Source organism: Tessaracoccus sp. ZS01, from assembly GCF_022342445.1.
Classification (GTDB): domain Bacteria; phylum Actinomycetota; class Actinomycetes; order Propionibacteriales; family Propionibacteriaceae; genus Arachnia.
On record NZ_PQFE01000021.1, the window covers coordinates 1 to 43,175 of the forward strand.

The following is a 43,175-nucleotide window of genomic DNA, read 5'->3' on the forward strand; positions in this document are numbered from 1 at the left end:
CGCTCCCCCCGCAGCAGCCGCTCAACCTCATCGGCGACCGCCCCTCGAGCATGCGCGACCCGAGGGATGCCTTCACGGTGTACACGTCGCTCCTGACGGCAGATCCGGGCGGCGCCCCGGCAGGCCCGCGCAACCCGCTCACGCCCTTCCCGACGACTCAGTCCCCGCTCGACACGGCACCCCCGCCTCCCACCGGGCAGCCGCTCGACCCGCCTGGGCCGGCGTCCGCCTACCCGCCGCCCACAGTCCCCTCTGTACCCACCGGTCCGTGGGCTCCCCCGCCGTCGGTGGTGCTCCCGCAGACGGTTGGTACCCCCGTGCCGGTCACTGACAGCCACCGGGCGCTGGCCAGGGTCGCCTCCGTGCTCTGCTTCGTCGGGTTCCTCGTCAGCAACACCTCCGCGTTCATGCTGCTGGCCGCCGGAGTCATCGGGCTGCGCACCAAGCCGCTCACGAAGGCGCTGGGCTACGTCGCCACCAGCGTCGGTGCATCCGGGCTGCTGGTGCAGTGGTACCTCGCCGGGCAGCCGTCGCCCCTGTTCACCACGCTGTGGGGCTTCATCGCGCTGGGGTGCAGCATCGGCTTCATGCTGTATTCGCTCAGGGGGCGTTGAGCCCTTCAGCTTCGGGCCGGCACCGTGGATTCCTCGATCTCGCCGAGGTCGAGCGCCTCGCCGTCGTGGGCCGCAAGCAGAGGCAGTTCCGCGGGCCAGACGTCGGCGGGCAGCGCGTCGAGCGGGAACCACCGCGTTTCGACGCGCCGCTTCGCCTCGGCCTCGCTCAGGGCCGCGTGCACCGGATCGAACCGTGGCACGTGCAGCCGGTAGTAGGTCTCGTGCTGGATGAGGACGCGGTCTGAATAGCCATGGGTGACGGTGCGGGTGGCGACTGGCCGTCCCAATGCCTCTGGGTCGACGGTGAGCCCGGTCTCCTCGTACAACTCGCGCGCGGCCGCCTGGGGGGGCGACTCACCGTCGTCGATGCCGCCGCCCGGGGTCTGCCAGAAACGGGAACCCGGAATGCCCGGATCCGTGTCGCCCTGGAGGAGCACCTGCGGCTGCGCCCCTTCCGGAGACGACAGCACGATCACCCGGGCGCCACGGCGGCGCTTGACGCGGCGCTCAGTGGGGCCTGCGGACATGCGCCACCTCGGTGTCGATGAGGTCGCGCCAGCTCTCCACCAGTTCGGTGTCGATGTAGGCCTTGAAGGAGCCGCCCGGGCGCGCCGGTGACCCGATGTGGAAGGCGCGCACGCCCGCCCGGACCAGCCACGGCACGTGTTCCGGCTTGAGGCCGCCGCCGGCCATGATGAGGCGGGCCACCTCCTCGTCCGCCTTCGCGCGGCGGATGAGGTCGTCCAGTCCCTGCTCGACGCCGCGCACGGAACCGGCCGTCAGCACGTGCGTGAGCCCCGGCAGCGTGCGCACGTCCTGCCAGGCCTTGGCCGCGTCGAGGCAGTGGTCGATGGCGCGGTGGAAGGTCCAGGGCAGTGAGCCGTCGCCGACGAGCTCCGAGACCACCTCGCGGTCCACCCGGTTCGCGCCGTTCAGGAAGCCGAGCACCACCCCGTCGGCGCCGGCGTCGCGGTAGGCGGAGATGAGCCCCTTGAGCCGGGTGACCTCGCCCCCGTCTGTGCCGAAGCCCGGCCTCAGGCGCACCATCGGGCGGAGATGGATGGTGGTGGCGCGGCGCACCTTGTCGACCATGCGGGGCTCTGGGGAGAGTCCGTCGTCGTCCATGGTGCCGACCAGTTCCACGCGGTCTGCGCCGCCGGCTTCGGCGCGCTCGGCGTCGGCGGCGTGCAGTGCGATGACCTCCAGCAGGCTCATGTTCACAGCTTGCCAGGTTTGCGCCCGTGTTAGCGATAACATGAGCACGTGCCCGTACCCGTGTTGACCACGCCCACACCCGACGACGCTGAGGGCTGGTTCGATTTCCTCGTCGCGCAGCAGGAGGCGACCTACGCCGGGACCGTGCCGACCGATTTCGCCGAGCGCCAGCGCGCCTACCGCGACGAGTGGGTGCCCGGCCTGGAGGCGCGTTTCGCCAACCCCGGTTCCGCTCGCGCCCTCGTCGCCAGGGTGGACGGTCAGATCGTCGGCATCGCGTCGATCACGGATGCGCCGGCCAGCTGGGAGGTGGAGAACGACCTCCTGCCCTCCCCCGCCACCCGCCAGCTCGACAGGTTGTACGTCTCCGCTGATTTCCACGGCACGGGGCTGGCCGACGCCCTGTTCAGCAACGTGGACGACGGCCGCCCCATGTACCTGTGGCTCATCAACGGCAACGAGCGCGCCAGGCGCTTCTACGCACGGCGGGGCTTCTCAGACCTGGACGAGCAGTTCATGGCCGGCCCCAGCTGGGGCGGGGTCGCGATGCACCGCATGCTGCGCAGCATGTCGCGCTGAACCCCACAATGCAGTGACGCCGGCCGAGCAGTGCTCGACCGGCGTCAGCGCTTATCCGGGGATCAGCGGAACATCACGATGTTGTTGAACACCCATTCGTTGTTCTGGCTGAAGACCCAACCGCCGCCCTTCTCGGCCTCGACCGCCGTGTAGACGGTCACCTCGGCGTAGGACCGGCAGCCGTTCCCGCCCGTCTGGGCGGTGTCGCACTCGGTGCGCCACCTGCGGCCGTCCGTCGCCGTCCACCCGTTGGTGACCGCCAGCGGGTTGCCCTGCCACTGCTGCCGGGTCATGTACGGCAGGTAGGTCAGGTTGTTGAACGCCCATCCGGTCTTCCGCACGAACTTCCCGTCCTGGATCACCACGACGGTGGCCCAGATCTCCGTGCGGCACCGTTCTGTCTGCGAGTACTTCTCGCAGGTGGTGTTCCAGTCGCGCCCGTTGAGGCCCTTGTGCAGCCCCGGCAGGGTGTACGGAGCGCTGCGCACGAAGGCCGGCGGGCCGGGAGGCGTCGTCGGGGGCTTCGTGGTGGGCGGCGCCGACACCGGCGGGGTGGGCTTCGTCGGCGGGGTGGTGGGTGCCTGCTCCTGGTCCTGCACGAGGACGACGACGGACCGGGCCGGGATCGTCAGCGTGCCGGTGGAGGAGGTCCAGGCGGTGGTGCCCAGCGTGGCGTCGGCGTCGGGCCCGTCGGTGAGGACGGGCGAGAGCGCCAGTTCCAGGCCGGCCATGCCGTCGACCTGTTCCGTGATGGCCTCCGGGGTGGCGTTGAACGCCACGAGGAGGCCGTCCACCGCACCGTCGACGTCCGTGCCGACGGTGTCGTCGATGCGCATGAGGATGAGGCCCGGCGTCTGGTCGGCGCCCGCGTTGGGGAACGTGACCTTCCGCGCGATGTCCTCAGCCGTGCCCAGCGTGAGCAGCGGGTAGGTGGAGCGCAACTTCAGCAGCTCGAGCGCACGGGCGCGCGAGGTGGCGATGTCCTCAGGAGACGGCGTGTTGGCCGGGTCCTCCAGGAGCGGGCGCATCGCGTTCCACTTCGCACCGTTCTTCTCCTCTGGAGGCAGGCCCACGCCGAAGTTGTTCGACTGCATGGACCAGTCGAGCGCGTTGAAGTGGTCGCCGGAGTTGTAGGAGTCGCGGTCCATGGACTTCGAGCGCAGCAGATCGGTGCCGGCGTGCCAGAACGACGGCGACTGCCCGAGCGCGACGGTGGCCAACGAGAGCGTGTTCATCCGCACCCGCGTGTCCATCGTCGAATCGGTGGGCAACTTCCACACGCCCAGGTCGAACAGCGTCTCGTTGTCGTGCGCGTCGACGTAGTTGACCGACTCGGACGGCTGCGTGGCGTAGCCGGCCGGCTGGCCGTTGTAATCCAGTTCGCTGCCCTTCTGGACGGTGCCCGCCGACGTCTCGAACGAGAAGTCGGCCAGGTTGCCGGCCATGCCGAGGCGGATGAGGTCCTGGCGGTGCCGCAGGTCCGCCTGCTGCTCGTCGGCGCTCCGGGAACTCACACCGTTCGGGTCTGTGAAGAGGCCGGTGCCGAAGCCCTGGAACTCGGACTTGTTCTCGTCGAAGGGCCCGCCGCCGTGGACGGCGTCGCGCAGCCGGTCGTTGAACGCCCCGATGCCGGTGCCGTCCAACTGGCCCTGCGTGGCCTGGTGGAAGCGGGCGTTGCCCGCCACCTCGCCGAAGTCCCAGCCCTCGCCGTAGAGGTACATGCTGCTGCCGTCGACACCGTCGGCTTGGACGGTGAGTTCATCGAGAGCCGCGCGGACGGCCTCCATGTTGGCGCGGGAGTGGTGGCCCATGAGGTCGAAGCGGAAACCGTCGACGTGGTAGTCGCGGGCCCACGTGACCACGGAGTCGACCATCAACTGCTCGGCCATGGCGTGTTCGGTTGCCACGTTCTCACAGCAGGTGGACTTCTCGACGCTGCCGGTCAGGCTGAGGCGGTGGTAATACCCCGGCACGACCTGGTCGAGCACCGACTTGTCGGCCTGCCCGGATTGCGCGGTGTGGTTGTAGACCTCGTCCAGCACGACCTGGAGGCCCATGCCGTGCAGGCCCCCCACCATCTCGCGGAAGGCGGAGGTCCGCTTCCCGCCGATCTGGTTCGCGTCGGAGGCGTAGGAGCCCTCCGGCGTCGAGTAGTGGAACGGGTCGTAGCCCCAGTTGAACGCGTCCTGGTCTGCCACGGCGGTCACCGCGGCCTGCTGCTCCGTCGAGGCCGGGCCGGCGTCGGGGACGACCGGCTCCACCTGCTGGGTGCGGTCCTCCTCGATCGTGGCGATGTCGAAGCTGGGCAGGAGGTGGACGGTGTTCATGCCGGCCTCGGCCAGTTCGGTGAGGGCGGCCACGCCGTCGCTGTCCTCCAGCGCGAACGCCTCGTAGGTGCCGCGCAGTTCCTCGGGGACGGTTTCGTCCGTGATGGAGAAGTCGCGGATGTGCAGCTCGTAGATGGTGCGGTCGACGAACTGGTCGATCACCGGCGCCTCGTTGCCCGTCCAGATCTCCGGCGCCCAGGCCGGGTCGTCGAGGTCGACGAGCACCGAGTGGGTGGAGTTGAGGGTGAGGCCGATGGAGTACGGATCCGTGACCACGTTGCGCTCGATGCGGTCCAGCGACGGGACGAAGACGCCCACGTCGAACTGGTACGCACGGTTCTTCCAGCCGGCCTCGCCGGTGAGCGTCCAGGTGCCGTCGGCCTGCTCGACCATCGGCACGCGGGTGGGCTCGCCCGAGCCGGTGGAGTCGGCGAAGAGGAGCAGGTCGACTTCGGTGGCCGTCGGCGCCCAGAGGCTGAGCGACGGCACCCCTGCGGCGAAGGTCACGCCGAGCTCGCCGGCGCGCGCATCCGACGCATACAGGTGGTCGAGCACGCCCGGGATCTGCAGCCCGGTGAACGCCTCGGGCAGCCCGTCGGCGTTGCGCTGGATGACGGCGAGGTCGCCCTTCAGGGCTTCCTCGACGGCGGCGCGGTCGGCGTCGAGCTTCAGCGCGAGGAAGCCGCGCAGGTGGCCGCGGACCTCGAGCTGGGCCGCGGTGAGACCGGTGGCGTCGTAGGTGAGGTCGCCGAGCTTTGCCGCGGGCGCCCCGGTGCTGCTGGTGACGACACCGTCGACGAGCGCGAGCCCGCCGTCCGCGTCGGCCCAGAGTTCCCAGGTGCGGGTGGCCGGGTCATCAGCGGCGACAGTCGCCGGCCAGGCCACGGTCTGCTGGTCGATCCAGTGGCCGAGCAGTTGATCGGTGCCGGCCAGCGGCGGATCCTGGACGGTGATCTCGAGCAGGTGGCTGTCGATGTTGTAGGCGAACGACACGAGCTTGTTCGCCGCCGTGGTGAACGAGTAGTTCCCTCCACCGGGCACGCCGCCGACACCGTAGTTCTCGGCCCACGACTGACCGTGGGCGACCTTCACCTCGTAGGTGGCGGCCGGAAGGGAGGTGGTGGACCAGGTGTAGTTGCCGTCGCCCGTCGGGAACATGAGCGTGGCGAGGCACTCAGGCTGCCAGTCACCCGGGCACCCCGCTGCGGCGTTGAAGCTGCCGGGGAGGGTGATGACGGGGCTCTGGGCCGTGTTGAAGAACAGGTGCGTCACGGGGTCGTAGAAGAACGTCACCTCGGTGGCTTCGGTCAGCGTGTACAGCGAGTTGCCCCCGCCGGGCACGCCACCCACGCCGTAGTTGACGTCCCAGGAGCCGCCCACCGCCACCTTGTACTCGTAGCTGCCGGCGGGCAGCGAGAACGTGCCCGTGTGGAGCCCGCTCACCGGATCCAGCGTGAGGAGCGCCTCCGCGCAGTCCGGCTTCCAGTCTCCGGAGCAGCCCATCGCTGCGTTGTGGTTGCCGGGGACGGTCACGGCGGTGGACCAGTCGATCTCACCGGCGTCGGGGGCGGCCGCACCCAGGTCGGTCCCGACGACGACGGTGGTCGAGGCGGCGACCCGCACGCCGCTGGCGTCGGTGCTCACCGCCCGCACCTCGAGGACGGTGCCGGGAAGATGCGCACCGAAGTCGCCGAAGACGCGCGGCTGGTCGGTCTCAGCGGTGCCCAGCGGGGTGTAGCTGCTGGAGCCGGCCACGCGGTAGGCGAAGGAGGTCTCCGCCCAGCGGTCGTCGGCGATGTCCGCCATGAGCGGCACCAGGCCGTCGGTGGGGGCGCCGGAGGTGACGGCGATCTGCTGGGCGTCGCCAGCAGGCGCGACCGGGGCACCGGCCTTGTAGACGACGGCGCTCAGCGCGGGAACGGTCAGGGTGACCGAGCCGTCGACGTTGGTCACGCCCGTGGTGGCGCCGTAGAGCGGCGCGTAGGTGGCGCCGGGCGTCAGGGTGGCGAAGTCGACGGTCTGGGGCGTCGTGGCGTTGTTGACGGCCACGAGGTACTCGACCTTCTCGGTGCGGTCGACGCGGGCGGCGGCGTAGACGCCGGCGCCGGATTCGGCGTAGAGCTCCGTCTGCGCACCGGTGGAGAGCGCCGGGTGCGCACTGCGCAGGCCGGCCAGGCCGGCGATGTCGTCGTAGAGCACACCGTCGGTACCGAAGTGGGCCCCACTGCCGGCGGGCGAACCGTCGATCAGGGAGTTGTCGAGGTAGCTGGGCACCTGCGAGGCGAACATCGACTCGCGGGCGTCCTTGTCGCCTCCGTCGCCGACGAAGCCCTGCTCGTCGCCGTAATAGACCACCGGCTGGCCGCGCGTCAGGAACATCAGTTCGTGGGCCAGCTCGGCGCGCTGCTGGCGGTCCGCGGAGTCGCCCAGGAGGAAGCCGACGCGGCCCATGTCGTGGTTGCCGAGGAAGGTGGGCAGGCTCGACGACGACGAGGTCGCCGTCGTGTAGTAGTCGTCGGCCGCGAAGAGGCCGGACAGGCCCTGTGCCGTGAAGCCCTTCGCGTAGCCCAGGGCGCTGGATTGGTAGGCGAAATCCAGCACCGAGTTCATGTCGGAGTTGCGGACGTACGGCGACAGCAGGCGCGCGTCGGCGTCATAGACCTCGCCGAACATGAAGAAGTCGTCCTTGGCGTGGTCCTTGATGGACTTGGTGAACTCCTGCCAGAAGACGAAGTCGACGTGCTTGGCCGTGTCGATGCGGAAGCCGTCGATGCCGAGGTCGGTCCAGGCCTTGTAGATGGCCGTCATGCCGTCGACGACGATCTGGTTCTCGGTCATGAGGTCGTCGAGGTCGCCGAAGTCCATGTAGCGGGCGGGTTCGCCGGCCGGCCAGGCGGGGTCGAAACCGCGGTTGTGGTAAAGCGTCGGGTCGTTGAGCCACGCCGGGAACTTCGCGTCCTCCATGCCCGCCGGGATCTCCGGGTCGTAGGGGAACGAGCGCTCGTCGGGGTGCATCAGCGGCATGGCCGCGGTGCCCGGTGCGTAGGCGGCGGGGTCGAACTCCGCTCCGTTGATGTCCTTGTACGGGCTGGCCGCCTTAGTGACGTAGGGCGGGTTGGTGCCCTCGTGGCCGGCGTAGTGGATCACGTCGGCGGTGTGGTTGGCGATGATGTCGAAGTAGACCTTGATGCCCCGGGCGTGCGCTTCGTCGATGAAGGCGTCCAGTTCGGCGTTGGTGCCGAAGTGCGGGTCGATCTGGGTGAAGTCGGTGATCCAGTACCCGTGGTAGCCGGCCGACGCGTCAGCGCCGACGCCCTGCACCGGACGGTTCACGAACGACGGCGTGAGCCAGATGGCGCTCATCCCGAGGCCGTCGATGTAATCCAGCCTGTCGCGGAGGCCCTGGATGTCGCCGCCGTTGAAGAACGCCTTGTCGGTGGGGTCGAAGCCGGTCACCAGGGGGTCGGTGCCGCTGCAGTCGACGGGGAGCACGCCGTCGGCGGCGGGACCGGTGGCGATGCAGGCGTCGTTGCCGGTGTCGCCGTTCTCGAAACGGTCCGTCATGACGAAGTAGAAGTTGTTGCCGGCGCCCGGGTCACGGAAAGGCGCAGCGACGAGCGCCGCGTCGGACTCCTGGTAGCCGGCCGGCAGGTTGGCGATGCCGAGGGAAACCTTGTTGGAGGCGTCCTCGAAGCTCACCGTGACCGCCGTGTCCGCGGCGAGGCGCAGCGGGTAGTTGCCGCCGTCGGGGCCGTAGGCCTCGTCCCACGCGTTGTTGATCGCGATCTTGAATTCGTAGTTGCCTGCGGGGACGGTGAAATCACCCGTCCAGAGGCCGTCGCCGTCGGCATCGGTGAGGCCGGTGACGGCACATTCGGGGGCCCAGTCGCCTGCGCAGCCCAGTTCTGATTGGAGATCGCCCACCAGCGTCACGGCTGTCGTGGCGGCAACCGCCGGGGCGGGCGGTGTAATTGCTGTGACAACGCCTGATGTACAGACCAGCGCTGTGAGAGCGAGACCCGAGAGCAATCGGGAAGACGCTGAACGCGACATCGTGACTCCTTCGTCATTGCACGTTTGATCGTTCAAGTCCGCCCATCATGGCATTAGTCTCGAGGCAGTTCAATACCCCTAGGGTTGGGAAATCCCTCCCCCGCGTGCCCTGTCCAGCCCCGGGCACGCAGAAGGGCGGCCCCACCGAAGTGGGGCCGCCCTCTGGGCTTCAGGCGATCAGAAGCCGCCCATGCCGCCCATCTCGTCCATGCCGGGAGCGCCCGCGGGGGCCTTCTCCGGCTTGTCCGCGATGACTGCCTCGGTGGTGAGGAACAGCGCGGCGATCGACGCAGCGTTCTGCAGCGCCGAGCGGGTGACCTTGGCCGGGTCGATGATGCCGGCCTCGACCATGTTCTGGTACTCGCCGGTGGCGGCGTTGAGGCCCTCGCCCGCGGGGAGCGAGCCGACCTTCTCCGCCACGACGCCGCCCTCGAGGCCGGCGTTGAAGGCGATCTGCTTCAGCGGAGCCGAAGCGGAGGCGAACACGATCTGGGCGCCGATGGCCTCGTCGCCCGTCAGGCCCTCAACCGAAGCGAGCTTCGAGGCCTGCAGCAGCGCAACGCCACCACCGGGGACGATGCCCTCTTCGACGGCAGCCTTCGCGTTGCGGACAGCGTCCTCAATGCGGTGCTTGCGCTCCTTCAGCTCGACCTCGGTGGCCGCGCCGACCTTGATGACGGCGACGCCACCGGCCAGCTTGGCGAGACGCTCCTGGAGCTTCTCACGGTCGTACTCGGAATCCGAGTTCTCGATCTCGCGACGGATCTGGGCCACGCGGCCTTCGATCTGCTCGGAGTCGCCGGCGCCTTCGATGATGGTGCACTCGTCCTTGGTGACGAGCACGGAGCGCGCCTGGCCGAGGAGATCCAGGGAGACGGTGTCGAGCGACAGACCGACCTCCTCGGAGACGACCTGGGCGCCGGTCAGGATGGCGATGTCGGTCAGCATGGCCTTGCGGCGGTCGCCGAAACCGGGCGCCTTGACGGCGATCGACTTGAACGTGCCGCGGATCTTGTTGACGATGAGGCCGGCCAGGGCCTCACCCTCGACGTCCTCGGCGATGACGAGCAGCGGCTTGCCGGACTGCATGACCTTCTCCAGCACGGGCAGGAGGTCCTTCAGCGACGAGATCTTGGAGTTGGCGAGCAGGATGTACGGGTCATCCAGCGTTGCTTCCATGCGCTCGGCGTCCGTGACGAAGTAGGGCGAGATGTAGCCCTTGTCGAAGCGCATGCCCTCGGTCATTTCGAGGTCGAGGCCGAACGTGTTCGACTCCTCGACCGTGATGACGCCTTCCTTGCCAACCTTGTCCATCGCCTCGGCGATGATCTCGCCGACGGTGGGGTCAGCGGCGGAGATCGACGCGGTGGCGGCGATCTGCTCCTTGGTCTCAACGTCGATGGCGAGTTCGCCGAGCTTCTCGACGATCGCCGCGACGGCGGTCTCGATGCCCTTCTTCAGGCCAACGGGGTTCGCGCCGGCCGACACGTTGCGCAGGCCCTCACGGACCATCGCCTGTGCCAGCACGGTGGCGGTGGTGGTGCCGTCGCCGGCGACGTCGTCGGTCTTCTTGGCGACCTCCTTGACGAGTTCGGCGCCGATACGCTCGAAGGGATCCTCGAGCTCGATCTCCTTGGCGATGGACACGCCATCGTTGGTGATCGTGGGGGCGCCCCACTTCTTCTCCAGGACGACGTTGCGGCCCTTGGGGCCGAGGGTGACCTTGACGGCGTCCGCAAGCGTGTTCATGCCGCGCTCAAGGCCGCGTCGTGCGGCCTCATTGAATTCAATCAGCTTTGCCATGGTGTTCGGGAGTCCTCCCGTCGATGGGGCGGCTAGCCCCGGGTGTCTTCAGATGTCAGGTTGAACTGCTGGTGCCCGCGACGGACGGCCCTTCCGGGCCTCACCGCAGTTCGGTAGCACTCAAACGTGAGAGTGCTAACCCCATTATTAGCACTCTCCCCCAGGGAGTGCAAAGCTTCTGGGGCATCGGTTCACTAGAGTGAGTCCATGGACACGCCGCGGATCCTCCGGAACGTCGCCAACGCGCTCAATCTGTCCACGCCGCTGGGGCTGGTCCTGGGCCTCGTCGGCCGTGGCCGGCCCCGCCGTCACGGCCACCTCATCGTGTTCGAGCAGGTGAAGCTGCCGCTGGTCGATGCCAGCGCGATGACGGTGGGCGACGTCGTGCTCGTTCCCGGCAAGACGGTCGGCGAAGTGGAGGCCCGGCTCCCGGAGCTGCTCGCCCACGAGGAGGCGCATGCGTGGCAGTACGCCTACTGCCTGGGGCTGCCCTTCATTCCCCTCTACGTGATTGCGGTGACCTGGTCCATGCTCCGCTCAGGGGACAGGGCCACGGCCAATCACTTCGAGGTACAGGCGGACCTGCTCAAGGGCGGCTACCGCGTGGGCACCAAACGCCCGCTGCGTGAGGGCCTGGCAGCGCTGAGGTTCCGTCGGTGACGGATCAGGCGTGGAGGCGGCGCGCCGAGCGCGCGGCCTGACGCTGGCTGCGCATGCGGCGCAGGCGCTTCACGAGCAGCGGCCGGTAGGCCAGCGCGCGCGGGGTGTCGATGAGGGCGTTGAGCTGCTGGTAGTAGCGCGCCGACGACAGGGAGAAGCTCTCCATGATCGCCTGTTCCTTCGGCACCGCAGACGTGAACCAGCTGTCCTCGAAGTCGAGGATGGCGGCTTCGCGTTCGGTCAGGTCGACCGGCGTGTGCACAGTGAGGGCCTCGGACATGCCCGTCAGTTTAGCTGCAAACGACACCCGTGTCATTCATCTGTGGCAACACTGGTACCAGTCCGAAGGTAGAGTCACCTGTGCCCGCTCACACCACGTCTCTAGGAGCCGATCGCCGATGCGCCGACTCACCGGCCATGTCCAGCACTTCGCCTGGGGCAGCCACACGGCGATCCCGCGTATCCTCCGCCGCGAGCCCGACGACCGGCCCTGGGCTGAGTACTGGCTGGGCACCCACCCGGGCGGCCACGCCTTCCTCGACGACGGGGTGGCGCTGGCCACCCACGTCCAGGAGAACCCGGAGGTGGTGGGCGCCGCCGCCCGCGCCGAGTTCGGTGACAGACTCCCCTACCTCATCAAGATCCTCGCAGCGTCGTCCCCTCTGAGCCTGCAGGCGCACCCGTCGAGGGAGCAGGCGGAGGTCGGCTATGCCCGCGAATCGTTGCTGGGCCTGCATCCGTCGGAGCCGATCCGCTCCTTCAAGGACGACTGGCCCAAGCCTGAGGCCATCGTCGCCCTGACCCCGTTCGAGGGCCTCCTCGGCTTCCGCGACCCCCATGAGACGGCCGGCCTGTTCGAGGCACTGGGAGTTGCGGACGAGTTGGCCTCTGTCATCGGCCCCCTCCGTGACCGGGCAGCCGCCCCGGCTCTTCAGGAAGTCTTCCTCGACGTCCTGTCGCTCGACGAGCGGCGGCACCTCGTCGATGTGGTGCTCGCGGCAGGCGTGAACCTCCTCGAGGCTCCGGGCGCGCTGGGCGAATTCGCCCGCACCGCCGTCGAACTCGACGAGCACTTCCCCGGTGATCCCGGCATCCTCGCCGCGCTCCTGATGAACCGCTTCACGCTGCAGCCCGGCGAGGCGGTGGCGCTGGAGCCCGGCATCATGCACGCCTATCTCCGAGGCGTGGGGGTGGAGATCATGGCCAGTTCAGACAACGTGATGCGCGGCGGCCTCACCCAGAAACACATCGACGTCGACGGCCTGCTGCAGGTGGTCCGTTTCGAAACCCAGCACCCCAACATCCTGGTGGCCGAGGGCGCGGACGGCATCTACGTCTATCCCACCTCCTTCCCGGAGTTCGAGCTGTGGCTGGTGTCCCCCATCGACGGCTCCCACCTGGCGGTGCCGCGCTCAGACTGCGGGCGCATCGCGCTGGTGACGGCCGGGATCTTCGTGCTCCAGGGCGACCACGGCGACCTCCGCCTGGAATCGGGCGACAGCGCCTTCCTCGCGGCGGACGAGTACGTCACGGTGCACGGTGAGGGCCAGATGTTCGTGGCCGCCTCGGGCGCCTGATTCGGAATTCCGCGCCCCGTCTTGGCACAATAGGCGCCACGCCTCCTTAGCTCAGCGGCCAGAGCGCTCGCCTTGTAAGCGAGTGGTCGAGGGTTCGACTCCCTCAGGAGGCTCTGATTCAATTACGCGCATGACCCCTGAGCCCAGCAAGTGGACGCGCATGATCCAAGCGGATCCTGATCACTCCCGCCGTTACATCCAGCGCTTCCGCACCATGGCGGCGCAGGGCAACGACCTCTACGGCGAGGCCCGCACCGTCGACGCCATGGTGCAGCGCGGCTCCCGCATCCTCGACGCGGGCTGCGGCCCCGGCCGGGTGGGCGGCCGGTTGCACGAGCTGGGCCACACCGTCGTAGGGATCGACGTCGACCCGGCGCTGATCGAGGCCGCCGAACAGGACCACCCCGGGCCGACGTGGGTCGTCGGGGACCTGGCGGAGATGGACCTCCCGGCGCAGGGCATCGAGGCTAACTTCGACGTGATCGTCTCGGCCGGCAACGTGATGGGCTTCCTGGCCCCGTCGACTCGCGTTGACGTGCTGCACCGCTTCGCGGCCCACCTGGCAGAGGATGGACGGGCCGTCATCGGCTTCGGCGCCGGTCGCGGCTACGACTTCCGCGACTTCCTCGCCGACTGCGCGCAGGCCGGGCTCGAACTCCAGATCCCGCTCTCGACGTGGGACCTCCGCCCCTTCACGGAGGACTCCACGTTCATCGTCGCCATCTGCGGCAAGGCGTGAGAAAGGGGCCGACCGTGGGGTCGGCCCCTTCCAGGGATCTCAATCAGCTGAGCGGGGCATCACAGTGCCCGGGCCCGATGAGACCTTCGTTGTAGCTGGCCAGCGTCCCCGCCAACTGCTTGGCGAGCGTGGTCTGCTGCCTCGTGAGCGTCGTGCCCGACAACGACGAGAACAGCGTATCCGCCTGCGCGAGTGCGGAATCGACCGCAGCGGTCGAGTCCGCGCCGTCATGCACGTTCAGCCACGCGGCCATGTATTGCTGCGCCAGGATGTAGTACGCGTTCCCGGCAGGGGGCGTGTTGAACACCTGGAGCCAGGTCTGGCCGGAGGAGTAGAACATGGTGTTCTCCTCCAACGCACCGACATTGCTCCAGCCGTCGTCGTAGTGCGCGGCCGGGCCGGAATGCGAGTGGGTCTTCCAGTAACCCAGCGTCAAGGTGCACACCGACGAGTCCTCCGGCACCGTGATGACGACCTGAGCGTCGTCGTCGCCGGTGGTGCCGGTGTCGTTGGTCACGAACGTGGCCGTGTTGTCGACGTAATACGTGCCTGCCGCGTTGTACGGGCCAACCTGGCGCTGGTACATGAACGTGAACGGATCACAGAGTTCGTCGTCGAGGAGACCCTGGAGTGAGTCGGTGACTTCCACGCACTCGTCGGTGACCGTGGAGGGGTCGCCGAACGTGTAGGCCGCATCATCGGAGACGGTCTTGTCGCCGAAGCCGTAGTCGACGACCACAACAGCTGTGTTGGTCCCGGAGACCGCCCCTGCAAGGGCGTGATCATAGGTACACACGATGGTTTCGCCCGCGTCGAGCACCGTGTCGCTCGGACACGTCAGCGTGACCGCCGAGTTGTCAGCGAGGTGGTCCGTGATGGACACGATGTCCGCATCGACGGGCCAGGGGTTGACGATGGTCACGCTGCCGGAGACGGCCCAGTCGGAATCGACGGAGCTGTTGGCCAGCACCACGGTGTAGTCGACCATCGCGGTGGCGCCCTTCTCGAGTGTCAGCGACGTGGGAACCACGGTCTTGTCGATCGTCCACGTATAGGCGCGCTCGAAGCTCGGCACCGCGGTCTTTGTGACAACCGGCTCCAGGGTGAAGCAGAACTCGATGTGGCTGAGCGCCGCCTGGTTCCCGCCCGTATTGGTCGGCGTCTGTAGGCCGGTGTCGGAGGTGACGGTTCCGTCGTACTCGTAGACGTTGGTCATGACGCCGGCCTTCAGCAGGACGGCCGCCGGGCCGTAGGTGCTACTCCAATCGATGCTGTGGAGTTCGGAGTCGGCCGAGAAGGTGATGGTGAAGCCAGGCATTACGGTGTACGTGCCGGGCACGTTCTCACCCGCCGGCTTGTAACCGAAGTCGTACCCGAGGTCTTCGCAGGACGGGTTCCCGCTGACGGTCGACGGAAGGACGTCTGTTGCTTGGGCCGGCGTGACGAACGCCGCCAATGAAAGTGCACAGGCGCCAAGTAGCGCAAGGGCACGGTGAAGTGTTGGCATGATGACCTCCCCAGGGGTGCCAACACGGCCAGTAGTTCTGGTCGAGATGCGGCGCTCCTGCGCGTCCGCATGGATCATCCTGAACCGGCGGGGCCACCTAAAGCCATACCTATCCGTTATTAGTTTTCACGGCGTCTCGACCCGGTTTCAAGCACCTTCACCCGAATTCGGCTGGGCACGACGCCGCTGGGCGAGCACGCTCGTGAAAATTATGAACACGATGAGCGCGAGCGCCACCCACATCGCGACCCGCGCGTAGACCTCCAGCACGTCCACGATGGGCGCACCGAAGCGCCACCCCAGCCAGAAGTACAGGACCAGCCACAGCGTGGAGGCGATGTAGTCGTAGACGAGGAACCGCCGCAGGCTCATACTGGTGGCCCCTGACAACACGAACACCACCTGCATCAACGGCAACGGGATCGGGATGTAGGCCACCAGAAAGCCGACCGGGCCCAACTTCTCCGCCCATCGCTCAGCCCGCGCGTAGTTCCTCTGGGCACGCTTGGACTGGCCGGCCCACACCTCGATGATGCCCCGCCCCCAGAGCTTGCCCGCCCACCAGTAGACCCAGTCGAATTTGAGGCTGAAGATCGAGGCGACCAGGAGCACGACGGGCCAGTGCGGCATGTCGCCCTGAGAGCCGAGGGCACCGCTGACGGCGACGGCGGTACGGCCGCCGGTGAGCATGGCCAACCAGTCGGGCGCGGCGGTGATCAGCCACGCCCGGGTGGGCAGGAGGACGAGCGAGAACAAGCCGATGAAGCCGAACCAGCCCAGACACCAGTAGTCGGCCCGCCCCGGCTCCTTGCGCCAAGGCATGCCCTGGTCCTGCCACCACTGCTCGGTTCGGGGCTCTTCCGAGGACTTCGGCTCGTCGATCACGGGGTGAAGCCTACGTGAAAGACCCCCGCGGCGCCCCGGTGAGCACGCCTCCCGTTTGATCGATCCAGCCGCTGATCGTGACCAGTTTGTTACGACCAACAAGCGAACCCCGCTGTTGGCGATCAGTCCGGAAGGTGTAAAGTCCGGCTCAGGAAAACCTAAATACTTAGGGTTCCAATCCACAACGGATCGTCGGGCACGTACCTGCCCGTGGAAAGGACAAGTGGCATGGCCACCGTTAGTTACCGGGATGCCTCCCGTGTTTACCCCGGCTCGGACCGCGCAGCGGTCAACAAGCTGAACCTCGAGATCGAGGACGGCGAATTCATGGTCCTCGTCGGCCCCTCGGGCTGTGGCAAGTCGACCTCACTGCGGATGCTCGCCGGCCTCGAAGAGGTCAACTCGGGCTCCATCTTCATCGGCGACCGTGACGTCACGGATCTCCCGCCGAAGGATCGCGACATCGCGATGGTCTTCCAGAACTACGCCCTGTACCCCCACATGACTGTGGCGGACAACATGGGCTTCGCTCTGAAGATGCAGAACGTCCCCAAGGAAGAGCGCCAGAAGCGCGTCCAGGAAGCCGCTCACCTGCTGGGCCTCGAAGACTTCCTCTCCCGCAAGCCGAAGGCCCTCTCGGGTGGTCAGCGTCAGCGCGTCGCCATGGGCCGCGCCATCGTGCGTAACCCGCAGGTCTTCCTCATGGACGAGCCGCTGTCGAACCTCGACGCCAAGCTCCGCGTGCAGACCCGCACCCAGATCGCCGCTCTCCAGCAGCGCCTGGGCGTCACCACCGTCTACGTCACCCACGACCAGATCGAGGCCATGACGATGGGTGACCGCGTTGCGGTCATGAAGGACGGCATCCTGCAGCAGGTCGATTCCCCGCTGGCGCTGTACGACAACCCGAAGAACCTCTTCGTGGCCGGCTTCATCGGCTCCCCCGCCATGAACCTGATCTCCGGCAGGCGCGTCGAAGACGGCGTCCAGGTCGGCGACTACATCGTGCGCATTCCCCGTGAGGTCCTGGCCCGCGCTGAGGGCGAAGAAACCCTCACGGTCGGCATCCGCCCGGAGGCCTTCAGCGTCGCCCAGGAGGGCATCGGTCTCGACGTCGCGGTGGTCGAGGAACTCGGCGCCGACTCCTACCTGTACGGCACCCTGGCCGGGCTCTCCGACGACGAGATCGTCAACGCCCAGCAGTTCGTCGCCCGCGTCGGTGCCCGCACCGCCCCGGAGAAGGGCCAGACCGTGCGCCTCACCGCACCGGCTGACCAGCTCCACGTGTTCAGCGACCGCACCGAAGATCGCATCTCCTGATCGCTCGATCACTCGTGGAAGGGCCCCGGCATCGCCGGGGCCCTTTCCCGTTCCCTGGGATCCTCACCTGACAGCGAACTACCGCGGGCAGCGAGCAGCGCAGCAGCCCCGTCGGGATATCTTGGGGGACAGTTTGCAGAAAGGCCGAGTGGAATGACCAACTTCTCCCGCTGGACCGAGGCGGTGCGCACCGGCCTGGGCGTCGACCCCACCTACGGAGCCGTCGTCCCACCGCTCTACCTGTCGTCGAACTACGCGTTCGAGGAGTTGGGCCGGGCCCGCGAGTACGACTACTCCCGCTCCGGCAACCCCACCAGGGACCTGCTCAACGACGCCATCAACACGCTCGAGGGCGGCGCAGGTGCCACCACGGTGACCACCGGGCTGGCCGGCGTCACGTTGATCGCCGAGGCGTTCGTACCGACGGGGGGCAGGGTCGTCGTCCAGCATGACGCGTACGGGGGCACCTGGCGCCTGTTCACCTTCCTCGCCTCGCAGGGCCGGCTGGACGTGACCTTCGTCGACTTCAACGACGACGACGCGTTCGCCACCGCGCTCGACGGCGGTGTGGCCATGGTCTGGATCGAGACCCCGTCCAACCCGCTGCTGCGCATCACCGACATCCGCCGCACCGCGGACCTCGCGCACGCCGCCGGGGCGCTGGTGACCGTGGACAACACGTTCCTCTCCCCCCTCCTGCAGCGTCCGCTCGAGCACGGCGCGGATCTGGTGCTGCACTCCACCACCAAGTTCATCAACGGCCATTCCGACGTGGTGGGTGGCGCCGTCGTCGCGGCCACCCCGGAGCACCACGAGAAACTGCGCCAGTGGGCCAACGCGCTGGGCCTCACCTCCAGCGCGTTCGACGCCTTCCTCACCCTCCGCGGGCTCCGCACCCTCGACGCCCGCCTACGGATCCACGGCGAGAACGCAGCGGCCCTCGTCGACGCCATCCAGGACCACCCGGCGGTCGGCACCCTCTACTGGCCCGGCCTGCCGTCGCACCCAGGCCACGAGGTGGCCAAGGCGCAGCAGTCCGGCTTCGGTTCGCTCATCAGCGTTGAGCTGGCGGGCGGCCGGGCCGCCGTCGAACGGTTCCTCGACGGGCTTGAGATTTTCCACCTGGCGGAGTCGCTCGGCGGCGTGGAGTCCCTCATCTGCCACCCCGCATCCATGACCCACGCCGGCATGACCGACGAGGCGAGGGCAACAGCCGGCATCTCCGACGGGCTGCTGCGGATCAGCGTGGGCGTGGAGGGGCGCGACGACCTGGTGGCCGTCGCCACCCGCGCGCTCGACAGGGCGACATGATCAGCCTCACGCTGGCGCTGGCCCTCCGCGACGCGGGACTGGCCTGGGTGCCCAGCCCCGGGGACCGGTTCGCCGTGACGCGCACGGAGATGATCGACGACGTCTTCTACCTGGCGGACATGGTCATCGAAGCCCGCCCCCTGGAGACCGGCACTCTGTTCGCGTTCAACGGCACCACCGAATGGGCCCTGGATTCGGTGCCCCAGTCGGCGACGGTGTGGCTGCCGGACGAGAACCAGTTGCGGACGGCGCTGGACGACACGTTCGTCAGCCTGCGCCGGGAGGACCGCGAGTTCGTCGTCGAGCTGGCAGATGGCAGCACCCACCGCGACTCGGACGCCGAGAACGCGTACGCGGCCGCGTTGCTCGCAACGCTGGCGTAGACCCTCCACGTCGGAGTCCCGCGAGGATCAGGCGAACTGCATCGAGGGACCGACCCCAGTAGGCTGGGCGTGTGCCCAGATTCCTCGCTGCCCGGCCCGACGCCGACCTGCTGCGGCTCCCGTGGCAGGTGCCGCTGACCGATTGGCCGGCCCAGCACCTCGTCGCGCTGCCGCGCGGTATCTCGCGGCACGTGGTGCGGTTCCTCCAGGTGGGCGACGAGATCTTCGCCGCGAAGGAGATCCTCGAAGAGGTGGCGGTGCAGGAGTACCGCCTGCTCACCGAGCTGAAGCGGCTGAAGGTACCGTCGGTGGATCCGGTGGGCGTGGTCCTCGGCCGGGTGGACCCCAATGGCGACCCGCTGGATCCCATCCTCCTGACACGCCACCTCCCGTTCTCCCTGCCCTACCGTTCGCTCTTCTACCACGGCGTCAAGCATGAGACCGTCAACCGGTTGCTCGACGCCATGGTCGTCCTGTTCGCCCGCCTGCACCTCACCGGCTTCTACTGGGGCGACGTATCGCTGTCGAACATCCTCTTCAGGCGCGACGCGGGCGAGTTCGCCGCCTACCTCGTCGACGCGGAGACCGGCGAGTTGCACGACCAGCTCACGGACGGCCAGCGCGCCCACGACCTGCAGATCGCGCGCACCAACCTCTTCGGCGAATTCCTCGACCTGGAAGCGGGCGGCATCCTCGATCCGTCGCTGGACCCGGAGTGGCTTGTGAAGACCATCGAGGACCGTTACCACCAGCTCTGGGCGGAACTCACGGGCGTCGAGGAGTTCGACGAGTCCGAGCTGTACCGCCTGGAGGGGCGCGTCCGCCGCCTGAACGCCCTGGGGTTCGATGTGGCGGAGATCGACGTCGACGCCTCCGCGGACGGCGGCACCATCAGGATGCGGCCGAAGGTGGTGGAGGCGGGCCACCACACCCGTCGGCTGATGCGCCTCACCGGCCTCGACGCCGAGGAGCACCAGGCGCGCCGGCTCCTCAACGACATGGACACCTTCCGCGCCAAGAAGGCCCCCAACATGGCCGAGTCCGTGGCCGCGCACAAGTGGCTCGTCGAGGTGTTCGAGCCGGCCATCAACCGGATCCCGGCAGACCTCAGGAGCAAGCGCGACGCCGCCCAGTTCTTCCACGAGGTGCTCGACTACCGGTGGTACCAGTCGCAGCGGGAGAACCGCGAGGTGCCGACCGCGGACGCGGCCTCCGGCTACATCCACGAGATCCTCACCACCCTGCCCGACGAGCAGCTCGGTGACCTTCAGATGGTGGGCGGTGAACTGGCCAACAAGTACGACCCGTCCCATGGCTTCGTCGACGAGAACGAGGAGAAGCCGTACGACCCGTGGGAGGACAGCGCGAACGCTCCAGACCTGGAGTTGGCCGCCACGTTCGACATCAACGCCCTGCGGGCGAAGGCTGCCAAGAAGAAGCAGAAGTAACCGCTGGCGCCGTTCAGGCTTCCGCTCCCAGCGACTGCCTATCGCGCCTCGGTGCGCAGCATCTTCAGCCTGGAGGTGACGCGGTCGCCGGCCGAGACCATGCTGGACAGCCGGACTCGGTCGAGTTGCTTCCCCGGGACGCGCTCACCGGAGTCGAGCTCCGCCTCGTCGGCCGCTCCGCGGTCAGGCTGCGTCGTCGCGTCCTCTGACAGCACCGCATTACGACGGGTGACCGCCTTGTCCCACATCTCCTGAATCTGATCTGCGGCGGCGTCGCGGTCGGTGACGGTGAGGTTCGGTTCGAAGAGGACGGTGCTCATGGCCACTTGGATTGCGCTGCCGGCAGCCTCAACGTCCTCGGGTGAGGTCGCCGTCGCCAGTTGGGAGAGGGCCGTTTCGGCGAGGCCGGCAATCGCCGTCAGCTCGCGCCAGCGCTTGGGTCGCGACGGGGTCACCTGCACGTCGAGCACCAGATAGTTGAAGCCCCGGGCCGGAACCCAGTCATCGCCATCATGCATCATGAGCCGTGAACCATCGATGGCGAGACGGTCGAGCGAGCCTTCATCGGTCGGCCAGTCCGTCACCACCACGTAGCCTTCACGCAGCGCGTCGGCCTGGATCGACATCTGCAGGGCAATGAGCCCGATCGTCTCATCGGTACCGAGAAGCTTGTCGACACCGTTCGCGATCTTGGTGGCGATCGGCGCAGCAGCCGTGAGTTGAGGGACCTGCGTCAGGGACGCCAGGTCGCCGAGAAATTCGGTGGCAAGGTCGAGCAGGCCTTCCCCCGGGGCTGCCATCAGACCGACGACGATGCTGATCGCGTCGGAGTTCATGGGGAGGTCACCCGTGAGCGCCACGTTCTCGTGGATGAGGTGCGCGAAGTCGCCGTTGTTGAGGGAGGTGAAGCTGGATGGCCCGAGGGTGGTGGATACGGGGATTCGTTCGTCCTGACTTGGCCAGGTCACCATCGACTGCAACACGGGGCGGCGTTCACCCAGTCGCTGGCGGTCGAATCGGAGCCCCAGGTCTGCGCAGCTGACGGACAGGTAATAGCGCCCCTCGTCTTCGGGTCCGTAGGTGCTGTCATCCTGCGCGATCCATCCGTGCACGACGGTGCGTGACTCGCGCTGCCACAGGTCGCCGAGCTTGTCCAGGAATCCCATATCGTCCCCCACCGAAAAACAGCAATGTACCTTTCCTGTTTCCCGTTTGGCGATGGTTCGTCGGCATTGATCGGATCGGGGCTTTGCCGCTGGGTTCATTACCCAGCCCCGAGGCGCGGTCCCACCGCCGGGCGGTATCGTTCGGCGCACACCCCGGCGTCGGGGTCACGATCTTGGGAGGACCCAACTATGTTCAAGACCGTCCGTGTGGCCCTGGCGGCGCTCCTCGCCGTCACCGGCGCCGTGGTGCTGGCCCCGAACGCTTCGGCCGAGCCCGTCGACGTCTACTCGACGCCCGGCGAGCACACCGTCAACGGCCGCCAGTGGAGGACCACCTGCGAGCCGTACTCGGTCACCAAGCGCTGTCGCACCGAGATCATGGCCACCGTCGTGTCCTGGGACGGCGCCAAGTTCGTGCAGAAGAACGGCTGGGTGTTCAACAACCTGACCTACCTGCCAGCGCCGGTGGCGACGTGGAAGGGCAACCCTCTCGCCACGCACAACATGAACGGGTTCGTCAGCGGCGGCCGCAACTGGCGCACCGAATGCAACACGGCCACCACCGGCCAGGGCGGGTGCCGCTCCTACATCCAGGCTGACGTGATCGCCAAGACCGCGAGCGGCTTCACGTGGCAGACGCAGTGGGTCTTCAACTCGATGGTCCGCTTCAGCACCAACGCCCCGAAGCCCGTACCGACGGATCCCACCGAGCCCATCATCGAGCCGCACGTCGTCCCCATCGCTCCGTCGGATGCCCCCGCCATCGCCGGTTGGGAGAAGGAGTCGGTCGAGGGCCTCGTGTCCTACACCAAGGCCTCGGGCGACCGCTACGCGTTGGTCGTCGTCATGGCCCTGGGCGACATCGAGGGAGGGTCGCAAGCGCTGATCGCTGACATGACGAACACCGAGAACGTCGGCTCCGCTGTGTGCGGCACGATCGAGGAGATCGAGGCGGAGGCCTGCGTGCTGACCACGGCCACGTACGGGACGGTCATCGTGATGGCGGAAAGCGCCACCAGGGCCGAACTGCTGGAGGTCACCCTCAAGCTGGACGGCGTCCTCGTCTGATCCTGGAGCAACCATGACGGGCCCCGAGCTTCCGCTCGGGGCCCGCTGCGCGTCGGCGATAATGCGCCCCGCGGCACATCACCGAGGCCCGCCCGATAGTCTCCAGACAGGCCTCACCGTCGAGGCTGCGGACACAAGGAGCACCTATGAAGAAGGTCATCCGCGTGGCGCTGGCTGCGCTGCTGGGCACTGTCGGAGCACTCACGATCGCCCAAGACGCCTCCGCCGAGGTAGACATCTACTCGACCGAGGGTTACCACTATGTCAACGGCCGCGAATGGCGCACGCAGTGCGAGCCGTACTCGATCACCCACCGCTGTCGCACCGAGATCAAGGCGACGGTGGTCACCTACTCGGCTGGGAGGTTCGTCCAGAACACCGGCTGGGCCTTCAACAACCTGACATACCTGCAATCGCCCAGGGAGACGTGGGCGGGCAACCCCCTCGCCAGCCACAACATGAACGGCTTCGTCAGCGGCGGACGGAACTGGCGCACGGAGTGCGACACCGCCACCACAGGCCGGGGCGGTTGCCGCTCCTACATCGAGGCCGACGTCATCGCGAAGACCCCCGGGGGCTTTGCGTGGCAGAAGCAGTGGATCTTCAACTCGATGGTGCGCTTCGGCCCCGTCCAGCCGCTCCCCCAGCCCGTCACGCCCGTCTCGCCCGACCTCGAGAACTTCACCCCGACACCCATCGACCTGGCCGACGTCCCCGCCAGGATCGGCACGATGACGGCCTACGAAGCGGACGGCGCCATCATCTACTCCCGCAATCTCGCCGCCGAGACGGGCGTGGGAGTGGTGGCTTTCGGCAACCTGGACATGGGCGTCGAGATGTGGCGCCTCGGGCTCCAGGACTCGACGACGCTGGGCGCAGCCGTGTGCGGCACCATCCCGGACTCCGGCGAATACGTCTGCGTCTTCAAGTCGGCCAAATACGGGCACACGATGGTGATGGGGTTCAACACTCCGGTCGCCGATGTGCACCAGGTGACGACCACCCTCGTCTCCTCGATGAGCTGACCCGATGAGCTGAGGCCCGCGCCGCCCGTCAGGACCTGCGGGCGTGCAGGTGCTCGATCATGCCCACGTGACTGCGACCGCTGTCGACGATCTGGACCCCGCTCATGCGCTCCAGCTTCGGCAGCGGCCGCCGCGTCCAGTACTCGCCGTTGGTGCGTTTGGTCACCGCCTCCAGAGCCAACTGGAGCGCGTGCAGAACCGGGTTGGTCGAGACGACATGGTCTGCCAGCAGGATCCGGCCGTTCGGGCGGACCACCCGGACCAACTCCGCGAGGGCACGGTCGTCGTCGCCCACCCCGCACATGGCGAACGTGGACACGACGGTGTCGAAGGTGCCGTCGGCGAACGGGAGGTCCTGCGCGTCGCCCTCCACGAGCGTGACTTCGCGGCCGGTTCGCGCTGCACGGGCGCGGGCCTCGTCGAGCATGGGGGCGCTGATGTCGAGGCCGGTGACGGTGATGTCGTCGGGGTAGTGCGGGAGGTTGAGCCCGGTGCCGATGGCGACCTCGAGGGTCTCGCCCACGGCACGCTCACCCACCCAGCGGCGGCTGGCGGCCATGAAACGACCCTCCAGCGGCGCGACCATCTGATCGTAGCGCGCGGCCGTGGTGTCCCAGAGTCGCCGTTGGCGGTCTTCAGGCGTGGTCATGGACCCCAGTGTTCCACGCGGCCCGAACCCGGCGGGGTATCGGCCGTCAGCAGCCGTCGGGGCCGCAGGCGTCGCCCGCCTCGCCTTCGATGGTGATGAGGCTGGGGGTCTGTTCCGACGCCACGGTCTGCAGCACCTGGGCGAACACCTCTGCCGGCTGCGCACCGGAGACGCCGTACTTGTTCTCGAAGACGAAGAACGGCACGCCCTGCACCCCGATCTGACGCGCCGCCATGATGTCGTCCTCGACGGCGCGATCCAGCTCGGCGGAGTCGACGGCGGCGCGGGCCTCCGACTGGTCCAGGCCCGCTTCGGCCCCGAGCCGCGTCAGCACCTCGACATCGCTGATGTCCTCGCCGTCGATGAAGTGCGCCGCCAGGAGGGCTTCCTTGAGGGTGTCGGTGCGGTGGTCGCCGTCGGCCCGGTCCGCGGCCTTGGCGGCCTGCAGCAGGCGGTGCGCCTTACGCGAGTTGGCCACGACGAGGCCGTCAAAGTCGTACTCGAGGCCCTCCCCCGCGGCGTTGCCCTTGACGTGCTGGAGCATCTGCTCCACCTGGGGACGTGCGATGCCCTTCATCTCGACGAGGTAGTCGACCTCGGAGCGGTGGTCGTGCTCGGGCAGGCCGGGATCGAGCTGGTAGGAGCGCCAGGTCACGTTGACCAGGTCCTGCTGCGGGAACTCCGCAAGGGCCTTCTCGAAGCGGCGCTTGCCGATGTAGCACCACGGGCAGGCGATGTCGGACCAGATCTGAACGTCGATACTCACATTTTCAACCATACAGGAAGCGGGGCTGGCCGCCGCGCGTGCCCGTCGACAGTGCATCGACGGGGGCTCTGACCGGTAAACTGCCCTCTTGTGACGCTGAAGCTGTATGACACCGCCTCACGAACCGTGCGCGAGTTCGTGCCCCTCGTCGACGGCAAAGTGTCGATCTACCACTGCGGCCTGACCGTCCAGGCCTCACCCCACCTGGGCCACATCCGCAAGGAGGTCAACTTCGACGTCCTGCGCCGCTGGCTGGAGCACACGGGCTACCAGGTGACCGTGGTGGCCAACGTCACCGACATCGACGACAAGATCCTCACCAAGTCCGCCGAGGAGGGCGTCGAGTGGTGGGCGCACGCGTACCACTTCGAGCGCGAACTGCACGACGCGTACGCCTCGCTCGGCTGCAAGCCCCCCACCTACGAGCCGCGCGCCACGGGCCACATCCCGGAGATGGTCGAGCTCATCGCCGAACTCATCGGCAAGGGCCACGCCTACCCCGCGGCTGACAGCTCCGGTGACGTCTACTTCGACGTCACGAGCTGGCCCCGCTACGGCGAGCTCTCCGGCCAGAAGGTCGACCAGATGGAGGCCGCCGCCGACGCGGACCCGCGCGGCAAGCGCGACCCGCGAGACTTCGCACTCTGGAAGGGCCACAAGGCCGACGAGCCGCTCACCGCGAGTTGGCCGTCACCGTGGGGCCGTGGCCGCCCCGGCTGGCACATCGAGTGCTCGGCCATGGCGGGCAAGTACCTGGGCGACACCTTCGACATCCACGGCGGCGGCATCGACCTGCGCTTCCCGCACCACGAGAACGAACTGGCCCAGTCGGCCGCCGCGGGGCGCGGCTTCGCGCGCTTCTGGCTGCACAACGCCTGGGTCTCCATGGCCGGCGAGAAGATGAGTAAGTCGCTGGGCAACACCGCGCTGGTCTCCGAGGTCACGAAGGCCTACGACCCGCGCGCCGTGCGCTACTTCCTGCTCTCGCCGCACTACCGCTCCACCATCGAATTCTCCCCGGCCGACGACGAGACCCGCGGCTCCCTGGCCGAGGCAGAGAAGGCCATCGAACGCATCGACTCCTTCGTCGAACGCTCCCGCGCCTTCCTGCCCGAGGAGGGGTTCGTCGCCTACGCGCCGATGAACGCCGCCGGGTACGAGGCCTTCACGGAGGCGATGGACGACGATCTGGGCACCCCCGCCGCCACCGCCGCGCTCTTCGACTCCATCCGCGCCGGCAACCAGGCCATCGCCGCTGGCGACACGGAGAACGCCAGGCTCTACGCCCTCGTCGTGGACAGCATGCTGAACGTCTTCGGCATCCACCCCGACGCCCCGGAGTGGGCCAGCCAGGGCACCGACGCAGACCTCACCCCGGTCATCGACGGCCTGGTGGCCGCTCTCCTCGAACAGCGGGCCAAGGCCCGGGCCGAGAAGGACTGGGCAACCGCCGACAGCATCCGCGACACGCTGAGCAACGTCGGCCTCACCATCGAAGACACCCCGTCCGGGCCCAAGTGGCACCTCGACAACTGACGAAAGAAGCTCATGGCAGGCAACTCCTCGCGCCGCGGCGCGACCAGCAAAGGCAAGAACAAGGCCGCCGGCTCCGGTGGCCGCATCCGCCGATCCCTCGAAGGCCGCGGCCCCACGCCGAAGGCCGAGGAACGCACGTACCACAAGGCGTACAAGGCCAAGCAGTCCGCGCAGCGACGCACCCCGTCGAAGACCACGCGCCAGAAGCCGGCGGGCGCCGACTGGGTGGTGGGACGCAACCCCGTCTATGAGGCGCTGCTCGCCGGCATGCCCGTGAAGCAGGCCTTCGTGGCTGAGGGCTCGGAGCGCGACGACCGCCTCCGCGACATCCTCAAGTTCGCCGCGGACCGTGGCCTGCCCATGCTTCAGGTCACCCGCGCAGAGCTGGACCGGGTCACCGGCGGTGGCCTGGTGCACCAGGGCGTCGCCCTGCAGCTGCCGGCTTACGAGTACGCGGACCCGCAGGACCTCATCGCGGACGCATTCGAGGCGGACGGCATCATCGTGGCCCTCGACGGCATCACGGATCCCCGCAACCTGGGCGCGATCGTGCGTTCGGCGGCGGCGTTCGGCGCCGTCGGGGTGGTCATCCCGTCGCGGCGTTCCGCGTCGATGACCGCCGCCGCGTGGAAGACGTCCGCGGGTGCCGCGGCACGCCTGCCCATCGCGATGGCCACCAATCTCAACCGCACGCTCGAGCAGGCGACGAAGGCCGGGTTCACCATCCTCGGCCTCGCGGGCGAGGGCGAGGTGCCGATCAGCGGCGCCGCCGGCCTCGACGGGCCGCTGGTGATCGTGGTGGGCTCCGAGGACGAGGGGCTCGCGCGCCTGGTCCGCGACCACTGCGACCAGTTGGTGTCGATCCCGATCGCCAGCGAGGTGGAGTCGCTCAACGCGTCCGTGGCCGCGTCCGTCGCGCTCTACGAGGTCTCGCAGCAGCGCGCCGGCATCACTGAGGCTGTTCCCGGGCAGTGAACTGCACCCCGAACTGCAGCGGGGACGGGGTCGCGGTGAACTGCGCCGCGACCGTCACTCCCCCGGTGTAGAGGGCCTGCAGGGTTCCCTTCGGCTGGAACCGCATGGTGCCGCCGGTGTACGGTCCGGCCAACTGCCAGATGAGGTCCACCGTCGTGGACATCTCGATGTCGTCTGCCGCCACGGTCTCCGGCGCGACCACCTTGTGGTTGACGCCCTCGCTGTCCTCCAACGTGAAGGACTCCGGGCCGCTGAAGCTGTAGGTGAAGCGGGTGTCGGTGAGGCTGGGTTCAAACGTGAGCCGCAGCCTGAGCCACTGCATGCCGGCTGTTGCCCACCCGAGGCCGGGCAGCCACGGCGTCAGGACGCTCGCTGTCGGGTTCGGCGCCAGCGCCACCGCCAACTGCGCCTCGTCCTGCTCGATCTGCAGCGACGGGTCCGGCAGGCTGACGATGTTGTGCACGAAGATCTGCCGCTCCGGCTCCACCGCGATGAGATGCCGCTCCCGGAAACCCGTGGTGCCGGCCCACGCCTCGTCCTCGACGGGGGCGCCGGTGAGCAGGTCGAGCGACACGGTGCGCGTCTGGTCCGTCACGTCGAGGAACACCGGCGCCCCCTCGGGGATGCACAGCATGATGAGCGTCCAGTCGATGTCGTATTCGCCGTCGTCGTTGATGGTGTGGCGCACGAACGGCGCCCCGAGGTCGAACGCGACGTCGCCCACCCGTAGCCGGTGCGCGAGGTCCGCCCCTGGGTCGGGTTGGAACGACGGGACCCCCGCCGCCAGCGTGAACGCCAGGATCTGGTGGCCCTCCGGCGCGCGCAGCGGAGTGCGGCGCCGCACCTGCATGGCGGTCTGCTGGCCGAGCTCGGTGCCCAGGAACACCTGCTCGAGCCGCGCGTCGAAGTGCGGCGTCGAGATGCGCTGGCCCACGGTGCGGGCCTCCTCGATGGACTTCACGCCGTTGTCGCTGGTCTGGATGAAGAAGTCCGGCCGAAGTTCGACGGTGGGATCAACGGACTCCACTGCCTCCGGCGTGCCCTCCACCCACTCGATGGGCTCGAACGAACAGCCGCTCAACCCCAGCAGCGCAAAAAGCCCCAGCGCACCACGCCTGTTCACCGACACAGGGTGAAGGGTAACGGATGGGCCGTTCAGGACCTCGGGCACTAGAGTGGGCAGCACGCACCCCTGAATCCAAGGAGAACTGTGAGCGATCTCGAATCGATCTCGTCGGCCTACCGGACCCTGTTGGGCATGATCGAGGAGGTGGAGCCCCGCATCGCTCAGGCGACGCGCCAGGAGCTCACCGACCAGCGCGCGTCGCTGAAGCTCATCGCGTCCGAGAACTACGCCAGCCTTCCCGTGCTCGCCACCATGGGCACCTGGATGAGCGACAAGTACGCAGAGGGCACCGTCGGTCACCGCTTCTACGCCGGTTGCCAGAACGTCGACACCGTCGAATCGGTCGCCGCCGAGCACGCCCGTGAGCTCTTCGGGGCCGAGTACGCCTACGTGCAGCCCCACTCCGGCATCGACGCCAACCTCACCGCCTACTGGGCCATCCTCGCGCACAAGATCGAGTCCCCCGCGCTGGAGGAGTTCGGCGTGAAGGGCGTCGCGGAGCTGAGCGAGGCGGACTGGGAGACCCTGCGCCGCCGCTTCGGCGACCAGCGCCTGCTGGGCATGTCGCTCGACGCCGGCGGCCACCTCACCCACGGCTTCCGCCCGAACGTGTCCGGCAAGATGTTCCACCAGCGTTCCTACGGCACCGACGCCAAGACCGGCCTGCTCGACTACGAGGCCCTGCGCGCGCAGGCCAAGGAGTTCAAGCCGCTCGTGCTCGTGGCCGGTTACTCCGCCTACCCGCGTCGCATCAACTTCGCGAAGATGCGCGACATCGCCGACGAGGTGGGCGCCGTCCTCATGGTCGACATGGCCCACTTCGCCGGCCTGGTGGCCGGCAAGGTGTTCACCGGCGAGGAGGACCCGGTCCCCTACGCCGACGTCGTGACCACCACCACGCACAAGTCGCTGCGCGGCCCGCGCGGCGGCATGGTGCTGGCGACGGCGGAGTACGCCCCGTCGGTGGACCGTGGCTGCCCGCTGGTGCTCGGCGGCCCGCTGTCGCACGTCATGGCCGCGAAGGCCGTGGCGCTCGCCGAGGCCCGCACCGCTGAATTCCAGACCTACGCGCAGGCCGTGGCGGACAACGCCAAGGCGCTGGCCGAAGGCCTCATGAAGCGCGGCGGCAAGCTGGTCACGGACGGCACGGACAACCACATCGTGCTGCTCGACACCACCGCCTTCGGCCTCACCGGCCGCCAGGGCGAGGCCGCGCTGCTCGACGCGGGCATCGTCACCAACCGCAACTCTGTGCCCAACGACCCGAACGGCGCCTGGTACACCTCGGGCGTGCGCCTCGGCACCCCGGCCCTCACCTCGCGCGGCTTCACCGCCTCGGACATGGACGCCGTCGCCGACATGATCACGGGCGTGCTGAAGGCCACCAAGCCGACGACCACCTCGGCCGGTGCTGCCAGCAAGGCGAAGTACGCACTCGACGACGCGGCGCGCGACAACTCGCTCGCCGAAGCCGAGCGGCTGCTCAACCTGCACCCGCTCTACCCGGGCTTCGAGATCTGATTCTTCAGTCCCTGACCTGAACAGAGAGAGGGGCCGCGATGCAGCAGCATCGCGGCCCCTCTTCCGTTTCGGGAGTTCACTGTGCCCTTTCCTCAGAGGAGGGGGCGGACCGCCTCCATGATGGGCTCGAGGTCTGCCGGCGCGGCGTCCAGGCTGGTGACGTGGACGGTGCCGTGGTTGGCGCTGTCGAAGACGCAGGCCGACATACCGGACTGCACGCCGCAGTAGGCCTTGCCCGCCTCCAACTCCTTGACGTCCTCCATGATCGACGCGTAATCCGCCGCATTCTGGTGCGGGGCCGTGGCGTTGACCGTGACGCTCTCGAAGGTGTCCTCGGCCAAGGCGCCCCGGCTGTAGATGGCCTGGTCGAAGGAGAGTTCCGTGTCGAGGACGAACTCGCCGATCTCCACGGGGAGGAGCGCCTTGTCGATGGGGAGTTCCTCGAAGAGGTCGTCCGGGACGTCCTCGACGGAATCCGACGCGGTGGGCGACGCCGCGGGAGCGTCAGAGGTCTGTGGCGCGGGCTCCGAGGTGGCGACAGCCGGCGTGGACGCCGGGGTCTCGGTGGGGGTGACGCTCCCGGCGCCGGTGCAGGCCGCACCCAGCCCCACCATCACCAGCGCGCTCACCGTCAGCGCGAGGCGTCTGCCTGCATACGTCATTGCCTTCTCCTTCGTCGGACCGTCGGCAAGATTACCTATCGCGGGGCTCACGCGAGGAGGGCCACCGCGACGGCCGCGACCCCTTCGCCGCGACCCGTCAGCCCCAACCCGTCGGTGGTGGTGGCGGTCACGGTCACAGCGGCACCCAGCGCCTCCGTCAGCACGGCTTGGGACTCGGCGCGCCGAGCGGCGAAACGGGGCCGGTTGCCGATGATCTGTACGGAGACGTTGCCGATCTCGAACCCTGCTGCGCGCACCCTGCGTGCGGTCTCCGCCAGGAAGGCGACACCGCTGGCCCCGGCCCACTCCGGCTCGGACGTGCCGAAATTGGAGCCCATGTCGCCCAGCCCTGCGGCGCCGAACAGCGCATCACACGCGGCGTGCGCGGCGACGTCACCGTCGGAGTGCCCGGCCAGCCCGGCCGGCTCATCCGGGAAGTGGAGGCCGCCCACCCACAGCGGCACCCCCTCCTCGAGCCGATGCACATCAGTACCAATGCCGACGCGCATCAGTGGTCCTTCCGGTTCTGCAGAATGGCCGCGGCCACGATGAGGTCTGTGGGTTCGGTGATCTTGAGCGCGTCGCGGTGGCCCGCCACGAGGGAGACGTGCATGCCGGCGAACTCGCACACCGTCGCGTCGTCCGTCACTTCAACGCCCTCGGCGGCGACGGCGGCGTGCGCGTGACGCAGGGCGCCCAGGCGCGCACCCTGGGGAGTCTGGACGGCGCGGAGCCTGGCCCGGTTCACGACGACAGAGGTGTCCTCGTCCACGCGACGCACCGAATCGACGACGGGCACCACCGGGATGACCGCCTCGGCGCCGCCGGCCACGGCGTCTGCCACGGACCGCACAACAGCGGGCGGCACCAGCGCGCGGGCCGCATCGTGCACCAGGACGACGGCGTCAGCGGGCGCTTCCAGGGCGGCGAGGCCGTGGGCCACCGACTCCTGCCGCGAAGCGCCCCCCGGCACGCAGCGCACCGGGACGGGCACGCCGTCGAGCTGCTGGTCGAACTCCGCTTCGAAGCCGGCCGGGATGGTGACGACGACGGCGGTGACCCCACCGTCGATCAACGCATCCACGGCGCGGCGCGCGAGGGAGACACCCTCGAGTTCAACGAGGGCCTTCGGCACGGGCGCACCCAGCCGGGAACCACTACCGGCCGCCACCACAACGGCGACGACCGGTACTTGAGTGTTTGACACGAAGGTTGTCTGAATCAGGAAGCGAGCACTTCGTCGAGAAGCGTCTCGGCCTTCTCCTCATCACAATCTTCTGCGAGCGCGAGCTCAGCGAGCAGGATGGAGCGGGCCTTCGCCAGCATCCTCTTCTCGCCTGCGGAGAGCCCCTTGTCGCGGTCACGACGCCACAGGTCGCGGACGACCTCAGACACCTTGATCACGTTGCCGGAGTGCAGCTTCTCCATGTTCGCCTTGAAGCGACGCGACCAGTTGGCCGGTTCCTCGGTGTGTTCTGCGCGGAGCACATCGAACACCCGCTCAAGGCCTTCCTGATCGACCACGTCGCGCACGCCGACGAGATCGAGGTTGTCGGACGGGACACGAATCACGAGATCGTTTTGGCCGAGCACACGAAGAACGAGGAACAGTTTGTCCTCGCCCTTGATCGTCCGGTTTTCGATGTCCTCGATGACAGCCGTTCCATGGTTTGGGTAGACGACCGTCTCACCGATCGAAAAAGTCATATCTTGAAGACCACCTTTCCACAGGCAATTCTAGCAGGCTCCCTATACACCCGGGGCGCCTGCCCGTAACGGCGGGGGTCCGCGAACACGGCGAGAGTGTCGCACCTGGTGCGGAGAACTGGTTACTATGTGCTCACGCATGCCCCTGACCGGAGGACCCATGACCAAGCCCGTGCGCCGTTTCGCGGCCATCACCGTCGCCGCAGCACTCGCCTTTTCGATGAGCGCCTGCACCCGCGCTGGCTGGGTCCCGGATTCCCCGCCGGCCGCAGGCGTGCAGGCCGAGGACAACGGCTACAAGATCCGCAACATCGTCATCGTGGCGGACGACGCGGGTGAGGCGGTGCTGCTCGGCGGCATCCACTCCCGCGACGAGGCCGCGGAGGTGACCGGCATCACGGTGGCCGCCGAGGAGGGCTTCGAGCAGTACGGCGAGCCTGTCGACATCGGTTTCACCGCGTCGATCCCCCGTGGCAACTCCGTCTACCTCGATGGTTCGGAGACGTCCTTCTCCAACCCGGATCTGGAACTGGGTCGGTTGGCAGAGGTCACGGTCACCTTCGACGGCGGCACCAGCCTGAAGGTCCACACGCCGGTCATGAGCTCCGAGCACGAGGACTTCTCCGAGGCGTACTCCAACGCCGGCTGACCTCCCCTCGGACCGCGGTACTGCTGGATTTGATGCCGTACTTGGCATCAAAGTCAGCAGTGAGCGAGCGCCTCTGGGTGTGCGGTGCTGGACGGGGGTCCACTGGCGGCTACAAACCCAGCACCCGCGTCAGCCCTCGTACTTGTAGCCCAACCCGCGCACGGTGATCAGACGCCGCGGCTCGGACGGGTCCTTCTCGATCTTCGAACGCAACCGCTTGATGTGCACGTCGAGGGTCTTGGTGTCGCCGACGTAGTCGCTGCCCCAGATCCGGTCGATCAGCTGGCCGCGGGTCATCACCCGGCCCGCGTTGCGCACCAGCAGTTCGAGGAGCTCGAACTCACGCAACGCGAACCGCACGTCCTCGCCGTCGACGGTGACCTGGTGGCGCTCGACGTCGATGCGGACGCCCTCCACCTCCACCACCTCCGGCAGCAGCACCTGGTCCATGCCGCGGCGCAGCACCGCCCGGATACGGGCCACCAGCTCGCGGTGGCTGAACGGCTTGGTGACGTAGTCGTCGGCACCCAGTTCGAGGCCCACCACCTTGTCCACCTCGGAGTCGCGGGCCGTGACCATGACGATCCCGACGTTACCGCGGGCCCGCAGCTGACGGCAGACCTCGACGCCCGGGATGCCCGGCATCATGAGGTCGAGCAGCACGAGGTCGGCCCCGTTCTTGTCGTACTCAGCCAGTCCCTCCGCGCCATCGGCCGCAGTCGCGACATCGAAGCCTTCCTTGCTGAGCATGAAGCTGGTGGCGTCGCGGTACGAGTCCTCGTCCTCGATGATCAGGATGCGGGTCACAGCGCAAATTCCTCCTCCGCCAGGGCGGTGTCTAGTGGATCAGGCCCGAGATAGGCCGGAAGTCTCAAGGTGAAGGTGGATCCCTGCCCGAGCCTGGACCACACGCGGATGGATCCCCCGTGGGCCAGGGCGATATGGCGAACGATACTGAGGCCCAGCCCGGTGCCGCCAGCGTCCCGCGACCGGCCGTAGTCCACGCGGTAGAAGCGCTCGAAGATACGCTCCTGCTCCTCCGCGCTGATGCCGATGCCGTTGTCGGAGACCTTGATGTCGACGAACCGGTCCCCCTCCGCGGTGACCTGCAGGATGCTCAGCGTCACCCGGGCCTGCTCGTGGGAGTAGTTGATGGCGTTCTGCACCAGGTTGCTAACGGCGTCCGCCAGCTGCCACCTGTCACCGATGACGTAGGTGTGCGCCGTGCGCGCGACGATGAGGCTGACCCCGCGCTTCTCCGCGCGGGCACGGGAGCGGCTCACCGCCTCCGTGACCACCTCGTGCACGTCGACGATCTCGCGGCTGAGCATGGGGTCTTCCGACTGGAGGCGTGACAGGTCGATGATCTGATTGACCAACTGCGCCAGCCGCGACGACTCATGCTGCAGGCGACCGGCGAACCGCTGCACGGCGTCGGGGTCGTCGCTGGCCGCTTCCACGGCCTCCGCCAGCACGCTGAGCGCACCGATGGGGGTCTTCAGTTCGTGCGAGATGTTGGCCACGAAGTCGCGGCGCACGGCCTCGACGCGGCGCTGCGTCGACTCGTCGTCGGCGATCACGAGCACCAGGTCGTCGCCCATGGGCGCGACCCGGGCCGCCAGTTCGAGGGCCTCGGCGCCGGGGTGCATCTCCCGCCGGATGGGGCCGCGGTACAGGTTGCCGCTGGCGCGGACCTCCCGGATCTTCTCCAGCAGGGCGGCGAACCCCACGCGGCTCCCCCGCGCGAGGTTGAGCACGATGCCCGGCTCGTTGACATGCAGGATCTCGTCGTGGGGCCCCACCAGCATGGCGCCGGAGTGGAGCAGGTCCATCGAGATGCGCAGCTCCTCGCTGGCCTCGACGCGACCCTGGGCCTCCAGCAGCCGGCGACGCGCAAGGCCCCGCCGGATCAGCAGGACGAACGTCACCACCACGAGGGCCAGGAAGGCCCCAATGAGGCCTGCGACGGCGGGATGCATGTGCCACATCATATGGTGCCGAGCGCGGTTGGCTAAGTCATCAGACAACCCTGAACGCACCGGTCCGGGATGCGGAACCAATCCTTCACCTGCCGTTCATCGTTCATTCACCGAGATGACACGTCCAGCTAGGTAGACGTCCTAACCTCGGTCAGGAAAGGTGTCCAGCTAGACTCGGGGCAACCGTGACAAAGGAGTACCGCAGAATGCGTACCAGCTACCATGAGGAACTTGATTCCGTCCTGGACAGCCTCGTTCATATGGCAGATCTCGTCGAGGTCGCCATCATCGAGAGTTCCGAGGCGCTGCTCACGGCAGACCTGGGCCGCGCGGAAGCCGTCATCACCAATGACGCACAGCTGGACAAGATGCACGAGGAGCTCGAGTTCCAGTGCCTGAGCCTGCTCGCGCTCCAGGCGCCCGTCGCCGGCGAGCTTCGCACCATCGTGTCGGCCATCCGCGTCGTGTTCGAACTCGCCCGCATGGGGGATCTCGCCGCGCACATCGCCAAGATCGCCCGCCTGCGTTACCCGGCCCACGCCGTCCCGGAGCGCTTCGAGCCGAACTTCCGCGAGATGGCGAAGATCGCCGAAGAGGTCATCGACGTGGCCCGCCTGTCGCTGGCGGAGCGCGACGCCAAGGGCGCCAAGTCGCTGGCCACCATCGACTCCCGCATGGACGACCTGCGTCGCGACCACTTCACCGAGATCTTCAAGGAGGGCTCGGAGATCAGCGTCGAGGGTGCCGTGGACGTTGCATTGCTGGGCCGCTACTTCGAGCGCTTCTCGGACCACGCCGTCGCCGTGGGTCGCCGCGTGATCTACATCATCACCGGGGAGATCCCCGAGGGTGAAGAGTGGCCCAACGCCTGACCCGGCTGAGCAGGCCAGGGGTGTCGCCGCTAATGTTGGGCGCATGACTGCGAAGCTGATCCTGCTCCGTCACGGCGAGAGCGAATGGAACGCGAAGAACCTGTTCACCGGTTGGGTGGACGTCGACATCAATGAAAAGGGCATTGCGGAGGGCAAGAAGGCCGCCGAACTGCTCAAGCAGGAGGGGCTCCTCCCGGATATTCTGCACACCTCCCTGTTGCGCCGCGCCATCCACACCGCCTACCTGGCGCTGGATGGTTGCGACCGCCACTGGATCCCGGTCAAGCGCAACTGGCGCCTGAACGAGCGCCACTACGGCGCCCTGCAGGGCAAGGACAAGGCGCAGACGCTGCAGCAGTACGGCGAGGAGCAGTTCATGCTGTGGCGCCGCAGCTACGACACGCCTCCGCCGCCCATCGACGTCGACGACGAGTTCAGCCAGCACCACGACGCGCGCTACTCGGACATCCCGGAGGCTGACCGTCCCCGCACCGAGTGCCTCAAGGACGTCGTGGCCCGCCTGCTGCCCTACTGGGAAGCGCACATCGTGCCTGACCTGGCCGAGGGCAAGACGGTGCTGATCACCGCGCACGGCAACTCGCTGCGCGCGCTGGTCAAGCACCTCGACGGCATCTCCGACGAGGACATCGCCGGCCTGAACATCCCCACCGGTATCCCGCTCTACTACGAACTGGACGAGGACTTCAAGCCTGTCACCCCCGGGGGCCGCTACCTCGACCCCGAGGCCGCCAAGGCGTCCATCGAGGCCGTCAAGAACCAGGGCAAGAAGTAATCACCACTCCGCATTCCACTCGCAGGCCCCACGTGTTCGTGGGGCCTGCATTGCTCTGCCTGCTTCTGCTGAGCGGCTGCTTCCCCGGCCCGCCCATCGAGTCGCCGGAAGTGGAGACCGCGCAGGTGACGACGGCGGAGGTGACGACGCCCCCCGCGTCCCAGCCCGGCACCCCAGCGGTCACTGAGGAAGCGGAGGCCCCGGAGCCCGACACCATCAGCGCCAGCCCGACGGACGGGCCTGCGGCGGCCGCCGTCGTCGGGGACCTCGTGCCGGTGGCGGGCGTCATCGACGGCGACACTATCGACGTGCTGATCGACGGCGAGCGGACCCGCATCCGCGTCATCGGGATCGACACCCCGGAACGCGGCGACTGCGGCTACCAGGAGGCGGCCAGCGCCATGCAGTCGCTGGTGCAGTCGCGCGATGTGCGCATCGAATTCGATCCCACCCAGGGCGACACCGACCGCTACGACCGGTTGCTGCGGCACGTCTTCACCGCCGAGGGCGCCAATGTCGCCGAAGAGATCATCGCCCGCGGCCTGGGCCGCGAGTACACCTATGCCGACCCGTACGCCTACGTCGCCGACCACCTGGCCGCTCAGGCCGGCGCCCAAGAACAGGGCCTCGGGGTGTGGGGTGAGACCTGCGACGCAGGGCGACCCCCCGTCGACACCCCCGTCGCGCCGGGGCAGCCGCCCGTGGGCGTCTCCTCGCAGGACTGCCTGATCAAGGGCAACATCAACCGCGAGGGCGAACACATCTACCACCAGCCGGGGCAACAGCACTACGACGAGACGAAGATCGACGAGTCCTACGGCGAGCGCTGGTTCTGCACCCCCGAAGACGCTGAGGCCGCCGGTTGGCGCGCCGCGAAACGCTGACCCCCTCGTCGTACCTCCCCCGCCACTGGGAATACAGTGACAGGCATGAAGACTGCCCTCGTCACCGGTGCCAGCTCGGGCATCGGAGCCGCCACCGCCCGCCAACTCGCCGCCGCGGGCTACCGCGTCATCTGCGCCGCACGCCGTGAAGACCGCATCGTCGCGCTGGCCCAGGAGATCGGCGGTGCCGCCGTGGTGTGCGACATCACCTCCGACGACGACGTGACCCGCCTCGCTGCGGCCGTTGGCGACCGGCTCGACGTGCTGGTCAACAACGCGGGCGGCGCCCTGGGACTGGAACCCGTCGCCGAAGCCGACCTGGACAGGTGGGCGACGATGATCGCGACCAACACCATCGGCACCGCCCGCGTCACCAAGGCCCTGCTGCCTGCGCTGGTGGCCGCCGAAGGCGTGATCGTGTTCGTGACGTCCCTGGCTGCAGACGCCGGCTACGAGGGAGGCGCGGGCTACTGCGCCGCGAAGGCCGGCGAGCGCGCCGTCGTCGAGTCGCTGCGGCTGGAACTGTTTGACCAGCCCGTGCGAATCACCGAGATCGCCCCCGGCATGGTGCAGACCGAGGAGTTCGCGCTCACCCGCTTCGACGGCGACCGTGAGCGGGCGGATAAGGTGTACGCCGGCGTCGAGGAGCCGTTGACGGCCGACGATGTGGCGGACGTGATCGTGTTCATGGCCACCAGGCCGTCGCACGTGAACATTGACCGCCTGGCGATCCGCCCGCGGGCCCAGGCCGCGTCGCACAAGGTGCACCGCACCGCCTGAGCGGTTCGTTCAAGTTTCAGGCCCAGTGCTGGATTTGGCGCCGTACTTGGCCTCAAAGCCAGCATTGAACACGGCCGCCCGATTTCAGTGCTGGATGTGGCGCCGTCCTCGGGCACAAACCCAGCAGTGGAGCGAAGCTCAAGCCGCCGGACGACGCTGGGAACCACCCACCTGACGCGTTGGCTGCCTTCGCCCACGGTCGGCACCAGCGGCCGAGACCCGACGCGCTGACGCGCTGACGCGAAGAACCCCCGGGCTTCCAAGCACGTTTGCTTGGAGCCCGGGGGTTCCGTTTCAGCTACTCGGCTGACCGCCTGAGCCGGACGGGGAAGCCCGGCCCAGGTCAGGATCAGGCTCGCTTCTCGGGTCCTCCGAACATCACGATGTTGTTGAAGACCCACTCGTTGCTCTGCGAGAAGGCGTAGCCACCCGCAGGCTTCGCCGTGGCCGCGTACACCGTCGTCCAGGTGTAGGAGCGGCACGCGCCCCGACCGGTGGCGGCGGTGTCGCATTCGGTCTTCCACCGCCGACCGGCCGACGTGAACACGCCGTTCGTGGTGGAGCCCAGGTCACCGAGCGGGTTGCCCTTCCAGGCCTGCCGGGTCATGTAGGGCAGGTAGGTCAGGTTGTTGAACGCCCACCCCGACTCGCGGACGAACGTGCCGTTCTCTACCTTGACCACGGTCGCCCAGATCTCGGTGCGGCACCGCTCCGTCTGCGAGTAGGACTCACATTCCGTGAACCACTGACGACCATTGAACTCATGCTTGCCCGGCAGGGTGTAGGGCACCGTCGGGACGTACTTGTCCGAGGCCGGCGTGACCGTCGGCTTCACCGACGGCTTCACCGAGGGCTTCACCGACGGGGTCACCGATGGGCTGGCCGACGGCGATGCGGACGGCTGCACCGAAGGCGACGGCGACGGGCTCGGCGACGGCGACGGGCTCGGCGACGGCGACGGGCTCGGCGACTGCGTCACCTCTCCGCACGTGAACTTCGCGTCGCCCCAGATGCCGTGGGCGGCGCCGATGCCGGTGACGCCCTTGATGCCCAGTTCGATGAAGTCCACACCCGTCACGTCCACGTCCACGACGTCGGGCTCGGTGAGCGCCTCCACGAAGCTGCGGGAGCTGAACACCTCCTCGCCGTCCGAATTGACGGTGAACACAACGGGACCGTAGTAGCCCTCCTCATGGCCGACCTCGGCGGTGAAGCGCGTGCACTCCCCGCCCAGGTAGTAGAGGATCGAGCCGTCGGCGTGCACGCCGAGGCCCTTCTCGTAGACCACGCTCGCACCCTCCGAATCGAGGTAGGCACTCGTCAGGGGGCCGGACGTGGTCTGGCCGGGATCCAGGTTGACCATGTCGCGGCCGATCGTCCCGTAGCCGTTGGTGGCGGTGACCCATTCCCAATCGGAGGCGAACACCGTCTCGGTCGGCGCGTCAGGCAGGGCCGTGGACACCAACTCCCAGGCGAACATCTTCAACGTCGACGCCGGCGGAAGCGTCACAGACTGGACCGTCTTCGCCGGGTTGACCGGCACGAAGTTCTGGTAGATCTGATAGCTGTAGTCGCCGTATTCGTAAGCGCCGCCGGCGTTGTTGCGGCCCTTGGTCACGATGCCCACCGTGGAGCCGAGCGTCCCGTGGCTCGATTGGTACAGCCAGTTCGGGAACCCGGCGCTGCCGGTGGAGCTGCTGCCGTCGGTGTAGTTGATCCGGAACTCGCCGGTCACTCCCTGGCCGGTGGCCGCCGACGCCAGGATGGCGAGGTGCGTGCCGCGGCCGTTCAGGGTGATGGTCTGACCACCCATGACAACCGAGTTGGGCTCGTCGGGCACGGGTGCCCAGTCGTAGGTCACGGGGATGTCCCCCGTCGACACGGTCACCTCCGAGCCGGGCGTGATGCCCAGGCCGACGAGCTGTTCCGCGGAGAACGACGCGCCCCCGCCGTCGAAGTTGCCCTCGGCGGCGTTGGCCAGTGTGGTGATCGACACGTGGTTGAAGGCGTCCGCCAGGGAGGCGTAGGTCACCTCGGTCTCCCCCGATGCGACGGCGGAGTTCTGGTTGCCCGCCGAGTCACGGTACGTGGCCGTGGCCGTCAACTCCGTGCCTCCCGGAGCGGCACCCTCACCGGCGCGCACCACGAACGTCTGCGACGCTGACGCGCCGCCGGCAACCGTGCCGGGGGCGGTGCCCGCCGACACCTGGGTCCAGCCGTCGGGCAGATTCAGCGACACGGCGACGTCGGTCTTGGCCACCGTCGCGGTGTTGGTGAAGGTGGCGGTGACGGTCGTGTCCGCGCCGCGGGCCGTGACGGCCGGCAGGTCGAACGCGAGCTGCGCCATCGTGGCGTCCGGGGCGTCGCCGCCCACGGCGGAGGCCCCCTTCAGGACGACGGTGGTGCTGGCGGTGGCCGCCAGCGTGCCCGCCTTCACGGTGACGGCGCCTGCGGCGGCGTCATAGAACCAGCCGGTGGTGGCCGTCTCGAGCACCGCTGCAGAGGCTGCCTCCGCGACGACGGACCCGCCCACGGTGACCGAATCCGGCCGGCCCGCGGTGTGGGCCACCACGCGGTAGGGCCGCGACTCGGCCTTCCCGAGGTAGCTGCCTTCGCGCTTGCCGATGGTCACCGTCACGTCGCCGGCCCCGGATTCGGGGGCGGTGACCGCGAGGGTCTGCAGGCTGCGCTGGCCGTCCTGGTAGCCGCGGGTGACCTTGTCGTCCTCGTAGAGCGTGTAGCTCGACGACCCGCTGGGGTAGACCTGCACCGTGAGCTCGGAGTTCTCCGGCGTCAGGTTCGAGTTGCGCGCCGCGATGCCGTGCGGCACGAGCGCGCCGGCCCGCACGAAGACGGGCAGCGTGTCCAGGGGTGCGGGGTGGTTGTTGAGCACCTGGCCCCCCGGGTAGAGGCGCCCGGTCCAGTAGTCGACCCAGGTCTCCCCGGCCGGCAGATAGATCCCGCTGCGCGAGCGCGCGGCCGTGTAGACGGGGGCCACGAGGTAGTCAGTGCCCAGCATGAACTGGTTGTTGGCCTCGGCCGAGTAGGCGCCGAGGTCGTCCGGGAATTCGATGGCCATGTGCCGCATCACCGGAGTGCCGGTGGCGTGCGCCTCCTGGGACAGCGAGTAGATGTAGGGCATCAGCCGCTGGCGCAGTTGGAGGTAGGAGCGGTTGATCTCGGTGGCCTCGTCGCCGTACAGCCACGGCCGCTTGTCCGTGGCGGCCCAGCCCGACATCGAGTACAGCGCGGGCGCGAACGCCTTCCACTGGAGGTCACGCACGTAGCTCTCGGGGGAGCCGCCGAAGATGCCGTCGACGTCGCCGGTGGCGAACGGCTGGCCGGAGTTGCCGGAGCCGGTGAGGGCGGAGACCTGCCAGCGCACCGCGTCGAGGTTGCCGGAATGGTCACCCGCCCAGGTCATGCCGCAGCGCTGGGCGCCTGCCCAGCCCTCCACCATGAGCGCGGTGCCGCGTGCGTCGGAGTTGTCCTCGATCCCGCTGTGGGCGGACTCGCAGGCGGTGAGTGCCATGCGGTATCCGGAGCCGACCCAGGCGACGTCGAGCTTGCGCAGGCGCACGCCCGCCTCGCCCACTTCGTAGGGCTGGTTAGTCAACGAACGCTGCGTCCACAGGCCGGTCTTGAGGCCGGTCTGGTCCTCGATGGCCTGGACGGTCTCAGGAAGCTGGACGTACTCGCAGCCGTAGCCGTCGTTGACGAGCATCCACCCGCCGGGCATGTCGTTCTCGACGAAGCCCTTGGCGATCTCGAGCGCGTCAGGAGTGGTCAACTTCCCGGGCGTCTTCTCACCGTTGTAGGTGGTGCTGCTGCGGTTGTAGCAGTCGGCGTCGCCGTACTCGAGCGCGTAGACGGGCGGTAGGTGGGGGCGGCCGGTCAGCTGGGTGTAGCTGTCCAGCGCCTGCCTGTAGTCACCGGCGAAGTAGTAGGCGTCGAAGCGCTGCTCCTCGTGGGCGGTGGTGCCGTTGGCGAAGTCATAGGTGCCGCGCGCAAACGTGTTGCGCAGGACGCCGTAGCCGGCGGAGCTGAGGTAGAACGGCACCGCGTTGGGGTAGCCGTTGTCGTCCCAGTCGAAGTTGCGGGCCACGTTGATGACGGAACCGGTGTGGATGGAGCGGCCGTTCTGCATGCCGCCGCCGAGGAACTGCTCGTCCGGGTCCACCTGGAGGCGCTGCGCCGTGGTGCCCGCACGGAACTCCAAGGGCGAGGTCTCCCGCCAGAGGACGCTGCCGTCGGCGCGCTTGGCGGTCATGACGCCGGTGGCCTTCTCGATCTCGACGCTGACACCGCCCGCGGCCTTGACCACGACGGTGGCGCCGTCGGTCACGGACGCGGTGGCCCCAGCGAACTCGGAGAGCCCGACGATGATGTTGGCGCTCTGCGTGGCGTCGCCCTGGGGCGTGTTGGCAGGATCCGTAAATTCGGTGCGGGTGGCCTCGAGGCGGAAGGTGTCGCCGTCGAGGAACGTGATGCGCACCTTGCCGCGCTGCGCGGTGAGGGTGGCCTGGTTGCCTGAGGAGGTGACGGCGGTGATGCTGCCGAGCGTGGTGGGGGTGCCCGTCAGCGGGACCTCGGGGG

36 protein-coding genes, 1 tRNA gene and 1 pseudogene are annotated in these 43,175 nt (G+C 68.3%); 20 read left to right on the plus strand and 18 right to left on the minus strand.

All coding sequences use genetic code 11. The annotated features are described in order from the left end of the window. A pseudogene (locus C3E87_RS13360) lies at nucleotides 1-614 on the plus strand (hypothetical protein); the annotation flags it as partial. 5 nt (nucleotides 615-619) lie between these two features. Here C3E87_RS13360 and C3E87_RS13365 read toward each other — a convergent pair. Then, complete coding sequence (locus tag C3E87_RS13365; RefSeq protein ID WP_076063768.1) at nucleotides 620-1,141, minus strand: NUDIX hydrolase; 522 nt, start codon at nucleotides 1,139-1,141, stop codon at nucleotides 620-622. Continuing rightward, entirely contained in the window at nucleotides 1,122-1,829 is a 708-nt protein-coding gene (locus tag C3E87_RS13370; RefSeq protein WP_076063770.1) for a copper homeostasis protein CutC, read from the minus strand. The genes C3E87_RS13365 and C3E87_RS13370 overlap by 20 nt, the downstream gene beginning before the upstream one ends. 48 nt (nucleotides 1,830-1,877) lie before the next feature. On the opposite strand from C3E87_RS13370, the gene C3E87_RS13375 reads away from it, so the two are divergent. Then, a complete protein-coding gene (locus C3E87_RS13375; RefSeq protein WP_076063772.1) occupies nucleotides 1,878-2,408 on the plus strand; it encodes a GNAT family N-acetyltransferase in 531 nt (176 codons plus the stop codon). 62 nt (nucleotides 2,409-2,470) lie between these two features. Here C3E87_RS13375 and pulA read toward each other — a convergent pair whose 3' ends face one another. Together pulA and groL are read right to left on the minus strand one after the other, a co-directional pair. Next, on the minus strand, nucleotides 2,471-8,668 hold the full coding sequence (gene pulA, locus C3E87_RS13380) for a pullulanase-type alpha-1,6-glucosidase (protein WP_076063774.1): 6,198 nt from the start codon (nucleotides 8,666-8,668) through the stop codon (nucleotides 2,471-2,473). Nucleotides 8,669-8,965: 297 nt separating this feature from the next. Further along, nucleotides 8,966-10,591: a chaperonin GroEL gene (gene groL, locus C3E87_RS13385; protein ID WP_076063776.1), complete on the minus strand. Its 1,626-nt coding sequence runs from the start codon at nucleotides 10,589-10,591 to the stop codon at nucleotides 8,966-8,968. Between the two features lie 207 nt (nucleotides 10,592-10,798). On the opposite strand from groL, the gene C3E87_RS13390 reads away from it, so the two are divergent. Continuing rightward, nucleotides 10,799-11,251, plus strand: a complete 453-nt coding sequence (locus C3E87_RS13390) for a hypothetical protein (protein WP_076063778.1) — start codon at nucleotides 10,799-10,801, stop codon at nucleotides 11,249-11,251. A 4-nt stretch (nucleotides 11,252-11,255) separates the two neighbouring features. On the opposite strand, the gene C3E87_RS13395 is transcribed toward C3E87_RS13390, so the two are convergent. Beyond that, entirely contained in the window at nucleotides 11,256-11,531 is a 276-nt protein-coding gene (locus tag C3E87_RS13395; protein WP_076063780.1) for a DUF3263 domain-containing protein, read from the minus strand. A 118-nt stretch (nucleotides 11,532-11,649) separates the two neighbouring features. Between C3E87_RS13395 and manA the strand changes: the two genes are divergently transcribed. The 3 genes from manA to C3E87_RS13410 all read left to right on the plus strand — a co-directional run bounded on the left by manA (nucleotide 11,650) and on the right by C3E87_RS13410 (nucleotide 13,567). Then, nucleotides 11,650-12,828: a mannose-6-phosphate isomerase, class I gene (manA, locus tag C3E87_RS13400; RefSeq protein WP_076063782.1), complete on the plus strand. Its 1,179-nt coding sequence runs from the start codon at nucleotides 11,650-11,652 to the stop codon at nucleotides 12,826-12,828. 40 nt (nucleotides 12,829-12,868) lie between these two features. After that, a tRNA-Thr gene (locus C3E87_RS13405) sits at nucleotides 12,869-12,941 on the plus strand. Between the two features lie 17 nt (nucleotides 12,942-12,958). Then, nucleotides 12,959-13,567: a trans-aconitate 2-methyltransferase gene (locus C3E87_RS13410; RefSeq protein ID WP_076063784.1), complete on the plus strand. Its 609-nt coding sequence runs from the start codon at nucleotides 12,959-12,961 to the stop codon at nucleotides 13,565-13,567. A 43-nt stretch (nucleotides 13,568-13,610) separates the two neighbouring features. On the opposite strand, the gene C3E87_RS13415 is transcribed toward C3E87_RS13410, so the two are convergent. Then, a complete protein-coding gene (locus C3E87_RS13415; RefSeq protein ID WP_143571051.1) occupies nucleotides 13,611-15,074 on the minus strand; it encodes a hypothetical protein in 1,464 nt (487 codons plus the stop codon). 147 nt (nucleotides 15,075-15,221) lie between these two features. Continuing rightward, nucleotides 15,222-15,959, minus strand: a complete 738-nt coding sequence (locus C3E87_RS13420) for a DedA family protein (RefSeq protein WP_198928321.1) — start codon at nucleotides 15,957-15,959, stop codon at nucleotides 15,222-15,224. A gap of 228 nt (nucleotides 15,960-16,187) precedes the next feature. On the opposite strand from C3E87_RS13420, the gene C3E87_RS13425 reads away from it, so the two are divergent. From C3E87_RS13425 to C3E87_RS13440, 4 genes are all read left to right on the plus strand, one after another. Continuing rightward, the gene (locus C3E87_RS13425) at nucleotides 16,188-17,279 is read left to right on the plus strand and encodes an ABC transporter ATP-binding protein (RefSeq protein WP_076063788.1); all 1,092 of its coding nucleotides are present in this window, start codon (nucleotides 16,188-16,190) and stop codon (nucleotides 17,277-17,279) included. A gap of 153 nt (nucleotides 17,280-17,432) precedes the next feature. Continuing rightward, nucleotides 17,433-18,590, plus strand: a complete 1,158-nt coding sequence (gene metB / locus C3E87_RS13430) for a cystathionine gamma-synthase (RefSeq protein ID WP_076063790.1) — start codon at nucleotides 17,433-17,435, stop codon at nucleotides 18,588-18,590. Further along, complete coding sequence (locus C3E87_RS13435) at nucleotides 18,587-18,973, plus strand: hypothetical protein (RefSeq protein WP_076063792.1); 387 nt, start codon at nucleotides 18,587-18,589, stop codon at nucleotides 18,971-18,973. Before metB ends, C3E87_RS13435 begins: the two co-directional genes overlap by 4 nt. Before the next feature lie 71 nt (nucleotides 18,974-19,044). Next, a complete protein-coding gene (locus C3E87_RS13440) occupies nucleotides 19,045-20,421 on the plus strand; it encodes a DUF4032 domain-containing protein (protein ID WP_076063794.1) in 1,377 nt (458 codons plus the stop codon). 38 nt (nucleotides 20,422-20,459) lie between these two features. Here the strand turns inward: C3E87_RS13440 and C3E87_RS13445 are convergent, their stop codons facing one another. Continuing rightward, a complete protein-coding gene (locus C3E87_RS13445; protein WP_076063797.1) occupies nucleotides 20,460-21,587 on the minus strand; it encodes a hypothetical protein in 1,128 nt (375 codons plus the stop codon). Between the two features lie 189 nt (nucleotides 21,588-21,776). On the opposite strand from C3E87_RS13445, the gene C3E87_RS13450 reads away from it, so the two are divergent. Together C3E87_RS13450 and C3E87_RS13455 are read left to right on the plus strand one after the other, a co-directional pair. Further along, a complete protein-coding gene (locus C3E87_RS13450) occupies nucleotides 21,777-22,655 on the plus strand; it encodes a hypothetical protein (protein WP_076063798.1) in 879 nt (292 codons plus the stop codon). Between the two features lie 146 nt (nucleotides 22,656-22,801). After that, entirely contained in the window at nucleotides 22,802-23,680 is an 879-nt protein-coding gene (locus C3E87_RS13455) for a hypothetical protein (protein WP_076063800.1), read from the plus strand. 28 nt (nucleotides 23,681-23,708) lie between these two features. On the opposite strand, the gene C3E87_RS13460 is transcribed toward C3E87_RS13455, so the two are convergent. Both C3E87_RS13460 and C3E87_RS13465 read right to left on the minus strand, forming a co-directional pair. Continuing rightward, the gene (locus tag C3E87_RS13460) at nucleotides 23,709-24,329 is read right to left on the minus strand and encodes a class I SAM-dependent methyltransferase (protein ID WP_076063803.1); all 621 of its coding nucleotides are present in this window, start codon (nucleotides 24,327-24,329) and stop codon (nucleotides 23,709-23,711) included. A 46-nt stretch (nucleotides 24,330-24,375) separates the two neighbouring features. Next, on the minus strand, nucleotides 24,376-25,095 hold the full coding sequence (locus C3E87_RS13465) for a DsbA family protein (protein WP_198928322.1): 720 nt from the start codon (nucleotides 25,093-25,095) through the stop codon (nucleotides 24,376-24,378). A gap of 90 nt (nucleotides 25,096-25,185) precedes the next feature. Here C3E87_RS13465 and cysS point away from each other — a divergent pair, with 90 nt between their 5' ends. Both cysS and rlmB read left to right on the plus strand, forming a co-directional pair. Next, the gene (gene cysS, locus C3E87_RS13470; protein WP_076063805.1) at nucleotides 25,186-26,631 is read left to right on the plus strand and encodes a cysteine--tRNA ligase; all 1,446 of its coding nucleotides are present in this window, start codon (nucleotides 25,186-25,188) and stop codon (nucleotides 26,629-26,631) included. Nucleotides 26,632-26,643: 12 nt separating this feature from the next. Continuing rightward, the gene (gene rlmB, locus C3E87_RS13475) at nucleotides 26,644-27,606 is read left to right on the plus strand and encodes a 23S rRNA (guanosine(2251)-2'-O)-methyltransferase RlmB (protein ID WP_076063807.1); all 963 of its coding nucleotides are present in this window, start codon (nucleotides 26,644-26,646) and stop codon (nucleotides 27,604-27,606) included. On the opposite strand, the gene C3E87_RS13480 is transcribed toward rlmB, so the two are convergent. Then, a complete protein-coding gene (locus C3E87_RS13480; RefSeq protein ID WP_143571053.1) occupies nucleotides 27,581-28,729 on the minus strand; it encodes a hypothetical protein in 1,149 nt (382 codons plus the stop codon). The two genes, rlmB and C3E87_RS13480, sit on opposite strands and share 26 nt — an antisense overlap. A gap of 87 nt (nucleotides 28,730-28,816) precedes the next feature. Here C3E87_RS13480 and C3E87_RS13485 point away from each other — a divergent pair, with 87 nt between their 5' ends. Further along, nucleotides 28,817-30,253 (plus strand): glycine hydroxymethyltransferase, encoded by a 1,437-nt coding sequence (locus C3E87_RS13485; protein WP_083665676.1) that lies wholly within the window; start codon nucleotides 28,817-28,819, stop codon nucleotides 30,251-30,253. A 92-nt stretch (nucleotides 30,254-30,345) separates the two neighbouring features. Here the strand turns inward: C3E87_RS13485 and C3E87_RS13490 are convergent, their stop codons facing one another. Genes C3E87_RS13490 through C3E87_RS13505 form a run of 4 tightly spaced genes read right to left on the minus strand, consistent with a single transcriptional unit; the run spans nucleotide 30,346 to nucleotide 32,622 of the window. After that, nucleotides 30,346-30,915 (minus strand): hypothetical protein, encoded by a 570-nt coding sequence (locus C3E87_RS13490; RefSeq protein ID WP_076063814.1) that lies wholly within the window; start codon nucleotides 30,913-30,915, stop codon nucleotides 30,346-30,348. Between the two features lie 47 nt (nucleotides 30,916-30,962). Next, a complete protein-coding gene (gene ispF, locus C3E87_RS13495; RefSeq protein WP_076063816.1) occupies nucleotides 30,963-31,424 on the minus strand; it encodes a 2-C-methyl-D-erythritol 2,4-cyclodiphosphate synthase in 462 nt (153 codons plus the stop codon). Then, nucleotides 31,424-32,122: a 2-C-methyl-D-erythritol 4-phosphate cytidylyltransferase gene (ispD, locus tag C3E87_RS13500; RefSeq protein ID WP_076063818.1), complete on the minus strand. Its 699-nt coding sequence runs from the start codon at nucleotides 32,120-32,122 to the stop codon at nucleotides 31,424-31,426. Before ispD ends, ispF begins: the two co-directional genes overlap by 1 nt. A 14-nt stretch (nucleotides 32,123-32,136) precedes the next feature. Continuing rightward, nucleotides 32,137-32,622 carry a CarD family transcriptional regulator gene (locus C3E87_RS13505; protein ID WP_076063820.1) on the minus strand — a complete coding sequence of 162 codons (486 nt, stop codon included), beginning with the start codon at nucleotides 32,620-32,622 and terminating at the stop codon, nucleotides 32,137-32,139. A 160-nt stretch (nucleotides 32,623-32,782) separates the two neighbouring features. On the opposite strand from C3E87_RS13505, the gene C3E87_RS13510 reads away from it, so the two are divergent. Further along, on the plus strand, nucleotides 32,783-33,271 hold the full coding sequence (locus C3E87_RS13510; protein WP_076063823.1) for a hypothetical protein: 489 nt from the start codon (nucleotides 32,783-32,785) through the stop codon (nucleotides 33,269-33,271). A gap of 129 nt (nucleotides 33,272-33,400) precedes the next feature. Here C3E87_RS13510 and C3E87_RS13515 read toward each other — a convergent pair whose 3' ends face one another. Both C3E87_RS13515 and C3E87_RS13520 read right to left on the minus strand, forming a co-directional pair. Continuing rightward, nucleotides 33,401-34,078 (minus strand): response regulator transcription factor, encoded by a 678-nt coding sequence (locus C3E87_RS13515; protein WP_076063824.1) that lies wholly within the window; start codon nucleotides 34,076-34,078, stop codon nucleotides 33,401-33,403. Then, nucleotides 34,075-35,250 (minus strand): cell wall metabolism sensor histidine kinase WalK, encoded by a 1,176-nt coding sequence (locus tag C3E87_RS13520; RefSeq protein ID WP_143571054.1) that lies wholly within the window; start codon nucleotides 35,248-35,250, stop codon nucleotides 34,075-34,077. Before C3E87_RS13520 ends, C3E87_RS13515 begins: the two co-directional genes overlap by 4 nt. Before the next feature lie 206 nt (nucleotides 35,251-35,456). Here C3E87_RS13520 and phoU point away from each other — a divergent pair, with 206 nt between their 5' ends. Genes phoU through C3E87_RS13540 form a run of 4 tightly spaced genes read left to right on the plus strand, consistent with a single transcriptional unit; the run spans nucleotide 35,457 to nucleotide 38,579 of the window. Beyond that, entirely contained in the window at nucleotides 35,457-36,122 is a 666-nt protein-coding gene (gene phoU / locus C3E87_RS13525) for a phosphate signaling complex protein PhoU (RefSeq protein WP_076063825.1), read from the plus strand. Nucleotides 36,123-36,165: 43 nt separating this feature from the next. Beyond that, entirely contained in the window at nucleotides 36,166-36,915 is a 750-nt protein-coding gene (locus tag C3E87_RS13530) for a phosphoglyceromutase (protein ID WP_076063827.1), read from the plus strand. Nucleotides 36,916-36,965: 50 nt separating this feature from the next. Then, nucleotides 36,966-37,799, plus strand: a complete 834-nt coding sequence (locus C3E87_RS13535; protein WP_198928323.1) for a thermonuclease family protein — start codon at nucleotides 36,966-36,968, stop codon at nucleotides 37,797-37,799. A 45-nt stretch (nucleotides 37,800-37,844) separates the two neighbouring features. Further along, nucleotides 37,845-38,579: an SDR family NAD(P)-dependent oxidoreductase gene (locus C3E87_RS13540; protein ID WP_076063829.1), complete on the plus strand. Its 735-nt coding sequence runs from the start codon at nucleotides 37,845-37,847 to the stop codon at nucleotides 38,577-38,579. 349 nt (nucleotides 38,580-38,928) lie between these two features. Here the strand turns inward: C3E87_RS13540 and C3E87_RS13545 are convergent. Continuing rightward, the coding region (locus C3E87_RS13545; protein WP_076063832.1) for an NPCBM/NEW2 domain-containing protein at nucleotides 38,929-43,175 on the minus strand (4,247 nt) is incomplete at its 5' end.

What these genes read in the sequence shown, in the direction of transcription:
- C3E87_RS13365 (WP_076063768.1), bottom strand. Translation starts at nt 1,141, where the DNA reads ATGTCCGCAGGCCCCACTGAGCGCCGCGTCAAGCGCCGCCGTGGCGCC.
- C3E87_RS13370 (WP_076063770.1), bottom strand. Translation starts at nt 1,829, where the DNA reads ATGAGCCTGCTGGAGGTCATCGCACTGCACGCCGCCGACGCCGAGCGC.
- groL (WP_076063776.1), bottom strand. Translation starts at nt 10,591, where the DNA reads ATGGCAAAGCTGATTGAATTCAATGAGGCCGCACGACGCGGCCTTGAG.
- C3E87_RS13390 (WP_076063778.1), top strand. Translation starts at nt 10,799, where the DNA reads ATGGACACGCCGCGGATCCTCCGGAACGTCGCCAACGCGCTCAATCTG.
- C3E87_RS13395 (WP_076063780.1), bottom strand. Translation starts at nt 11,531, where the DNA reads ATGTCCGAGGCCCTCACTGTGCACACGCCGGTCGACCTGACCGAACGC.
- manA (WP_076063782.1), top strand. Translation starts at nt 11,650, where the DNA reads ATGCGCCGACTCACCGGCCATGTCCAGCACTTCGCCTGGGGCAGCCAC.
- C3E87_RS13410 (WP_076063784.1), top strand. Translation starts at nt 12,959, where the DNA reads ATGACCCCTGAGCCCAGCAAGTGGACGCGCATGATCCAAGCGGATCCT.
- C3E87_RS13415 (WP_143571051.1), bottom strand. Translation starts at nt 15,074, where the DNA reads ATGCCAACACTTCACCGTGCCCTTGCGCTACTTGGCGCCTGTGCACTT.
- C3E87_RS13425 (WP_076063788.1), top strand. Translation starts at nt 16,188, where the DNA reads ATGGCCACCGTTAGTTACCGGGATGCCTCCCGTGTTTACCCCGGCTCG.
- metB (WP_076063790.1), top strand. Translation starts at nt 17,433, where the DNA reads ATGACCAACTTCTCCCGCTGGACCGAGGCGGTGCGCACCGGCCTGGGC.
- C3E87_RS13435 (WP_076063792.1), top strand. Translation starts at nt 18,587, where the DNA reads ATGATCAGCCTCACGCTGGCGCTGGCCCTCCGCGACGCGGGACTGGCC.
- C3E87_RS13445 (WP_076063797.1), bottom strand. Translation starts at nt 21,587, where the DNA reads ATGGGATTCCTGGACAAGCTCGGCGACCTGTGGCAGCGCGAGTCACGC.
- C3E87_RS13450 (WP_076063798.1), top strand. Translation starts at nt 21,777, where the DNA reads ATGTTCAAGACCGTCCGTGTGGCCCTGGCGGCGCTCCTCGCCGTCACC.
- C3E87_RS13455 (WP_076063800.1), top strand. Translation starts at nt 22,802, where the DNA reads ATGAAGAAGGTCATCCGCGTGGCGCTGGCTGCGCTGCTGGGCACTGTC.
- C3E87_RS13460 (WP_076063803.1), bottom strand. Translation starts at nt 24,329, where the DNA reads ATGACCACGCCTGAAGACCGCCAACGGCGACTCTGGGACACCACGGCC.
- rlmB (WP_076063807.1), top strand. Translation starts at nt 26,644, where the DNA reads ATGGCAGGCAACTCCTCGCGCCGCGGCGCGACCAGCAAAGGCAAGAAC.
- C3E87_RS13490 (WP_076063814.1), bottom strand. Translation starts at nt 30,915, where the DNA reads ATGACGTATGCAGGCAGACGCCTCGCGCTGACGGTGAGCGCGCTGGTG.
- ispF (WP_076063816.1), bottom strand. Translation starts at nt 31,424, where the DNA reads ATGCGCGTCGGCATTGGTACTGATGTGCATCGGCTCGAGGAGGGGGTG.
- C3E87_RS13505 (WP_076063820.1), bottom strand. Translation starts at nt 32,622, where the DNA reads ATGACTTTTTCGATCGGTGAGACGGTCGTCTACCCAAACCATGGAACG.
- C3E87_RS13510 (WP_076063823.1), top strand. Translation starts at nt 32,783, where the DNA reads ATGACCAAGCCCGTGCGCCGTTTCGCGGCCATCACCGTCGCCGCAGCA.
- C3E87_RS13520 (WP_143571054.1), bottom strand. Translation starts at nt 35,250, where the DNA reads ATGCATCCCGCCGTCGCAGGCCTCATTGGGGCCTTCCTGGCCCTCGTG.
- phoU (WP_076063825.1), top strand. Translation starts at nt 35,457, where the DNA reads ATGCGTACCAGCTACCATGAGGAACTTGATTCCGTCCTGGACAGCCTC.
- C3E87_RS13530 (WP_076063827.1), top strand. Translation starts at nt 36,166, where the DNA reads ATGACTGCGAAGCTGATCCTGCTCCGTCACGGCGAGAGCGAATGGAAC.
- C3E87_RS13540 (WP_076063829.1), top strand. Translation starts at nt 37,845, where the DNA reads ATGAAGACTGCCCTCGTCACCGGTGCCAGCTCGGGCATCGGAGCCGCC.